The sequence below is a fragment of the Plebeiibacterium marinum genome, from assembly GCF_026013615.1.
Lineage (GTDB): Bacteria > Bacteroidota > Bacteroidia > Bacteroidales > Marinilabiliaceae > Saccharicrinis > Saccharicrinis marinus_A.
The window spans coordinates 57,672-105,684 of the sequence record NZ_JAPDPI010000020.1 but is presented as its reverse complement, the minus strand read 5'-3'; the positions used below and the strand labels follow the sequence as shown (position 1 = coordinate 105,684).

The window sequence follows — 48,013 nt, the reverse complement described above, 5'->3', positions numbered from 1 at the left end:
TACTTTGGTACAAAACGCTTTGACAGAATAAAAGAGAAAAGAATTCACATGCATACTGCAAGTGGATTGATGCATGATAATTTTAGAATGAGCACAATGGATTATGGTCATTTAATGGATTGTGCCTTTCAACTTGAAAAACATGTGAAAGCATACGAGAAAGTATTACGTCTGGCAGCTTTTAATGTGTTTGCTCACAATCGGGATGATCATAGTAAGAACTTCTCTTTTTTAATGGATGTCAAAGGTAATTGGAGTTTCGCTCCTGTATATGATCTAACTTTTTCAAATTCAGCATATGGTTTTCACAGCACAATGGTTGCAGGAGAGAGTAAAAATCCGGGAAGGAAACATCTTTTAGAATTAGGAAAGCATTTTGGAATAAAGAAACCGGAGCTGATCTTGGAAGAAGTGCAAGATGCAGTTTTATATTGGGAATCAATAGCTAAAGAATGTGGTGTGTCACAAAATGCTATTATAACGATTCAAAAGGCAATTAATGGAGTGAATAAAATTAATTAACGTCTTTTATTAGGATGAAATTTAAACATAAGTCTTAGAGTAAATATCGCGATATGCGATATTTACTCTAAGACTATCTTTGCTTTTTATTTCAAAATATTGCGCATTAAAAAACCCTGTAAGTGTTGACTTACAGGGCTTTACTTTAAATTGCTTTCGCAGTCAGCGGAGAGAGAGGTAAGTGAACTACCTCTCTTATGCGTTTATATATCAATATTTTGCACACTTTCTTGTTTTAACTGGTTACGATTTAGTAACTACTTTTAGCTATGCCATAAATCAGCCAAAACATACAATATTTCAGGTTCGAATTTACATTTTTTTTATTGATAAGACAATATCAAGCATTTGTTCCAGGTAAGAGTTATCAATTTTGCCCTAAAATGCTTTCGTAAGTAATCGCTGTGTTTAGCCATAACGATGGCTTTTGTATTAATTAATAATCATTTTAAAAAATGGAACAAAAAACAGAGCGATTCATTAAGAATGTTGAAAATGTATTTGCATCAAGGCAGGTAAGTATTATTGAATTTGAAAATTTGATTGTTGAATGGAGGCAATTGATTTTTGAAAGGTGCTATGAAGCAGGTGATGTAGTTCAAGTCCATCGAAACTTAAATCATCTAAAAATAACAGTACAATGGTTTGCGAAACGATGTTCTTCTAATAAAAGTGAAGACTTTCGTGAGTTCTTACAAGTTATGATTCAATGTATTATTGTTGAGTTACAAAGTATGCAGCTTGGTTCAGAGATATTCGAAAGAACAACAGACATTAAAGGGACACCGGATGTATCCTTTTCATGGACAGCAAGCAAACGTGCCTTAATAGAGCTTATCTGTGCCTTACATTTAGCCAAATGTATCAATAGTGGAAATATCTCAATACAGAAGATGGTTGCGCAATTTAGTAAGCTTTTTAAAATTAATTTGGATAATTATCATCCTGAAATTTATAAGATGACTACACGCACACCTGTCAAAGACAAGGGATTACACGCTTATTTTTTAAGTTCTCTGGTGGATAGGTTTAATGAAAAAATGCTCAATTTGAAGTAAAAGTAACGCCACTATATACACAAGTTGCGTTCATATAACTTTCCGTATTAACATTTTTGTGCTGAATTTAAAAATCAGTACATGAACGTTATAACAATTGAATCTGAAGCTTATAAAGCTCTTATTGAAAAAATAGATTCCCTTTCCCGGTTTGTAGAATTAAATCAACCATCGGTCAATCCAGAGGATGCATGGATTGATGGAGAAGACGTGTGCCAATACTTACGTATTAGCCAACGTACTTTGCAGAGGTTGCGAAGTACAGGGAATATTACTTATTCATCTTTAGGAGGAAAAGTCTATTATACAATTGCAGAAATAAAAAAGCTATTGGAAAATCGGAAAGTTCGCAGTAGTGTGGAATCGGTGGATGAGCTTTGTGAGATGTATAAAAAACGCATTTCCAATCTTCAGGAAAAAGGGAAGGATATTGGTAGTCTATAATTTATAAAGCTTTGTATATATGATAGTTTACCTTTCAGGTATCAATTATGATACCAATAAACAGGAATTAGATAGAATAAAAAGTGATTTGTTTGAATTAGGCTGCACAATTATCACCCCGGAAGCAACGGAACTTGAAAAACTCAATTGGTCTGAAAACTTACGATTACGATTAAGTTTCATTCACAGTAGTAGCACGATTTACATGCTACCCAATTGGAAGGAAAATGAAATATCCCGTATCGAGTTAACAGCAGCAATGGTTGACAAGATTCCACTTTGTTTCTCTCCTGAAGATATAAGAGAATTAATAACCACCCTTGACAATTAGCAATGGTTTAAAGTAGAGCTGAACAAGGGCAGCTCTACTAATTTAACTTCGTATTTAATGGATGCAAATAGAGTAATAGAACACATAAATGGAGAAGTCTTAAATGTTGTATCAAATTTTATTGAATTAAAAAGGTCTGGAAGTAATTATATCGCCTGTTGTCCTTTTCACAATGAGAAGACAGCATCATTAAGTGTCAATCCTGCAAAAGGCATATTTAAGTGTTTTGGTTGTGGTAAAGGAGGAAATGCCATAGAGTTTATAAAGGAACATGAAGGAGTTGATTTTAAGCAAGCCGTTGAAATTGGCGCAAAGAAACTTGGGATAGGTTTTGAATGGAAGAAGAGTGCCAATTTTGATGAAGCTAAATTTAAGCACCAGGAAAGTCTCCGTATTGCTTGTGATATTGTTGAGAGCTTCTTTGTAGAACAAGTAGCTCATAATGATGCTCAGAAATATATTAAGGAAAGGAATATTTCGATTCCTGAGAACAGCAGCTTTAACATTGGTTTTGCTCCTAATGGGAATGCACTTTTAGCCCATTCAAGGAAGGAAGGATTAAAAACTGAAATACTTGAAGAAATTGGAGTTTTAAAGAGTAGCGATAAAGGTGTATATGATTTTTTTCGTAATCGGCTTATTTTTCCGATTTCAAATTCCAGAGGACAAACCATAGCTTTTGCCGGGCGAGATTTAAACGGCGAATCAAAAGTAAAATATCTCAACTCTCCGGAAAGTAGTATTTACATAAAAGGAAATGAGCTATATGCTTTAAACGAAGCAAGATTTGCAATAAAGAAAGAAGAGCGAGCATATATTGTTGAAGGATATACCGATGCATTAAGGATGCATCATATTGGGATAAATAATACAGTAGCAACATGTGGAACTGCACTCACTCAAGCTCAGGCAGTGCTTTTAAAGCGTTATACCAATAAAGTCACATTAATATTTGATGGTGATTCAGCAGGTAAATTGGCTACTGACCGCAATGCAGAAACTTTAATCAGAAATCAATTTCACGTATCTGTAATTGTTTTACCTGAAAAACAAGACCCTGATTCGCTATTTGATACAAAAGAGGTTTTTCTTCAGTATAACGAGAAGCAGGTCGATTACATCATATATAAAGCTTCTCAATATGCTGAAAAATCTGCTTCTGACCCGGTTTTTAAATCGGAAGCAATAAAACGTGTTGCCCAATTGATAGCCTGTTACGATAAAACAAAACAGGAGGTTTATTTAGAGTTTTTGACAGAGCATATTAAGCCCAAAAAAGCATGGCAGGATGCATTAAAGGAATTTACCAAAGATGAACCAGTCAATCAACAACGTTATACAGTTCCTAAACATGTTAGCCTTAATGACTTCAATAGGTGGGGATTCTACGTGGAAGACAATTGTTATGTATTCCGGAATAAAAAAGGTGATGACTTTGTAACGCATTCCAATTTTGTAATGGCTCCCTTATTTCACATTGTAAGTCCTTTAAATGCCAAACGTTTATATGAGATTAAAAACCGACATAACCTGGTTCGAATTGTAGAGCTTCCTCAAAGGGATTTGGTGAGCATTACCAACTTCAAGCTCCAGATAGAATCTTTGGGTAACTTTCTTTGGACTGGAGGTGAAAGTGAACTGAACAAATTAAAAGCCTGGCTTTATGAAAAAACGAAAAGTTGTAAAGAGATTGTACAGATGGGATGGCAGCGAGAAGGCTTCTTTTGTTGGGGAAATGGAATATTTAACGGTGATGAGTTTATAAAAGCTGACCGTTATGGAATTGTAAAACATCAGGATACATATTTCTATATCCCTGCCTGTTCCGAAATCTATTCAGATGATGATACTTTATTTGAATTTGAACGGCATTTTATCCACAATGAAGGTAATATTACGCTGTATGAATATGCCACAAAGTATTATGGTGTATTTGGTCTTAATGGTATTATAACCATGTCGTTTTATTTTGCCTGTTTGTTTATGGATATAATAGCAAAGCGATTTGATAAGTTTCCTATTCTGAACATGTATGGCCAGAAAGGTTCTGGTAAAAACACCTGTGCAGAAAGCATATTATATATGTTTGGAAGAAAAGGTAAAGTACCAAATCTGCATAACTCCAGTAAGCCATCCATTGCCGACCATGTAGCAACAAGTTCTAATGCTGTTTGTGTTTTAGATGAATATCGGAATGATTTAGAGATGGAAAAGCGTGAGTTGCTCAAAGGTTTTTGGGACAAGACCGGGCGGACACGAATGAACATGGACAAGGACAAAAAGAAGGAAACCTCTAAAGTCAATCAGGGGATTATTGTCTGTGGTCAACAAATAGCTACAGCTGATATTGCATTGTTTAGCCGTTTTATTGCATTAGGTTTTTCAAAAACAGTATTCTCCTTCGAAGAAAAGCGTTTGTTTGAGGAATTGGAACAAATTAACAAACAAGGATTGACGCAGATTACCCATCAATTACTTAGGCACAGGGAAGCTTTTGCAAGAAATTATAACAAAACAGTTGATGTTGTTAGTGACAAGTTCCGGGAATTATTAGGAACAATAGCTATTGAAACAAGGATATACAACAATTGGCTTACAGTTGCTTCGGCATATGCCACGATTTCGAATATAGTAGAACTTCCATTTTTATATGAAGAAATCATGGAGTTATTTGTAAAAATGATGATTGAGCAAAATAAAGAAACTGCCCGAAATGATGATTTGGGAATCTTCTGGAAGACAGTTCAATACCTTATCAGTTCCAACATGCTTTTTGAAGAAGGAGACTATCGAGTGGTATATTCCGATAAGATAGTTCGTCATTATAAAGAAAATGGAGAATGGAAACGTAGTGATATTACACTTAAAGAGCCTAAAAACTTATTCTATTTATCGGTAAGCCGTGTTTTTGGGCTTTACAAAACACAAGCACTTCGGGAGGGTGATAAACCGTTGCCCGATGCTACGGTGGAATACTATTTAAAAAATAGTTCCTCATTCATATGTGATTGTAAGAAAGTATATTTTAAAAAGTTTGATGCAAAATCAGGTTGTCCGGAATATGATGGTAATGGCAATATAAAGAAGACTTACACAACTGCTTTTGTCTTTTACCTGGATAAGGTTAACCTGACATTAGAAAGCAAATATGATGGTAATGAAAATGACACGAATTAATTTAATAGTTTTGCAACATGAGTAAGATTAAAAAGAGTAGCAACAATAATATTCACGACAATTTCTTCAAAAGCCTCTTCTCAGTAAAAGAGAACCTGGAAGACCTATTAAAAGGTTCGTTGCCAAAAGAAGTGTTGCAAGGTTTAAAGACAGATACTTTGGAATATGACCCAACTGAATATGTGGACCAGGAACTTGCCCCTTATTTCAAGGATATATCGTGTAATGTTAAATATGGTTACTCCAATATTAAAATATCCCTGCTATACGAACACAAAAGCTATCCGGATAAGAATATTCACCTACAACTATTGAGATATATTCTTAATGTATGGGAGAATCAGGCTGCAAATAAACAGGAACTTACACCTGTAATTACTATGGTGTTTTATCATGGAAATCGCAAGTGGACAGATGCTGGTTTTGTAAAAAATGTTCCCGAAGAATTGAAGCGTTTTATCCCTCTATTTGATTATGCCCTTTTTGATACAAAGGATATTGAAGACCATGCAATTATTCAACACTTTAAACGGCCAAGTGTTAAGGTTGCTGTATGGTTTATGAAAAGGAGCGATAACCTTATTGGATTTATACAAAGCAATCCTGATTTGGCTAGAGATATGTTTCGTCAGATAGAGCAAATTGATACAAACATTTTCCAGAAAATAGCGTTATATTTGTATAAAGTTTCAGGTGTTGAGCCTGATAAAATAGATGAGATTATGGAAACAATTTCACCAAAAGCAAAAGATGCATTTTCTCAAGCTGCTGATGAATTAAGGCAGTGGGGATATAATAAAGGGATAAAGCAAACAGCTATTAATATGATTAATAAAGGTTATTCTGATGAACAAATTGCAGAAATAACTCATATTGATATGAAGCAGATTCATAAATTAAGAAGCGATAACTCGCATTAGGTAAATTAGAGATTTAAAAATATGACCTGGTATCAATTTGGTATCAGGTTTTTTTATGCTTTTACTTCTCATTATTAAAGCTCATTACTATTTTCTTGAAGTGTGATTAGCAAGAAATCAAAGCTAAACAGGAATTTTTTTCATTAATAGTAATCTCCATACAAAATCGGTTACATTCGTTACGTTCGTTACATTCTTTAATATATAGTGTTATATATTAATTACTTATATCAACAAAAGTAAAGAAGTGTGGTTACTTTCTGTTACATTCCGTTACATTCTGGAAAAGATATTTGTTGTTTGGTTACTTTCTATGGAGGTGGTTACTTTCTGGGGTACTTTCTTAAATGATGACTTAAATAATTGAAATATAGTATTATATAGTTTAGAATGTTCAGAATGTAACGAATGTACCCGAAATATAGGTTTATGAGCAGAAGAAAAAGCGTTTTTACAAAAGTGAAATAACCTAAAATTTTTATTTTAGCAGTGCTAATTGTCAAGGGTATAATTGATTTATTATGCCCAAAATATCTGAATATACACAACCAATAAGCCTGTATAAGTGGCTTATCGTTATTTGCACCCATTCCATAGGTCAAATTTCCATTCAATATTATCTTCAAAAAAGTAATTGCTTAAAAAAGACTTCAAAATACATTGATGAAGTTCTCGAAAGCAGTATTAATATTCAAAAAAGTAAACGAAAGCAACTAAAAGCTATCGTGAAGTGCTTTGATGGTTTGCTTTTTAGATTATGTCAGGTGTGTCATTTCTTATTTTTCAACATAAAGCCAACGCTATGATAATTCGCAGAACCATATTGAAACAAGAGTTGGTGAAAAAACTATACCCTCATAGTATCTCAATTAAGTCAGCCATGCAGCAACTCAGGAATGAGATTGATATTTGTCCGGAATTAAAGAAACATATTGAACAGGCTGGAAATACAAAACGCCATTATTACAACAAACAACAACTCCTTTTAATCCTGGAACATTTTTGTTTTACACTTGAAGAATTTGAACAATTATGAATTTAATCCTTTGTAATTTAAGTTTATTCCTGTCACGTCAATCCTATATAGCTTTTTCTTGCTAATTAAACATTAACGGTTCTAAATTTTTGCTATGTTTATAATATGACATTATTCGAACGCCTTTTTAAGAAAAAAAACAAGGAATATCCTGTTACAAATGATCAAGTTGACATCATTGAAAACGTAGAAGAAATTACTCTTTTTAGAAAAGGAGCTATTGTTTATATTGAAAACGAATATCAGGAGGATTTAAATAACCTTATTCTAGGTAGATATGATTTCATTGCTAAGCTATGTAGAGAAAAAGGTTTTCATTTTGTTTATCTCCCCAAGGTAATACAGAATATTTCAAGAGATAAAATTAACGAGGCACAGAAATATTTTAATCCTTCCTGTTTAACTGAAAGTGTCGAAAATACTGGTAAATACAAGCCTCAAGACATCACATCGAAAGTTACGAGTCTAATTTTTAATTATTTTAATTACAACAAAAATATCGAACCTGGATTTATTCGTTATCGTGGAGATAATGAATATAGTTATGTAAGAATATTATTTGATAATGAATCAGTATTTGAAAGTAACATCAGATCATACATAGCCAACTGTAGGAATTCGGATCCTATTATGTTTAGACTTGTAACGAGTTATCATTTAGCAAAAGAAGGCAGAGTTGACGAAATTGCAGATTGTGAATTTGATTCAAGGGCATTAGGTATAGCAAAAGAAATTGAAGAAAAAATTAGTCAGCTTAAAGAAGAAGGTTACTACCAATTATTACTTAATACACTTAGCCAATCTTTAAATGACATTCCTACTACAAAGGGTAGTATTATAAAGCAATTTCAACAAAATGAAGTTAAACCAATTATTAGTCGAATTATAATCGATGAAGAATTCAGAATAATTTTACCTGATTACAATAATTTAGAGATTAAGCTTACTCCATTACCGAAAACAGTTTATCTATTTTTTCTTCGTCATCCTGAAGGTATTGTTTTCAAACACCTTATTGACCATAAACATGAGTTATTATATATATACAAACTGGTTTCAAATAGGGAATCTGAAGAAGAAATGAATAATAGCATTGAAGAGCTAATTGACCCAACGAAAAACTCAATAAATGAAAAGTGCAGCCGGATTAAAGAAGCTTTTGTAAAACATTTTGATGACTCCATTGCGCAATATTATTATATCACAGGTTCACGAGCAAAAGAGAAAAAAATTACCATATCACAAAATAAAGTTATTTGGAAATTAGATGAAAAAGGATTACCTACAAGTAATACAGCTAAGAGCATACAACAATCTGAACAATTTGAAGAAAATGAGAGAGAGCTTATAAAAAAAGGACACAATCTATTGGACAATGAAAATCCTGAAGAAGCCTACAATTGTTTCAATAAGGTTTTATCATCCAATCCATATCATTATGATGCTTTATGTGGCAGAGCACTTGCCTGTTTTGATTTACAAGAATTTGTAAATGGGGTAAACGACAATACACAGGCTATTGAGATAAATTATTATGCCACAATACCGTATCATAACAGGGCTGAATGTTATTTTTATCTACAACAATACGAATTAGCATTGACCGATATAAACTATTTCATTACTCGTCATGACCCTAGATGTCCGGAAAGCTACTTTATGAGAGGTAATATAAAAGAAAAATTAGGAGATATTAAGGGAGCCTGCCAGGATTGGTTTAATGCCAAATCGCTTAATCATCCGAAAGCATTTGCAGTTTTGGAAAAGCACAGTAAAGTAAAAATCAGAAAGGTCAGACTAGATAAGAAGATTTATAAATAATTGCAAGGTTGCAAATTTTATAGTTAATATAATGCCAAAATTAAATTAGTGTAAAAATTTAAGAATGAGATATTCTATGCTTTTTCTAATCTCTTTTATGCCAATCATAAATTGCTTAGCTCAAAGAGATAGGAGATTAATTGAACATGGAGGTGATTTTTCATTAGGTGATTTCATATTCATGATTGGTTTCTGGATTGTAGTTATTATAATTTATACTTTATATCATAAAAGAGATAAAGAAGATGAAGTCGTAACTGAAAAAGAATCAAAAGAAAATAAAAAATCAACTAATACATTAAGTGAAATTAAATTAATGTCAGATGAAGAAATAGAGGTTATGAGTTCTGGGGTTGTTCCAGATGAATACTCTCCTTATGAAGAAGAAAGATTAAAAAGGTATCAATTAAAGAAGATGTCTAATCTTATTGAACAGGGAGTTATTGTTTTAAAAGATTACAATAAACAACAAGAACTTGAAGAATACCTAATACATAATGAGATTCCTTTTGACGAATTATTTTATTTATATCCAGCAAGAAGTACGAGTTTAAAGTGGTTAAGACCATTATATAAGACTGTTGAAGGGGTTATTGATAACACATATTTAAAACTTGTCATTGCATATTACAGTAGTAATGCCAACGAAAGATATTCACTTGAAGAAATAATTGATGTAACAAAATGTATAATAAATATTAAGTCTATACTAAAAGATCTGCCTACACTGCTAAATTATATTGAAACTGAGTGGTGGGAAGGATATTTAAATAATATTAGAAACATAAGTTTTTATGAGAGGTCAGTAGTATGTGATAGATACTTTTTCCCAAATATATTATCAAGATTCTACCCTCTCTCAGAGATAATATTAGATAAATATATAGAATGGTGGAATTGGGAAATTCTTAGTCAGAATACCTCGTTGATTTGGTCCGAAAGAATAATTATTAAATATGAAGAATTATGGGATTGGGAAAAATTATCAATAAATAAATGTTTACCCTGGGATAAAAAGATTATTGATAAGTATATTAATAACTGGAATTGGGATTATCTATCTATTAATGAAGGGCTACCTTGGAGTATAGAGTTTATTTCCTTCTATAAAGATAAATGGAATTGGGCTTTGTTAAGTAACAATAACAAAGGAATTAAATGGACAGAAGATTTGGTTGGGATGTATAAAGAAAAATGGGATTGGTATGCAATATCAAAAAAAACAAACATCCCTTGGACTGTAAATTTTATAGAAAAGTATAAAGATGAGTTATGGTGGCCTTCTCTTAGTGAAAATAAATCACTTCCTTGGGATATTAATCTCATTTTTGAGCACGGATTTGATTGGAGCTGGACTTCATTAACTTTCAATGACGGAATACAATGGACAGAAGATTTAATCCATGAATATTTAAGAAGACACTATTTGGGGTGGCAAAAGATTTCAAGGTCGTTGTCTGGAAACAAATCGTTACTATGGTCAGAAGATTTATTAGATAAATATATAGATAAATGGGATTGGAATTATCTATCTTCAAACATTGGACTCCCATGGACTTTAAAATTCATAGACAAATATGCAAAGATGTGGAATTTTAAACAACTAACTTATAATTCAAAGTTACCTTGGACTGATAAATTGATTCAAAAATATATAGATAAATGGGATTGGGAATTTATCTCCAATCAATTTAAGTTGAGTGAAGAGCAAGTTAATTTATATGAGAATAGAATTGATTGGAATATTGCAAGTTCTAATATTAATATACAATGGACAAATGCTGTTATTGAACGACATAAAAATGAATTAAACTGGCAGCAGTTATCAGGAAATGAATCCTTGCCATGGACTATTGATTTGCTTCGTAGATATAAGAACCAATGGGATTGGAGTTTTGTGTCTTCCACAAAGGAAATACCATGGTCATCAAAATTAATGAATGAATTTAAAGATTGTTTGGATTGGTATGATCTAACTGCTAATGAGGAATCTATACCATGGTCTGTTTCTTTATTAGATAAATTTAAAAAGTATTGGCGCTGGAGTAATCTGAATACAAATAATCGATTATTTAGTATTGTTTTTAGTTCTCTTCTTCATGATGATCTTGAAGCAATTATTCTTTTTCATAAAAATTACTTCCATACTAAAGATTAAACAGCCTAATCTATTTATTATATTGAATTATGATACTTTGCATGCCTGAAATCTAGAAAGTAATCCTAAAAAGCCTTTAGATTTATTAAAATTACTTTTCTAAAAACAATACCCATTATTGACAATGAAATAGTTCAATTAATTGCTACATATCTTAAAGAATTTCTGCAACCTTGCAGAAATCCAAAAACAAATATTTTATCCTATATTTTTGGAGCAATGTTAATCATATAAACAAAAAAACATGCAATTAGAAATAGAGGAAATATATTTATGGGATGGGGCTAATGCTATTTTATGCGCCAAGGATGATATATTACAAAAAGTATACTTGCGCAATGTGTATGCCTATGCTATTGCTTTATTACCTACCGAAGCTGCTATTAAAATTAAAAGCTACCAATATACTCCTTATCAGGATTTTGATGAATCGGGCATTGCTGAATGCAGGGATTATTTATGCAAAATGGATTTACAAGATGCATATCCTATACCACATGAAAAACTTGCTACTATCAAAGAATTTGTACAGTATATTCAAAAAGAAAACACATTAGACTATAGGTTTCTTAATGTTGAAGCTTTTGCAGATAATATCATACAATATGAATATTTTCTTGGAAATGCTGTTTTTACTTTTAAAGAGATGAGTGATTTAAATAGGTTATATAATCATATTAAGAAGGTTCTAAAACCTGAAATTTTTAGATTATGTCATTAGTATTTGCGAAGGAAGTAATTTGTGGTAGTTGTGGATACTCTTTTGAAGAAGGAGATTATGTTTCAACCCATTCATTTGGAGAGATGGATTTAGATACTCGTCCTGCACCTGATTACCGATTTACAATGAATGAAATATTGGTGACTAGTTGTCCTGTATGTCATTTCTGCTACCAGGATATCACTCAATTTTCTCCAGATTTTAAAAGAGTGATGGAATCAAGTGAGTATTTGAGTTATGTAAATCATGCTTCTTTGCCCTCTAAAGCTAAGGAGTTTCTTTGCAAATCACTGCTACTTGGACATGAAAACAAATTTGTAGAAGCTGCATGGGCATCATTACATGCAGCATGGAACTGCGATGATAGGTATTGTATTCCAGAAAGCATAACGTGTCGTAATAAAGCTATTGGCTTATTTCTTTTTTGTAACTACAACAAGGAGCAGGTGTTTAAAGATGAAACCGAAATGACTGTATTTTTAATTGACTTATATCGCAGGAGCCATAACTTTAAACTGGCACTAAAGCTATGTAATGATGTTTTGGCACTACCTATATTAAAACCGCAAACAAGAAATATTGCAACTTTTCAACTGCATTTAATTAATAAACAGGATACTCAATGTTATAACATACAAGATGCAATTAACTTTTGTAATTAGGACTTGTTTCAGAGTATTCAAAAAACGCATAAATCAATCATTATGAGAAATAAAATAATTTTAATTGCCACTATGGCAATAATAATAATTCTAACTTTACGATACTGTAATACATCTCAAGAGTCTATACAATCATCTCAGGAAACCTCAATTTCCTTGACTGATTATAAGCAATATATTGATTCAGTTAAACCTGCAACACAGAATTTTACCATAGCACCAGGTAAGGATAACTATATAACAGGTAAAAAAGGAACTGTGGTTTATTTTCCGGCTTTAAGCCTTGATGTGAAAAGTACCGATTCCGTACAAATACAGCTGAAGGAATATACTACAAAGAGAGAATTTTATGTATCTAACATGACCACTACCTCCAATGGTGCTTTGTTAGAAAGCAACGGAATGGTAGATATTCGTTGCTATTCCAACAATAAGGAAATCGGATTGAAAAAAGGGGCGAAAGCTGCAATTGCTTTTCCTAAAAAGGATAAGTCCGATGACTTCAAACTGTTTTACGGAGGTAATTCAGTTAATGGTATTAATTGGTTATTACAAAATGATGAAAACCTTACGAAACTTGAAAAACGCATAAAAGAAAATGTATGCACTTATACATACTCAATCCCCCAAACTAATTGTTATAAATTAAGTTGGTTTAAAGATGGAGAAAGATTGGGTTTAAACTCGATTTTATCAGCATACTATGCACCTTCTTTTGAACTTGTTGATTACCTAACTTCAAATCCAGATAAGTTCTTGGCATTTAACTTTGATTTAAATACAGAAACGGGTAAAATCATCAATGTTAAAGATTATCCGGGAAATCCCACCAATAAATATTCTGCTGAAATTATTAAAGCCATTAATAATTTGCCTCCTTCTACATTAATTCCAACTTCTGCCCCTATGATATCACTTTCAAAAGAACATTATGAGTTAAGTGTTAGGCTTAAAAAAGAAGTAAAACAAAAAGTAGAGTCTGGAACTTATAAACCAGCAACAAAAAGTTATACTTTGTCTTTTAGTAAAGAAGCTTTTGAAAAGTATTCATTAAATACCAATAGACTATATAACTATACTATTAGTAAATTGGGTATTATTAATTGTGATAAATTTATTTCTAAAGATAAAAAAATACCTTTTACTGTACCCATAAGTGGGAATGGAAATACTAATGCTAAACTTATATTTTATGATATAAACTCTATGATTACTGGTAAATACTGGGAGTCCACTTTTAATTTTGGAGATATCCCTGAACAGAAAAAAGTACTCCTACTTATAGAACAGGATATGGCAGATAAAAAGATTATCCTTTATGATAGCTTTAATATTACTGATACAATTTATAATATAAATAATCTAAAACCTGTAAGTATTCATCAGCTAGATAGCATATTATTAAACATTTAAAAATTGAAATAATGAAAAAACCAGAAATAAAAACGAAATACTATCTGATAGTTCTATTCCTAATTGTGCTTACCAAAGTTAGTAATGCACAAGTTACATATACCCCAATGTACCAACCTATGAGTCATTCCCAAATGGAAGCCATTGCAAAAGCAAGAGCAAAGCAAGCTGCAAGAGATGAAGCTAACTACAAACAATACAGAGACAAGGCTATTTCATATGGAATGAAAGGTGATTATGAAGCTTGTATTTACTATGCTAATGTTGCATATAGATACTATTTTACTGATGATACTATAATTTATTATGAAGGCTTAAGTTATTTTAAGTTAGGCAAAAAGAGCAAGTATAAAAAAGCTATCAGAAAAGCCTTAAAATTTGATTATTTGGAGACTGCTCGGAAACTTAAGTCATTAGGCATTAAACACAAATAATGTTAATTTACATAAACAGAGCAATAATGAATAACGAATATAATTTATTAGCCAAATACTTATGCAAAGTATTTAATTTAAGTGAGGATGTATTTCTATCAAATAATGAAGAATACTTCTTAAACCCAGTTCCATGTCTTGATGGATATACTATATATAAGAAAGTTGATATTAAAGCTAACGACTACTTTTATGCTGTTCAAAAACAATGCAAAATTGAAGAGCAGTGGGAAGGAACAAAACTTTATTTTGATAGAGTAGGAATTGAATATATAATGAGGGTAATTAATAACTACTTTAGGAACAAAGGAATCAATCTTATTGAAAACGCAAATAAGCAACTCATAGCTGATGATGATAACACATATATGTATTTTGTAGCAGTATTAACAGAAGACAAGCCTTTCATAAATTTAACCAGAAATATAAAACACAAATATTAACTATAATGAGATATACACCATTATTTTTATTTCTTACCGTATGCTTTCTTGGTCTAACATTTAGTTGTAAAACTAAAAACTGTGTCATTACAAATACAACAACCTTGGGTAATGATACAATTTTTATGAAATGGGAACTTAAAAACTGTAATGATTCCTCGTCATATACTTTAAATAAATATGTAAATGGTCATTTAAATACTATTTGGGAAGCCAAAAATGATATGATGCATGGTAATGTAACAGAATATCGTAATGGAATTATCAGCATTACCGCCTATAAAAAAAATACACCTCAAAAAAGAATGGAAAGTGATTCATTAACAAAAAGAGTATATGCCAAATATAAAATGTTAAATGATTCCATTTTTCAAAAGAAGACCTATGGTGTCAATAGAGGGAAAATATATAAAGGCCATTTTAAAATACCTGAGTTATTAAAGGATTTCCATTTTTCAGGTCAGCCGATAGGATATTGGGAAGAACCGGATTCTACAGGTATGTTTATATTAAAAGGATATTATTCTGATAAAATATTTCAGGATACTGTTGAAATCTACAATACTGAAACTAATAGATATGATGAACGGATTATCTTTTACACCAAAAGAATTGGTAACTGGATCAAAACAGATTTACATTCTAACATTGTGGATACACTGGTATATAGAAGGAATAATTGAATAGTATAATGATTTGAATGTGAAAAGAAGATACTAAAAAATATTTTGCAATACTCTTTAAAGTTGGCTCACCACCAACTTTTTTTATTCCCTTCACCAAAAAATAACCAATTACAACCAACTCCGGCAAACCATAGCCAAACACAGCCATTCCCCCACCATAAGCCTACTATATGTTTGTTTCCATTATGGAAGCAAGCACAAAGAAAATATTAGGCACACTAGCAGTTGTAGCAGCCGTTGGCGGTGGTTTTTACCTTATTAAAAAAGGTAAGAAACTACTATCCGGTGCAAAGATGAATTTTGCACTTCTTGGTTTCCGTATTCATAAGATGGACTTTCAGGAAGTCCAGTTTGCAGTGAAACTACGCTGTTATAATCCAACTAAAGCTCCCATCACATTAGCCGTAAACCAGGTTGTAGCTAAATACAAAGGTTCGGCAATCGCTTATTCTACTCCTGATATAAAAGGTTTAACCATTGGAGCAGGTTCTACACAAGAGCCTGAAATCCTATTTCAAGTGCCTTACCTGAATCTTTTGGGTAAGGGTTTGTCATTGGCATTACTTCAGAATACCTCACAATTTAAAGCCGACTTGAGCTTTACGCTTTCGCTTAGTATCAATGACGAAACCATAACTACCACGCAAAATTTAACAGACGATAATATGAACGGATTAGCATTGGGTACGTTGGGTATTGTATCCGGTCCACGTAATACACAGTATGGACGTAAATACAACCACCTGATAAAAAGAGCATCCGGCAAAGATGTATTTGTAAAAAACGGCAATGTCATTGAAACTGTAGAAAGCTGCATTGACCTTATTGCTGAACATTATCGGGAAGTGGAAGGATTGGCGCAGATGTTACAAACTAATAATTTAAAAGATACTTGTCGCAACATCTTCAATTTCTCCTATAATTACCTTCAGTATCATAAAGACAAAGACGGTACAGAACAGCTTCGGACTCCGGCACGTTCCTGGTTAGATGGACAGATAAACTTCAAGCAAAAAGGTAGGCAATCAGCAGGTATTGATTGTGATGATTACAGCATTTTCGTCGGTTCAATTTTAAAATGCTTGGGTATTCCGTTTAAGCTTCGAATCACAAAATATGACGGTAGACAAAACTTTCAACATATCTACGTAATAGTTCCTGCTGTTGGCGATAGCGAAGATGAGATTATTATCGACCCTGTTCTTTCGAAGTTTGATTACCAGAAACCGTACAGCTTTGAAAAGTCTGACTTTAATATGTCTCCACTTCAAATGGTTGGAGGTATACATGGTATTGATGGCGTAACAGGTACAACCTCATTAGGTTTACCTATATATGCTTTGTCTGGGTTAGACTTGGCTGGTGGAACTGTAGCTCATAAGGATGATACTGAATTAATGGCTATTATCTCCGGTATTGATTTTGAAGATGCAGTCAATGGTTTAGGAAATGCTGATGATGCCACATATCGTTATTTGGTTCGAACTCGTGACTTCTTACTTAAAAACAAGGAGAACAAGAATAAAATGGCACAAATCCAGAATCCAGACCAGTTCATTAGCATGATTGACCAGGCCATTAAATTCTGGAATACACCTAAGCGAGATAAAGTACTGGAGAAACTGGCGGACATCGAAGATAAATTGACTGCAAATGGACTGATTAAGTATGACACAGATGCCATAGAAGGACTTTCTGAACAAGATGATTATGATGCAGAGATTGATGGACTGCAAGGGCAACGAGGACTAGGAGGATTCTTTAAATCACTGAAACGTATCGGAAAGAAGATTGGTAAAGGAATCAAAAAAGGGGTAAAAGTAGCAGCTAAAGTAACCAAAAAAGTAGTTAAAGCTATTGTCAGATTCAATCCTCTATCTATAGCTATTCGTAACGGCTTATTGGCAGCTCTACGCTTAAATATGTTTGGTATTGCAAAAAAATTACAGTACGCCTACCTTCCGGATAAGTTAGCATCCAAATATAGTATTGACGCTAAAAAATTAAAGGATTTAAAGAAGCGTCACAATAAGGTTCGTAAACTCTTCAATGGCTTGCAGGGTAAAGAAAAGAACCTGAGAAAAGCTATCCTGAAAGGAGCTAAACAAAAAAGCAAAGACTTCTCCTTAAAAGGTGTTGATGGCTTATTGTCAGATTTGAAAGGTTTGGAATCTATAGGAGAATTAGCTGAATTAGGGCAATTAGGGGTGGCAGCTACCGCAGCATCGGTTGGTGCAGCAACAGGTGTATTGGCAAAAATAAAGAGTTGGCTAAAACCAGTTGCTAATATCTTCAACAAAATCAGAGGTAAGGCAGCAGTTAAAAAAGTAGCTAAGTTAACCAGCCAGGGAAAAGAAGTAAGTAAAGCCCTGCAACAAAGAGCTAGCCAGTATGAACAGCAAGCCAGTCCGCAGCAGGAAACCTATATTCAACCTGAAAATACACTTCCGCAAACAACAAGCTATCAGCCAGTCATCTTAAAGTCTGGTAACAATGTAGCTCAAACAACATCTTCTTCTGTTCCTCAAAATATTTCTCCTACAAAAAAAGGCATGAGTAAAGGAGCCAAAGTAGGCATTGGAATAGGCGTTGCAGCTTTGATTGGAACAGGAGCATACTTCATGTTTCGTAAAAAGGATGATAAACCCAATTCAAAGGATACTTCTCAGAAAAAATCTAAAAAGCAATCACTTGGAAGCATTTCGCTTCAATAAGAATAGACAATTCAATCATTAAATTTTAAACACATGGCAGTAAGAAAAACATCTTCTCAGCCCCGTTCCAGATCAACGGGTACAAAGATTGACTTTATGAAAGCTACCAATAACATTGGCAAACCTATAGCTGCCGTAGCAGGGTTTGCGGGTGGTAAGTATTTGTTAAACAAACTTCAAAAAAGCCCCACAGTCAGTGGGCTATTGGGTAGCGATATGAAAGGCTATATCGTTCCGGCAGTAGTCACGATGGGAGGTTTGGTTGGACAACAATTCACCAAGAATGTATACCTCCAAATGGGTTTGTATGGAATGGCCGGAGCAGGTGTTGAAGCCACCATTAAGAAAGCTACTGGCAAAACCATTCTTCAAGGCTTATCCGGGTTATTGGGTGAAGGAGATATTGAAGACGTGGAATACGAAGAAATTAACGGACTACAGGCATTGAATCCTATAACACAAGCTCTGCCGGCAGCCGATATCGACATTGAAAGAGAAATCCAGGCTTCTGTATCTGGAGCAGCGGAAGATTACAGCATGAGTGATGATCCAATGGGAAGTGCAGCAAATGACTATTCCATGTCGGATGAACCGATTGGCTCAGATGATGAAGAGATAGGTAAGATCAGTAATCTGGATCCGGATAGTATGGACTACGATATTTTTTCAGGTGATATGATGGAATCCTAGTCCGTCAAGTCATTCGCTTACAATAAACAATTCAAATATTAATAACACAAAAGAGACAATAATCATGGCAGAAATTAATGAGCAAAATGATTTGTATCCTTCAATGGAAGAGATTGAAGGTTTGGAAGAAGCAATTCTTAATAAGGAAGAAGACGCTTTAGAAAGAGAGGAAGCCCAGGACGATGCAGTTGAAGGCATTGGCGATTTGGGGCGTTCACGAAGAAAAACCAGACGGAATGTACGCAGAACCAAAAGAGCAAGCAGTAGAAAACGTTCAGTTCGCAGATCTTACAACGCAGGAGCAAAAAGTGTAGCTGTAAAAACAGGATTAACTAAAGACCTTACATCGAAAGGTCAGTTTGAATTGCGCAGACAACAGTTACCACCTGAGATTCAGAAAGCATTGAAAGATGCCCGTATGCAAACCGTTGATGCAGCTATCTACACGGTGAAAACGATTAAGGATAAGTCTGATATTGATTTAATGGAAGCATCAGACGATAAAAAGTCAGGACGTACCAACCTGAATCGTGCCCAGTTGGATAGTGGTAAGTATTTTCTGTTAACAGATATTGTTTTGGAGTATGCTCACGGTTCATCAGAGGAAGACAATGATCCGGCTGATTTTGCATTTGGTCAGTTTGCCTTACCTCCGCAAATATTAAACGGAACGTTTGAAATGACCTTGGGAACTAAGGTAATTATGCCTGAAATCTCATGTGCTGTATTCGATGATACCGATACAACCAAGCGTAAGTTTCAGTACAAATTGGCCAATCCAAAATGGTTGAAACCATCAATGGACATCACACCAAAGTTGAATATGCCAAAGGCGATTAATAACGGTGACAAGGTGTTTAACCCAGCCGTTAAGGTAACGCTGTTGGGAACTATCACAGAGAAAGCGTAGCCATTTTGATATGTCATAATCGTTAAGGAACGGTGTTAGAGCCGTTCCTTTTCCTCCTAATTAATTACAAATGGAAGCTCAAGAGAATATTAAGAAACTACAGGTTGTAAAATTTCAAGTAAAGAAAGGTCAGACCTATGAGTTCAACGGTAATACTAAGACTGAACATGACCGTATTAAAGGCATCTTCTTACGACTGTCAAACCAGCAAGCTTTACCAGGATCAACACTTCGAGTTTGGATTGATGATACCGAGATTATCCCGGATGATACAGAGGTGGCCTTACTTCACCACAATGATGATATGAGTATCAAGGATGTCACATTTCCGCTTGATGAGAAAGCTAAAAACAGTCCAGTCCGGATTATCTACAAAGACAATAGTGAAAACCTGGCTGTTGCTGATAGTTACGATGTAAGGGTATATCTACTTGCTGAAGTTGTTAAGAAATAATCCTCCAACACTCCCGAAAATGAAACGATATTTTGTCATTACTCATAATTCAGAGGATAACAACCACATTAATGAGCAGGATTTACTTCCTGCATCATGTAAGTTGATTACAGGCCTGGCTGTTATTGCCACCGTAAAAGAAGAATCAGAATTGATTGATGTAGTTGAAAGCCTTGCTTATCCACAGGTATTAATCACCAATCTGCTAAACGATCAGCGTATTACGGATTTATTTTATTCCTACTTGCGGACTCGTGCCAGTGAAGCTGATAGTCGTGCATTCTTTGAAAGCGATATCTTGCCTGAAATCATCAAGGTGTTAACCGATGGTATCCGATACTCCTGTTTGGAAGACAACGAACAACAGGCATTAAGCGATAACATTGACAGGATGTTTAATGAGCAATTTGTGAGTTACATCTATGATGAAGCAGGTTTATATGCCAAAGGCCAGGGAATGACCAATCTTGATTTTTCTGACTTTATTGCTCAACACACCCTGGTATTTACCTATCAGAATAAAGAAGAACTTTTTAAGCGAACCGTAAAAGCATACAAGCAGCCAGAACCCTATGAATGTGGTAATATCAGTCTCCTGGTAAATGGTAACAGTTTCTTACTTCGTGACTACATGGTCACAGCCAACAGAAAGGTGAAGCATTTGAGTAAAGAGATAATCCCCTTTCATGAGCCTCTGGAAGTCAACAGTAATCTTCACACTGTTTTTAAGAGCAATAAGAATAGCGGAAATCAAACATTAACTATCAGAATCTACATTGAATATGAACACGAGTGAGTTATTACATACCATCGCAAAAGACCGGGTTGCAGGTTTGAGAACCATTGATAGTTACCAATTAAAACCAACAGTTGTAAAAGTAACTAAGGCTGATATGTCGCTTGATTTAAAGAATGACATGTGGATTCTCAATACTAAAGGTCTTCCTTCAACTATTCAAGAACTGGAAATGATTAGCAGTGATAATGTGTTTACCGCTACACCAGAAGAATATGATTTGATGGATGAGTTCCGTTACCAGGTGTTCACTGATTACATAGATATCAAAACTCAAACGGATGATTTTAAGCCATTCCGGTTGGAGTTTGTAAAAATAATTCCCCACCGAAACTAAAAGATATGCTGGATTTTAGAGATACCATACAAAGTTGTTATGAATTTATTAAGCGTTCAGAAGAACAGCAAAAGTACCCTTATGCATATGAGATATACCTGTTGACTGGTGCACAGGAAACTGCATTAACATCAAGAACATCGGGTGCAAAAACTTTTAAGCAGGATATTGAAAATGCAGTCGAAAAAGCAAAACAGGCTCATGGTACTTTGAGAGTAGATGTTTTTGGAGGTAAAAGTCCCAATGCACGTAGTTTAAATACCTACATCATTAATGTGAGTGGGCTATTGAACCCACCACAAAAACCAATGGAGAAGGCTGAAATAGTCACCATTGTAAAGGAAGAAATGAAGCAACTTCAACCCCAGGGCAATACCAATGGATTGGGTGAAATTGATGGTTTGCTGGGTTTATTTACCGGAGAAAACGAACAAGCCAGGGCTAAAGTAGAAGGTTTGTTTGGTCTGTTTAATGCGCTTTCCGGTAATAATAAGGAAGTTGAGCGAATCAACTACCAAAAGCAACTCGATGACTTTAAGTTTGAGACACGCTTTACCACGCTTCAGGAACGATGTGAAAAGCTTCGTGAGGAAAACGCCGAGCTTCGGGTAGAGAAAGAACAGTTCTACAATGAAAATAAAGAACTGAAAAAGGATAAAGCAGACCTGGAAAACCGTTTGGCAGGTTATGCTCCCAACGAATTAATGAAGCGTGTTGCTGTGGGTGTTATTTCCGGTATTGGTGGAAGATTATTAAGTAACAGTCCCAAAACGGCTGAGCTATTGGGCTTATCGTCAGAGGAACTAAAAGGAGCCTTGGGTATTGTAGATGAATTTCAGGATAATAGCCAGGATATCCCTGATACCAATGTTGAGATTAGCGAAGTAGGTTCACCTCAATCTCCGGAGGATAAGAAAAAAGCAGCCATCATCAAGAATTTATCTGATGCCCTAATGACCTGGGATCTGGAAGATGTGGCCAAGATTGCCAATATCGTTGGATTGTGCCTAGACCGGGCAGAACTAATCAATAAGACACTTCTATACCTGAATCAATCTATGCAAGGGGTTCAGGAATCATCCGAAATAGTTGAATAACATTAAACATACGATTATGAGAACATTCAAAATAGGTATCACCATCGAAGCTGAAACACCTGAAAAAGTAAAAGAAGTAGGCAACCTGATTCAAAATGCAGTCAATAAAGTTGAACAGGAAGATATTGTCAAGCTACTAACCAAGGTGGTTAAGAATCCGGGCATCGTTAAAAAAGCATTAAAGTTCATTTAAAGATTAATACAGTGCAGTTAGATAAGGCAAATAAAGCAGCATTAATCGGTACAGGAATACGCATAGGTGTACCTGTATTGGCAATTGGTCTAGGAGTGTACGCCATCCGCAAGATGTTTAAGCGTAATCCGGATGGCACTTCGTCAACCGTAGCTCCTTCAATGAAGGATACGGTGATAGATTCAAAGAACCTGACCATCTCACCATCCGATGCAGCTTTATATGCCAATACCCTTTATGGTGCAATGCTTGATTTCGGTACAGATGAAAAGACCATCTACAGTACTATTGAGAAAATACAAACCAAGGATGATATGCTATTGGTTATAAAAGCCTTTGGCATGAAGATGTACCTATGGGGAACTCGTGCTGCTTTTCTTGGACAAAATTATAACCTGATAGGTTGGCTGCGCTTTGAACTGGACGATAAAGAGATTGCTAAAATCAAGCCCAAATTCGATAGTTGGGGCATTCCTCTCTAAACATCAAAACAACTATGGAAAAGAAGCAAAAGAAGATATTATTTATTTCGGGAGGGGTGTTAACCACTGGGGCAATAGTTACTACCGTTTTATTGATTCGAAGAAGAAATAAACTAAAACGTGCACTATTGCCCCCAAGTGGTTCAGATACACGTCCTGCAAATATTTTAACCACAAACAACAATACATTACCTTCTAATTTCCAAAACTGGAATGGTGGAAATACTTATCTATCCAATGCGCCAAGGGGAATCCGCAATAATAATCCTGGAAATTTGATTTATACCAACATCAAGTGGAATGGGAAGTTACCTAAAGAACAAAACAAAGACAGACGCTTTGAAATGTTTGTAGCTCCGGTCTATGGTATTCGTGCCATGATTAAAGACCTCAAAAACGATATTGAAAAAGGCAAGAATACAATTCCTGCTCTTATCGAAGAATATGCACCAAGGTTTGAGAATAATACTGAAGCATATATCAACACGGTTTGTAAAGATTTAAACGTGACAAAAACAGCAAAGTTGTTACCTACTAAAAACACACTTCGCCTATTGGTACTATCCATTACTAAGATTGAAAATGGAGGTAATTACGTTAACAACGAGTTGTTTGAAAAGGCTTACTCGATCATTTAAAATTAAAAGACTTCACATATGGGAACAATCAAGATGTTTAGGGGAACAACTCCGCCACTTTTGAAAAAGGGAGAATGGGCTTCAGATGGTCATTACGCTTATTTGGGTATGGAACATGGACAATATAAAGTGTTTCAGGGAGTATTTGATATGAGTAAAGACCAGGAAGTAAATGGATTTGAATACGACCTTGACCAAAAAGCAATTATCATTCCTAAAGGTACGCCATTTTCAAAGCTTCAACTTTTGTTCGATACATTACCCAAAGCACTGAAATACCATACCAATGAAAAAGCAAGCATTGATATCATGTTTGAAGATGGAACTTATATCAATGATCTGGGAACATTCCTGGTACTTCGTGATTTTTCTTATCAAATCAACATTAAATCGTTAAGCAATAAAGTGGATGGTTCATTTGGAACTTACGTGAAACCTGTTGTTTTCCAAAGTGACAAAGCTATTGAGATATACAATAGTGCAATTAACTTCTCAGATATCCGCTTTGAGTATTCAGATATAAGTAACGGAGCAATAGCCTACCTAAATAGTACCACAAACATTGACGATTGCTGTTTTGAAGCCAAAGTAAATCAGTCATGTGTATTTGACCGAGGATATAACAAGATTGTCTTTTCTGATACTTATTTCAAAATGAATCGTGATGTTAAGGATAGTATCCTGGATAAAGCTTCGGTTGGTTCATTTATCAATATTGCCCGTTCAAAATCAGCAGCAGAGTTCAGGCCAAAGACCATTGTTCAACAGATTAGTGGAGGTTTGATAATAGCAGGTAATGTTGAAGATTTATTGATTTCTGAAAAGAGTCCGGTTTATATGCCCAATGGAGGTATCGAGGTGCATGGAGGATTCGTAACTGACCCGGATGGAAACCTGAATATTGCAGTTCCCACAAAGTTATCGCAGTTAGAAAACGACATGAATCTGACCAGCGATTTTGATCAGTTGGAGAATAAGCCAAATACTATTACTTCAGAACAGGCTACCGCCATTGAAGCGAATAATCGCAAGAACTCCTATCCACAGGAGGATGCAGAGAAGTTAGCAGGGATTGAAGAAAAGGCTACTGCCGGAGCCGATTGGGAAAGCAATGTACAAAACAAGCCTGTAACGATTAGCCAGGAACAGGCAGCAGCCATTGACGCTAACACGCAAAAGCGTTCCTATCCCGAAGCCGATGAAAACAAGCTTTCAAATATTGAAGAAAAAGCTACGCTTGGCGCTGATTGGGACGTGAATATCCAAAATAAACCAGTAACAATCTCTCCTCAACAAGCAGCCGATATTGAAGCCAATAACAATAAACGCAGTTATCCACAAGTAGATGAAGATAAGCTATCAGGTATTGAAGAGAATGCCACCCTTGGAGCTGACTGGGAAAGCAACGTACAAAATAAACCTGTTACCATTTCTGCGGAACAAGCAGAGGCAATTGAAGCCAATACTCAAAAGCGAAGCTACCCACAAGTAGACGAAGATAAACTGGCAGGTATGGAAGAAAATGCCACGGTTGGAGCGGACTGGGAAGTGAATTTGCAAAATAAGCCTGTTACTATTACTCCGGAACAAGTGGAAGCTATTGAAGCGAATACGCAAAAGATAAGCTATCCACAAGAGGATGCGGAGAAGTTGGCAGGAATAGAAGCAAATGCAACTGTAGGTGCTGACTGGGAGGTGAATTTGCAGAACAAACCTGTGACCATTTCTCCTGAACAAGCGGAAGCTATCGAAGCCAATACTCAAAAGCGAAGTTACCCACAATTAGATGAAGAAAAACTGGCAGGTATAGAAGAGAATGCCACAGTTGGAGCTGACTGGGAGGTAAACTTACAAAATAAGCCTGTTACCATTTCCCCTGAACAAGCAGCGGCCATTGAAACCAATAGCCAAAAAAATAGCTACCCACAATTAGATTCTGATAAGTTAGCTGGAATTGAGGAAAATGCCACCGTTGGAGCAGATTGGGAAGTGAATTTGCAAAACAAACCTGTAACCATTTCTCCAGAACAAGCTGAAGCTATTGAATCCAATACTCAAAAGAACAGCTATCCACAAGAAGATGCCGATAAGTTGGCAAGAATTGAGGAAAATGCAACTGTTGGTGCGGACTGGGAGGTGAATTTGCAAAATAAGCCTATTACAATAACTCAGGAACAAACGGAAGCAATTGAAGCTAATACGCAAAAACGTAGCTACCCACAGGAAGATGAAGATAAACTGGCAGGTGTAGAAGAGAATGCTACAATTGGTGCAGACTGGGATGTTAATCTTCAGAATATTCCTGATTTCCTTAAAAAGTTCTTACAGGTTTATGCTGATTCCGGAATCTTCTCAGGAGAAGATTGGGAAACTAAACTGACAGAAATACTAAACTTTCAAATCAACTTCATGAAAAACTTTGTGGATGCAGATGTGGATAGTTTGGCTGTTGATGTTGCAGGAAACAATCTGAAGCTGACATTTAAAGATGAAACGGATAAAACGATTGTACTTCAATAATCTTAAATGGATAAAAAAGGCTACATATCAAGGATTCGTGAAGATTTAAGCAATGGTCAGAAGCACTCTAAAACCACAATAGAAAGCATTGCCAAAAGCTTCGGTATCACTAATAAAAACTTAGTGAAAGAATTTACCGAACTGGCAATTGTCCTTAATGCACGAGAGATAGCACATGACAATTCGCTTACCACTCATGAGAAATACCTTGATATTGTAGCCTTGTATCAATCACAGGTTAACCTGTCCATGCGAACAAGCATGAGCGTATTGATGCAACAATATTCTACTCCGGCTCCCATTTCATTCCTGGCATCAAACTATATCAAAAGTCCTTTGAATGATGCTTTATACCTGGAACCATCGGCAGGAAATGGATTATTGTCCATTGCTTTGCCATATCATCAAACCTACGTGAACGAGTTGGATGATGTGCGATTAAGCAACCTGAAAGATCAACCATTTGCCAAGGTGAACAGTTGGGATGCACTAAAACCACCCTACGCTTACGACCGAACATTTGATGGAATAGTAACCAATCCCCCATTCGGTAGCCTGTCTGAACCAATGCTATTTGGTAAGTTTAAGATTAAACGCCTGGAACATGCTATGGCTTTAAATGCTTTACGATGCATGAAAGACAAAGGCAAAGCATCTATTATTATCGGTGGCCATACAACCTGGGATGAACACAATCGGGTTACAGCTGGCCAAAACCGTATCTTTTTAAACTACCTCTATCATTTCTACAATGTAGAAGATATAATCCCGATTAACGGCAAAAAGCTTTACTCCAGACAGGGAACATCTGTCAATACCCGATTGATTCTTATTGATGGAGCAAAAGATACACCGGAAGGTGCAGCTCCACTAAAAAATAAACTCCATTCCACAATGGTAAATAGCCACGAGGAACTTTGGGATAGAGTGTGGTTAGAACCAGAATCTACAAGCAATGATAAACATGATTTAAGCCTAATTAAACTAAGGGCTAAAGCCATTCTAATAAAACAAAAACAACTCTCTGTATGAAGTCAAATATTACATTCCAGAAAAATACAATAAGCATAAAGTTCAATCAGAAACCTCAAAAGCATATTGTTTCCAGATTAATCGAATTGGGCTTTACCACCAAGAATAACAAGTGTTTTATCCGCAGCCAAAGGCTGTTTCAAAATGAATATGAATACTTACAGGGGATGCTCGGAGTTCAAGGTTTGGGAATGGCTTATATCCCGGCAGCCGAAAAAGGTTTTATCCTGGATACTACTGTGCCCGATTCTATGGGACACGAAATGCACATCGCTATCCGTAAAGTCAAGAAAAGTATTGGAATGCCTTTGTTTGATTACGTAGCACGAAAACTGGATTACGAAAATGAGGAACTGGTAAAAGCACTTTCATGCGAACAGATTGATGCCGTATCATTGGCAATTTATAACATTGAGAAACGTGGCCAGGGAATTATAGTTGGCGACCAGACCGGGATTGGTAAAGGTAGAACGGCAGCAGCTTTAATTAGATATGGCGTAAAACAAGGTATGCAACCTGTATTCCTATCAGAAAAGCCTAACCTATTTACGGATTTGTATCGTGACTTATGCGACATTGGTAGTTCTGCACTGGTTCCGTTTATTGTTAATTCCAAGGAGAGCAAAACGCACATCAAAGATAAAAGCGGTGAAATTGTTTATACAGCACCAGAAAAACCAACGCAGGACCGGATTATCAAGAGTCAACAAGTACCAGGGTCTTACAACTTTGTTTGTGCAACCTATTCACAATTCAATCAACCAAAGAAACCTGCAAAGCAGCTCTTTTTAAGTGCCGTGAGCCAGGGCAATATTATTATTATGGACGAAGCGCACAATGCTTCCGGTAGTTCCAACACCGGGGAATTTATGCAAGGTGTACTTCGCCAAACCAAAGGCGTTTGTTTCTTATCAGCAACATTTGCCAAGCGACCAGACAACATGCCTATCTATGCACAAAAGACCTCGATGAGTGATGCCAACATGAGCAAAGAAGACCTGGTGGAAGCTATTACAAAAGGTGGTGTTGCCTTACAGGAGATTTTAGCAGCTCAACTCGTTTCTGAGGGACAAATGATAAGGCGTGAACGTTCCTTTGAAGGTGTGGAAGTAAACTACATTGAACTGAAAGAAAAAGCCAAAGAACAAGCTGATATTGCCGATAAGGTAACAGCCATTATCCGTGATATTATCGGTTTTCAGGAAAAGTACATCAATAAACAGGTTGAACAGCTCGACAAGATTGCAGCAGCCGAAAGTAAGGAAGTGGAAACCAGGAAAGGAACAGAGAAAGCCGGAGTTGATAATATTCCCTACTTCTCAAAAGTATTCAATGTAATCAACCAATTGTTGTTTAGTCTGAATGCTTCCGATGTTGCCGACCATGCAATCCAACGATTGAAAGAAGGTAAGAAACCCATTATTGCTTTTGCATCTACTATGGGAAGTTTCCTGGAGGGAATGGCCAAACCAGATGATGTAATAAATGGGGATTTCTCCACCGTATTGGAAAAAGGTCTCGATTCAGTACTTCGTTATACTGAAAAGGATATTGACGGACAATCAGAAGGGAAAGCCTTTAATATTTCCGATTTATCCGAAGAGGCTCAATTTGCTTATCGTGATATTATCAGACGAATTGAAAAAGCATCAACCGGAATTACCATCAGCCCTTTGGATTTAATCATCCAGAAAATCAAAGAAGCTGGCTATACCGTTGGTGAAGTAACCGGGCGTAAGCTTTGTGTTCAATATAATTCAACCAATGCCAAGAATACTACAGCATTGGTGATGAGTAGAAAGAAGGAAAACACGGCAGACCTGTTTCGCAGATTCAACGACAATGAAATTGATTGCTTACTGATTAACCAGAGTGGTTCTACAGGTGCTTCAGCTCATGCTATTGTAACTGATAAAGTACCTGCCGAACAGGTTAAGCAGCGTGTGATGGTGATACTCCAACCGGAATTGAATATCAATACCGAAATTCAAAAGCGTGGTCGTATCAACCGTACCGGGCAGATATTGAAACCGATTTACGATTACATTATTTCATCCATCCCGGCACAGAAGCGATTTATGATGATGCTTAAAAAGAAGCTGAAATCGCTGGATGCCAATACCACTTCCAACCAGAAAAGCAGCAAGTCTCAATTGGAATCAGATGACTTCCTGAATAAATATGGAGATAAAGTGGTTCGCCAGTACATGTTGGAGAATCCGGAACTAAACAAAGCATTGGATAATCCTCTCAAATTTGAAGGTAAGGAAAGCGATGAAACACCATCGGAAGGTGATGCTTCCAAAGTAACCGGACGTGTGGCTGTTCTTTCAGTTATAGAACAGGAGAAGTTCTATAACGAGGTCATTGAGCGATACAACGATTACGTGGAGTACCTGAAACAAGCCGATGAATACGACCTGGAAGTTGAAATTCTGAACCTTAAAGCGGAAACCATTGATAGCCGTGTGGTAATTGCAGGTAAAGGTGGACGTTCCGTATTTGGGAATGATACTTTCCTTGAAAAATGCGAATGCAATGTGCTTAAAAAACCTTATGGCAAAGCAGAGCTTCAAAAATTAATCGAAAAGTCGCTTAATAAAAAACAGTCCGTGACTGTTTCTGAAGAAATCATTTCTGCACATGAGAAACATGTTCAAACCAAACTTACCGAGGATTTAAAGGAAACTGAAACCCGGTATAAAGAGCTGATTGCTGACATTCCCAACGAAAAGGCATTCCAGAAAATACCTGTATTCGACAAGGCAGGTCAAAACGAGTATATGGCTGAACGAAGAAATGAACTGGAAGATGCCAAACAGGAAAAAATTACTCAGGTTAAAACGCAAAGCCAAAACAGAAAGAACTATCTGAATGCCTTTTTTAAGTTCTTTAAAATTGGGCATGGATATTTCTATCCGGCATTGAGCTTTCAGAATGAAAGCAGTAACAACTCTTACTGCATCTTCCTTGGGTTTGATATAAATGCCAAACGGAATAATCCTTTTGCACCATCGGCAGTAAAGCTTCGTTTTGCTATTTCCGACAGTCGTAAGTACATCGTACTACCTGCATCGGGAGATACAGCAAAAGAAATTGAGCGTATTCAGGCTCGTAGTTTTCAATTAAGCACTCCAGAAAAGGAAAGCCTGATTGAAAAATGGGACGAAGCGATTAAGAACTTTACCCAGGATAGACAAATCCGCTATATTATTACCGGAAATATTCTTCAAGGTTCAGCTGATTTCCCTGGTAAATTGGTTAGTTATACAACCAAAGGTAAAGGCGTTCAAAAAGGAATTTTAATGTCTGAAGCCTGGTCCCCGGAAAACGAAGATAAAAACTCAAACGCTTATGTAGTGGCTCCAATAGCAAAACTACAAAAGCACATTATGAACTTACGTAGTGGAGCAACCATCAGTACTGAAAACAAGATTACAATAGCCAGGCATTACGATGATACATTTAAAATCATCATGCCCAAATCCAAAACACACATTCCTATCTACACCGATACAGATGTGGTAAAGCTTCTGGAGAATAACCGGGATGGATTTGAAATGGTATCGGGCAATATGAAAGCTTCGGTTTCTGAAGCAAAAATGCCAAAGCTTATTAATCTTCTTGGTGAACGTTTCAGCTTATCGGTTAAAGTACCCCGAACCTATTTTGAAGAATACCTGGAGAAAGGTTCAAAACGAAATGACACCACCGATAGCCTGACTAAAGAAGCGATGGAGATGTTTGAGCAGGACAAAAAACAATTTTCTCAACGGCTAGCAAACCAGAAAAAGATAACAACTAAGCCTAAAACCATCAACATCGACCAAGGCAAGAAATTAAAATTGGTGAAGCTCCGAGCCAAAGCCATTCTGATAAAGCAAAAACAGCTAAGAGCCGTTGCTGGACTGTAAATCTAATCGACAATAATAAACACTAATGATATGAAGCTTACCATTAAAAACTATAAAGAAGCTACCAAAGATATTGACTTTTCAAAACTACCGGAGGCAGCTCGTGAAGCACACAAAGAGTTTGATTCATTTGCCGACTTCTACAATGAGGACAAGGATATAAAAGAGATGCTGGACAATCATTTTAAGATTGTGGAGCCATACTTAAGTCATAACAAGAATAGGTTTCCTGAACTTGATGACAGACATCCATTAAATATTTTGGATAAAGAATCCGGTCAGTATAAAGCAGCGTTAAAAGAGTATCAGGACAAGAAAAAGGAAAAGAAAACAACCAGGAAAAGCAGTACAAAGAAGCCTGTTGCAAAAAGGACTTCTATAGCAAAAAAGACAGCTACTACAACTGTAAAACGCAAACCTAACGAAGTCCCTTTAATGCCCTTGGAGGTTAAGATTATCAAGCGTTACCTTAACATGCATGGTAAGCGTGTTACTGAACGCCAGGTTTCCTTATTGTATAAAGTGATTCAAAAGGCAGCTACTGAAAAAACTATCCGCCTTACCAGTAAGTATGCCGATGAAATTAAGAAGATTGGAAATGACCTGGCCAGGACTTACAAAGAAATGGGAAGCTCCTGCACATTTCAGGTTCCGGATTCAATGTACTCCAGATTGAAAAATATCGAGGACAGTTACGGTGTTACTCCGGCCATTTCCTTAATAAAACGCTTCATTAATCTCTATGGTAATATTTCGATTGATAAGGCGAAACGCTTACTACACAGCATTAAAAATGCCAAAAAGAACGGCAAAGTTTCCAGTTCTGATAAAGCGTACGAGCGAATTAACCAGGTTCAAAAACACCTTGAAGATTACCTGGAAAGTGATAAGCTACTTGTTACTAATATTCAGCTAAACGGATTAAAAGGCATTGCCAATTCGGGAAAGTAAAAGCCACTACTACAAAGCCCAAAAGTAGTGGCACTAAACCAAGGGCAAATTTACAAGGATTTGCAGCCCCGGTTATCAATAGTAATCAGGTTGTGTCAGCTGACCAATTAGCTAAAATGAAATTCTCCACCCTTTATATTGGTGGAAAGTTCGGTAAACTTTTAGGCAAACCATATAAGCCGTTCTACTTGATGATTTACGGTAGTCGTTTCAATGGGAAAAGCTCCGTAGCCATGCTATTAGCTGATGAGTTAGCAAGAAATAACATGAAGTGTTTGTATGTATCTAATGAGGAAGGTGTAAAAGGTTCTCTCCAGGAAAAGCTTCTCCGGTTAAAGATTAACAGTCCCATCCATTTTGTAGAGGATTATGAGCCTAAACAATTTCGGGGATATGATGCTATTTTCCTGGACAGTACCCAAACAATCGGAATGAAACCAGAAGAATTTAAAGTCTTAAAAAGACAATATCCGGAAACTGCATTTGTACTTGTATTTAAAGCTAATCGTGACGGCAGTTCTAAAGGCGGAACCGATTGGGAACATGATGTAGATGCAATCATGCACATCGAAAACCAAAGTGCTACCATGGAGAAAAACCGTTTCCCTGGTGGAAGTACAGAGACCATTAAAATATTCTAACAGGCAATGCCTGTCATAATAAAACGAACATCAATGCTTCGATTAATAGCATATAATTAAAATGCGATTGGAGCATTGATCAAATGAAGCGCATATGGAAGAAATGACAATGAAATTCTATTGGATTGTAATCGGTGGTTTTTTCTCACTGATTATCGGTGTGTTGTCCTTTGTTATCCGGCAAGCGATTTCAAAAAATGCAACAAAGGAAACAGTAGAAGCTAAAACCGATTTGCTTGAAAAAGATATTCAGCATTTAACGAAAGAGGTTAATGGTGCAGAAAATAAGTTCGCTTTACTTCATAAACGCATATCTGAATTAAGGGACAACTCTAAGGAAATATACGTTAGCAAGGAACTCTTTCACCAAACCATTAAACAGCTTAATGAGAAGCTGGATACCATCTTAAAATTTGTTGAACGATGAAAATATTTGGAAAACTTATCAATGCAGGAACGGCTGAAACACTTAGAGAAGGCAGTAAACTCATTGATGAAATATTTACTACACAAGAAGAAAAGCTCCAAGGAAAAATGGAGCTTTTTAAAATGGCCGTAGCCGACCGGGATTCAGCTCGAAGTATGTATGCCCAGGATAGTTGGTTACAAAAGTCATTTGCCATTTTCTTCCTTTTAGCCTGGTGTGCTCTTACAGTTATCATGCTCAACAATTTTGTATTTAAAACCATACAATTACAAGATTGGCAAATAGCTTTTGTGAGCAGTATAAACGGAGGTATATCCACAAAACTCAGCACTATAATAGACTTCCTCTTTGGTGGAGCTATTTCAGGTGTAAACCATGTTAACCTTAAACCTAAACGTAAGCATGAAGAAGACATTTGATGAACTCTTTGATGGTGTCATAAAGTATGAAGGCTATTATGCCAATGTTACTGGAGATAAAGGGGGAGAGACTTATATGGGTGTAGCAAGAAATTTGCATCCGGATTGGGATGGTTGGAAACCTATTGATGCTTATAAATTAAAATTTGGAGAGTCAAAAAGAAATACCAAAATTGATATTCCGGAATTAACTGAATTAGTCAAACAATTCTACAAGCATAAATTCTATGATAAATACAATATAGGATACATTGTTTGTGGTTCTGTGCAAGAAATCATTTTTGACTGGTGCGTTAATAGTGGCTATTGGGGAAGTTGCGGTACTCAAAAGGTATTAAACCGTTTCTTTGATTATGACTTAAAGCTGGATGGAATTATAGGTAAACAAACGATTAATGCCATTAATTCCTGCCCGTCGGAACCTCTATTCAATGCCATAAAATCAGCACGGGTTCATTACTACAATACAATTGCTCAACGTGGCCAGAATCATAAGTTTTTGAAGGGGTGGTTGAGAAGGATTGATTCGATAAAATTCACCAAATAGGTACTATTGTTATTTAGATTAATTTGTAATTGTTTCTTTTATCATTCATTTATAAATGTTAGTCATTTGTTTTATAGTTGTTTGTCAATTGTATGCAACTCTAATCTTGAACCATAATAATTAATAGTCAATATTTGTAAAGACTTTTAATTTATTGAACCTAAGACATGAAAAAATTAATACTTTCACTAATTGTAATACTATCGGCATTGCCAATTTATGGACAAACACTTCCTGTAAAAGACGTTTCAGGATTGGTTATTAATACAAATATGACCTTTGATTCAGATACAGTATATGTAGTTGATATAAGTAATATGTATATAAAAGAAGGTGCCACATTAACAATTCAATCAGGTACAATAATTAAACTTAGAATAGCGAGTATATATGTAAACGGTATACTTAATTTACAAGGGACAGATTCAGATCCAGTAATTTTTACCTCTTATTTTGATGATGATTATGGAGGTGATACTAATAATGATAATTATTCTTCCTATCCTAGTGACGGGAGTTGGGGGCATATTGAATATTCCAATAGTAATAATGTTATCTCAAATTGTATAATAAAGTATGGAGGATACGATGGAGGAACTGTTGCTCAAGGATCTATATATCTAAATGGTTGCGGTTTTGATATCACAAGGTGTAAAATATTTAATTCTCACTTTTGTGGAATTGCAATTGAAAATTCTCCATCAATTGATTTTACTTTATCTCAAAATGAAATTAATAATTGTCCAAGAGGTGTTTATTTATCTGAACTAGGTTTTGGTAATATTGAGTTTTCAAATAACAAAATTGAAACTTCTGAAAATGGTTTGATTTTAAGTTCTTCTAATAGCAATGTGAATATCAATAATAATATATTAGAAGATTGTAATTATGCTATTCATACAATTAATTCAGATCCTGTTATTGAAAATAATACAATTAATAATACTGGTGATGGGACAATTAGGTATCCATTTTATCATGAAGGTAATAATTTCCCAACAATTCAAAATAACGTACTTTCTGGTACCACATTTTGGGCTATAGCTTTAGGTGGAAGGATTACCCAAAGCGTTACGTTGCCAGAATTAAATGATAATTATTTATTTCCATATGTAATAATTGATGATTTACTCATTGATGCCTCTTTGCAAATACCATCAGGCACAGTGATAAAGCTTAAAAATTCATTCATAACAGTGAATGGATTACTAAATATTAATAGTAGTACAGAAGAACCAGTTATTTTTACATCGTATAAAGATGATACTTACGGAGGAGATAGTAATGGTGATGGGTATTCTACAACTCCCTCCGCAAGGGATTGGGGATATATAAAGTACCAAAATTCTAATAATATATTATCAAACTGTATTTTTAAATATGGAGGTGCTGGATACAATTCTGCAATCTATAGAGGTACCATCTGGTTAGAAAATTGTAATTTAAATATCTCTAATTGCGATATATCAGATTCTCATATTTGTGGAATATGGATTCAAAATAATGAACAACCAATAAGTATAGAGAATGTGAAAATTAGAAATTCTGGGCAAGGAATAGCAATTTACGATGGGCAAGGAATACCTTCCGTTAGTATTACAAATAGTTTCTTTGGCAAGAATACTTATGGAATAAGTACTAAAAATACATCAATTAATTTATCTAAAAATGTATTTTTAAGTAACGAGTATGGTATCAAATTAACTAATGGAATAGATTTAGATATAGAGGACAATTTATTTAATGAAAGTTCGGAAACAGCTTTACATATAATTTCAACTGATGATATAAATCCAGAAATAACCTTAACTAGTAATACATTTAAGAATAGCTCAAATTATCATATTAAAGTTGAAAACTTTGCAGATCCATCTACAAGTGTTATTGATGCCAGTAATAATTATTGGTCAGAAAAAACCAATTCTGAAATTGATACAAAAATATATGACTACTCTGATGATAATACGTCTCCAGTTGTTAATTATTCACCTTTTTTGAGTGCAGAGGATGGCAATAAACTATGTGTAGCCGATTTTAATTTTAGTGGTCGAGTAGATGGATTTGATCTTTCACAGTTAGCTAATAGTTTTGGAGCACAGCTTGGGGATGATAATTATGATGAGACTACGGACTTAGATGGTAGTACACGTGTTGATGGATTAGATTTAGCATATTTGGGTTTACGCTTTGGCTCTGAAGGAAATTGTGAACCGATATACTCTCTCTTAAAAAGCGGAAGTGTTGATAATTTTGAAATATATTTGGAGCAGATTGAAGAATCAACAGAATTTGATATTTGGTCTGTAACCGCCAAAAATATAACAAGCTGTATTGGAGGAGATATTCAAATAGATATAAACAACAGTAATATCTCTAAATATGAAGTTAATTTAGGAGAGTCATTTTCTTCAAATATTAATCCTTTATTACTTCATTTACTAAACAAAGCTGAAATAAAACTTGGATTTTATGCTGATGCCCAAATGATAGATGGTGAATTATTCACATTAAAACTTTATAAAAATAGTGGAGTAAAAACCGATTTGGTAGTATCCTCTGGCACTATTTTACAGGAATCTGGAGAAGTTATAACCATCTCATCAACGTCTACAAGTATTGACAATAATTGTGAAATAAATGGCGTTTCTGTTTCTCCAAATCCTTTTAGTGATAACCTTAAGATAAATCTTTTAAATTATGAAGCAGTAAATGTTCCTATAGCGATAGAACTGTATGATATTTCTGGAGAAAAGAAAAAATCAATGTTTTTAATAGGAGAATCTGAAATTAACATTGGTACATCTGATTTAGCAAATGGATTATATATTCTTAAGGTTCAATTTGAGAAGACAGTTTGGATAGAAAAAATTGTTAAAAAGTAACATTGTTAGGTTCGTATGAAAAGATATATTGTATTATTCATAATTGTTACATTATTTAGTAGCATTTGTTGGGGGCAAAACACTAAAATTCCTGTTGAATTCTGGTATAGCACTACAGATGTTAAGAGTGCTGGAATTGATTTTGCTTTAGGATATATTGAGAAAATATATAATGATGAAGATAGACAAGAATATTATCAAGCTTTTTTAGAAGATGAAAACAATACGCCTATTGATCTTAATAATGTACATCAACTTGAAATAAGTGGAGAAAAGATTTATTTAAGTTTATTTGATCCAGTTGGATTAGCCCAAACATGTCTTAAGTCTATAACAAAATATGGATTTGAAAATATACCTGAAATTAGTAGATTAAACTTATTAGGTAATGGAAATATTTTAAATACCGGCAAGCAGAAACTTTACAGTGAAGTAATTATTAATGAGGAGAAATATATTGCATCCATAAATTTAACAATATCTCATTATGAGAACAATCTTAAGGCAGGTAAAAGTTACATTATAAGATTTGATGACTTTGAATTAACTCCTTACGATATTAAATCCAAAAATCTTTTTGTAACAAGAAATGCATTATTAGCAGAAATAGGATTTGAAAAAGATGGAAATACAATTAGAATTTCGGATTATATACCTTATGCAAATGGGAATGCTCCTAATACTGCACATGAAATTTTCAATCATCAAGATTCATATGATATGATATCTGGAGACTATAGCTCTTTTAGTATATATATCTTTGACGAGATATTATTTTCAAGATCTAGGCCTTTGGGTGTATTAACCAATTGGACAACTGAAGATTTAACATTACCTGAAGGCCCTCTGGAATTAATAGCTTATAATCAGCCTCAATCAATAAAATTGACCTGGGATGAAACTGATACAGATACTTTCAAAGTATACAGAAGTTCATCTATTGATGATTTAAAAAGTGAACAAAATTATATTGGCTCGACAAAAACATCGTCTTACATTGATAATGATTTAACAATAGGCAAAAAGTATTACTATACTGTTAAAGCCGTAAAATACCAAAATGATACATGGAGGGAAAGTAGATTCTCAAATATTGTAGGAGGAATTGCTCGATTAGAGTATCATTTTGAAAGTCAATATAATGATGAATACCTAGTAAGCTCTAATGATACAATCCATTTTAAAAGTAGGTTATTGGATAATTTAAATAGACCAATTGAGAATGCTGATGTTTTTTTTAGTGACTCAATCATACACAAATGGAGTAGTAAACCTATACAGACTGATGAGGATGGATATTTTGATATTGTGTTCAGGGCACCTTTAATAGAAGATTCATATTATCTACAACTAAATGGAGTTAAGGGTGATACATATACGCAGATACCAATTACTGTAAAAACAGACAATTCTCAGTTCTACAATATCGGAATTGCTGATTGTTCAATTGATAAAATTGGGCTTCACTGGGAAGATGATTTAACAATTAATACAAATATTAAAAACTTTGATGATAAAAATATTAATGGAGGTCAATTGGCATATTATATCATAAATTTAGCTAATAAAGATACTATTTATGAAGATATTACCTCGTTTTCATTAAATTCCAATCAATCAAATACACTACAAAAGATAATTTCAGTAAGAGCAAGCCAAGGAATTTATCAGGTAATGGTAAGAATTATCTCTCCCAAAGATAAAAACGAAGCGGATAATATTTATAAAACAGAGTTTTACTTGTCCACTGTTCCTAAAGTTGAAACCTTTAAAACTTCAAAATATTCTGATATTGATATAAATAGAGCCGTTTCTATTGGAGGAAATTCAATCACACCAACCTTTATTGGGAATAGCGTGGCTAAGTTTTCAATAAATGGAGAATTGGTTACAGTATCTAAAAATGAACTAACCTATATTGATTCAGCACCAATGTTTATAGAATATTTGTCTTGTCAAGGTGATACAATATGTGAATTCTCAGCAGGAGGAAAAGCTACATTTGAGGTTAATGACATTGAAACTGCACAATATGCTGGTAAAAGATTTGATGTTGAAATTTCAACTCCAGATAATTTATCTAATGATTTTAATGTTTTTGGTGGAAATGAAGATGAGATTAATAATGACTGGCTTCCATTTATCTCAAACGGAGATGCTTCAAGTAATAAAATCATTACATTTACTCCACCTTCATATACTAAGGAAGGAAAATATCAAGCATGGGTGCAAGTAAAGAGCACACTCTCTGATGAATCATATATATTTAGAGTTAATGCCTGTATTATTCCTCCCAATAATATGTTAAGATTTCAAAGTGTAAACTTGGAAAATACTGAAATTGAATATTTAACAGAGCCTAAGATTCAAGGAGATGAATTATCTCTAATTGTTGGAATTGAAAATGAAAGTTACTTTTATGATGAAAATTTGACTTACACATATACTTATTTAATATCCGGTTCGGATTCTATTCCTATAGGTACAGAAAAGGTTAATATCTTTTCTAATTCCAGTGTTAATATTAATAATCCGTATTCAACTTTAGGTCTCAAAATTGGAAGTTATAGTTCTAATTATTTAAGTTGTTCAGGGCATATTGGAAATCCAACAATTAAAGATCGTCTTCCTTTTGATCTTTTAGAAAAGCCACAGCTTGAAGGAGAAATAATTACACCGGCTGCAACGTCATTTGCATTAGGAGATAATATTAGTTCTGAAATAAGAATTCATTACCAAGAAAATCCTAAATCTGATGCAACTGTAGTTGGAAAAGTAATTTCACCTGATGGAAAAGAATTTAATATAAATTACAATTATGACAATTCTTCGGAGACTTATAAATCAACTTGGATTGGAAATATAGGTGGGTGGTATTATGTAGAAATAGATGCAAATAGACATCGTTATAAAACATTAAAATTAAAAACTAAGTACCATACTGAGGTAAATTCAAATTTTATTGCTCTAAATTCATTGTCAAAAGTAAATAATCTTGATTATTATAGTTTTGGAATTTCACCTGTTGGTGATTTTTGTGGCCTTTCTACAAAAATTAATTATGACCCTACCAAGAAGAAACTATTAGGAGTTGAAATAAATTCTGATTTGAAAGAAACATTTCCTACGTTTATTTACGATGATAATCGAGGAGAAATCTCAATTGGATTATCAACAATGAATAGTAAATACGGAGCAAATATTATAGATTCAGACCCTATTTTTTACTGTTCCTTTTTAAATTTAGATGATGGTTCTTCAACGGTTTCTACTAGTAACTGCAATATACTGAATCATAATGGGGAGGTAAGTGAATTAACTAATAGTGGCGTTCAGAATGATGTTGATAAATTAAGAGTCGGATTAGGTTTTAATGTTAAAAATGACGGCATTCAATATATGCAAAAAGACACTATTTATGTTGGATTAAATAATGTACAAAATATTTATGGCGCCTCTTGTACTATTAGCATTTCATCCAATGCACAGATAATAGAAGTATTTGAAAGTTCATTGTTAAATGAAGCCAATGAAGTAACAACTGCATTTTTCTCAACAGTAAACGATACTACAGTTTCTATAAATACATCACGATTAGAAACTAAGTATGGCTGCAACAACTCCGGAACTATTGCAGGTATTGTTGTTGTACCTTTGTCAAAAGAAGATATAAAACTTGAATATGACACAGTAAGTGTTTATGGTTTGGATGGAAGTGTTCAAATTGAGACCAAAACATATAATGCAACAATTCCTGTTTATAGTATATCTGGTAATACTGAAATTGGATTTGATGCAGATCAGGATCTGTATAACATTGGTGACGATGTAATAGTTCAGGTGGAAGTTGATAGTGTTATTGACCTAAAAGCGTATGCGTTTGATTTTATTTATGACAATTCTAAGTTTCGTTTTATAAGTGCTAATAAGGGTGATTTTCTTTCATCAGAAGGGGCTAGTTCATCATTTAACTCTTTCGATGATAATGGAACAGTTATTATAGGAGAATCTTTACTCGGGGATGTTAAAGGTGTTAGTACATATCAAGAAAAGAAATTACTTTGCACCATTCGATTGCAGGCATTGTACTTTGGTAAAGATACTGTAGAACTTGAAAATGTCGGTCTATTAAGTCAAAATGGGAGTACAATTGAAAATGTTAGAGTAAACGATGGCTATATTGAAGTAATAGACGCTGTGGAGCCTTTTATTTCAGGTCAAGTTTTTGATATGTTCAATGGTATAATTAACCAGAATTGTTACGTTAATTTATTTAGGGGAAAAGATGACGGAACATATTCAAAGATTGAAGAGTATTCTATATCTGGTTCTGAAAACCGCTTTGTTTTTCAAGATTTAGAGATAGGGGACTATAAATTGCAAGTTGTCTCCGATGACAATAATTTCGTAAACACTTATTATCAATCTTCATTTATGTTTAATGAAGGATTGATTATCGAAATTAATAATGCAGATGAAAGATTAATCGCAGATATTAATGTATTAGCAAAAAGCAATTTAGAGACTGGTAATGGTATTATATCAGGAAATATTCACTACGCTTTAACGGATAATTACCCAATTGCTTATGCAGCTCCATCAATTCAAATGGCTACTGCATCATCAGCAAGTTCTGGCGATCCTATTGAAGGGGTTAATATTTTATTAGGTAGTTCAGATGGAAATACTATATTTTCTTCTACAACTTCGAATAATTCCGGATTCTACAGTTTTATGCAGTTACCAGAAGGCGATTATTCTGTATTTGTAGATGTTCCTAATATTGATTTTTTTAAGACAGAAGCACTTTCTATTGATGATACCAATTTGGAAGTTACAAATATAGATTTTATTGTAGATACCACTAATTTCTCTATTACTACAGGGATTGAGGATAATATAATTGACCAAATTAAGCTTTATCCTAATCCTACCACAGGAGTTGTGTATATTGAAAAAGATGTATCAGGATTGCCTAATATTAGAATAAGAGTTATTGATTTAACAGGTGAGGTTATATTCTTTAAAAATAATGTTCAATACGATCAACTGCAGGTAGACTTGTCTTCATACAAGGATGGATTATATTTTATTCAGTTCTTATTTGATGACCGAATATCAACTTTTAAGATTATAAAAAGTCATCACTAAAATTCCTATTATGAAAACTATATTCTTCTTTTGCTTTTTAATAACATTCTCTACAATAAGTTACACACAGACAATTCTTTATGTAACAGAAGATGGGAATGATAACAACAATGGGCTTAGTTGGGAAAACTCTTTAGCAACAGTCCAGAAAGCAATTGATGAGGCAGATAAGCTTACTCCAAAGGGACAAGTTTGGATATCGCAAGGAATTTATTTTCCCACGGTTACAACTGATGGCTCTACTGAAGAGAATAAGAAAGCTTTCGTTTTAAAAGATGGAATTAGTGTGAATGGTGGATTTTTAGGAAATGAACTTAACTTAAATGAGCGTGTACGCATTGATAATGATGGAAATGGTACAATCGAGCAATGGGAGTTTAAATATTCCACAATATTGAGTGGCGATATTGATGGTGAGGAGGATGTCTTTTCTTGGAAAGAGAATGAAGAATGGAAGACTCCTCGTTGTGAATGGGTAGTAAGTGGGACTGAGAACAACTGTGAATATACTATTTGGCCTGAAAAAAATGAGTTTGAAAATGAAACAATAATTGATGGTGTGGTAATTTCAGGAGCCAAACAACTTGGGATTAAGCTTTATAATAATATTTCATTAAAAAACTCAACTATTAAAAACAACGCAAGAGGAGGCTGGTTAAAAGATGGAGGTGTCATTAAAGATTGTAGTATAAATAATAATTATGATACTGGCGTAGTTTTGTCTGGTGGAGAAGTAGATAATTGCTCCATTTGTAAAAACACAGCTAATCAAGGAGGAGGTGTATATTTTAACTTTGGGGGCATTGTTAAGAATTCGATTATTAAGGAAAACTACGCTGTTAGTGGTGGTGGGGTCCTTTTTTGGGGAAATTACGATAAGTATACTGGAAAAATTCTCTCAGGAAAAATTCTAAACTGTAACATAGTCAACAATGATGCAGGATCAGGAGGGGGAATATATTCTATTGACTATGGGATTGTGATAAACTCTTTTGTTGATAACAATAATGGTGGTGGAGTTGAATGCTATATTAATGGTAATAATGTAGATAATGTAGGTGTTAAAGTAACTAATTCAACAATTGTAAATAATAATGAAGCTGGTATTATATGCGCATGGAATTATTTAGATCTTACTATTCATGGATCAGGTGTTTTTGAAAATACAATCATATGGGGAAATGAAGGGAGTCAAATAAGTGGACCAAGCTTGCCAAGAATATCTTTTTGTGCTATTGAAGGTGGCTATGATACTGACGAAGTAATGGAGTATAAATGTATTGAAAATTTGAATTTAAACGAAGATAATAATCACATCGAAGGTCCAAACTTTATGGATCCATCTATACAGAACTGGAAGCTGAGTGAAAATTCTCCATGTATAGACTTTGGTAATAACACATTGATTCCATCTGTTTATGATACAGACCTTATAGAACAACCAAGGATACAGGGATATGAAATAGATTTAGGATGTTATGAATCTTCTTATTATAAGGGTGCAAGACCTGAAGATGTGGTAGTTGAGGGTGTTGATGAAAGTTCTGTTATGATTTCTTGGACCATTAGGGATAATCTAGTTACGAATACATGGAGTGTTGATATTAGAAAAGAAGGAGAAGAAGAATGGGAGAATATTATAGTGGAATCTAATCCATGTACTATATATAATTTAGAGCAAGCTACAGGTTATGACATTAGAGTTGCATCTATATTTGAAAATCTGTATACATCATGTTTTTCAACTTCAACTAATTTCGTAACGACTTCTAAAGATATAACTCCATCTTCTGAAGGAATTGTGTATGTATCAAATATACCCAAGGGAAATATGGATGGTAGTAGTTGGGCTAACGCAACTAATGATATTCAAAAAGGAATTAATGCTGTTAATACAAAAGAGGTTTGGGTTTCAGAAGGAGTATATTATCCTACACTGCAATTTACAGATTTGGAAAATAATCTAAGAAACAGATCTTTTATAATAAAACCAAATATTAAGATTTATGGAGGTTTTGAGGGAAATGAGATTACTTTAGAAGAAAGAAACGAAAAAGAACATACTTCTATTTTTGAGGGAAATCTTTCAAATAAGGATATTAATTCTGACAACTCTTTTCATGTTGTTTATTTTACAGATACCACAGTAGGTGAGATACCATCTTTGTTAGATGGAGTAACTATTCGAAATGGATATGGTGAAAATGGCTCATCTATTTTTATTTCAAATGGTGGTAAGGTTGAAAATTGTGTGATAACGGAAAATTATTCTTCAGTTTATTATGAAAGTGGAGGAACCATATATTGCAATAATGGTGAGATTAGTAATTGTTACGTTCATAGAAATACGTCTACATTGAAGTATGAGAGAGGAACAACAATATTTGCAAAAGGAGATTCAAAAATAGAATACTGTTGTATTTCGGATAATAATGGATACGGTTTGTATATCAACAGTGGAAGTGTAAATAGTTGTAATATATTTAATAACAATAATGGCTTAGTAATAAAAAATGGATATATTTTTAATAGTTGCATTTATAACAATACAAATTATGGTATTGTTGCTGATAATGAATCAAAAATAATTAATTGTAATATAGTGAATAATAACTTAATTGGTTTTGTTATAAATTCTACATTTAAGGGCTTAATAAAAAACAGTATTATTTGGAATAATAAAACCAACCTATCAACATATGAGGACTATTATTATCTCCCTGCATATACAATAGAGTATTGTGCCATTGAAAATGGAGATAGCGACAATTACAATATTCCACTTTCAAGTGATAACAACAACATTAATGGCCCTAATTTTATTGATTGGGAAAATGGTGTTTTTAGTTTAAATCGGATGTCACCATGTATTGATAAAGGATCTAATGATGATGTAAATACAATATATGACATTGAGGGTAATGATAGGGTAATTAATAACATAGTGGATATTGGAGCTTATGAGAAAGAATTTGAATGTACTCCTCCTAATTTAATTAATGTAACAATAAACAGATCTTCTGCTTCCATTGATTGGAAAGTTAATGGAAATGAAACACAGTGGAATGTACGTTATGGTGTTAAGTCTGAAAATATGAACTGGTATGAGAAAATTGCTTATAGTAATAATACCACTATAGATAATCTTATTTTGGGAGAAACATATGTAGTTCAAGTAGGTGCATATTGCAGTCAAGATGTTGTTACAAGGTATATAGAAAATAAAGAATTTAAGGTTGATGTAATTTCGATTATACCTTCTGATAAAGGAATTTCTTTTGTTAAAGAAATAGCCTGTGGTAATATGGATGGCAGTTCATGGGAAAATGCCACTAATAATATTCAAGCAGCAATAGATGCAGAAGAATGTAAACAGGTTTGGGTTGCAGAAGGAGAATATTACCCTATAAATAAAATTGGAGGAGAGAGCAGTAGTAATGAAAGATTAAAATCATTCCAACCTAAAAATGGCATTAAAATTTATGGAGGTTTTTGTGGTGATGAAATTTCAATTTCAGAAAGAAATATATTGGAGAACGAGACCGTTTTGTCTGGAGACATAGGGATAAAGGATGATTTTTCTGATAATTCATATCATGTAGTATATTTTAATATGGAAGAGATAACAGATACTACATTTTTAGACGGATTTTATATTTGTTTTGGTAATGCTAATGTAACAGGGGCAGATGATTCTTCTAAAGGGGGAGGGGTGTTTAATGGTTGTGTTTATAACTGTGTCATAAATAAAAACAAAGCTTATTGGGAGGGAGGAGGACTCTATAATTGTGATTTAATACTTAATTGTATAGTAAGTGATAATTATTCTTTTTATTATGGAGGAGGGATTGGATCGGGGTTCGAGGGGAACACTAAAATTATTAACAGTACTATTGTTCACAATATAGCAGGATATGGTAGCGGTGTGTCTTATGGTTATATTACCAATTCTATTGTATGGAGAAATAGAACTCCTGAAGATGAAATAGAAAATCAGATTATTAATGTTATGCCATCAAATTTCGATAATAGTGCATGTGAATATATCTACGGCGATGAATACAATTCTGCAGATGATATTGTTTTAAATGAACTTAATACCCACGATAATGGACCTAATTTTGTTTCAATTGAAGATGGTAATTTTCAGTTAAGAGCAAATTCTCCTTGTATTGATAAAGGAAAAAGTTTACTTGTTTATACTTGTCCGGATGGTTATCCATCTGGTTTTTGTAGATATAACTATGTTAAAACTGATATTATTGGAAATAATAGAATTGTTGGAGGAAATGTAGATATTGGTGCTTTTGAATTTAATGGCGATACTCAAACCTTAATTTATGGAGGTGATGGTATACCTGATAATATTTCTGTATTTCCTAATCCAACTAATGGAATTGTTTCAATTAAAATTGAAAATTTTAGAAATGTTGGTTATGTGGAAATATATAATGCTTTTGGTATGAAAATTATAGAAAAAAGATTAGAGACTAACAATGAAACTTTTGATCTAAAGCAATATAGCAAAGGTTTGTATTTGATTAAGTTATATATAGAGAAGCAAGTCATTGTTAAAAAGATACTTTTAGAATAGCAATTGAAAGAACTCCTTACTTATTTGCTGGGAGTTCTTCTATTGTTTACAATGTGAAAAGTGCTTAAGCCAATCTCATTTCAGAACACTTTAACTTCTCTGATAACACCTGCATATCATTACTAATCTTCTCATTCGTAATCCTAGCATAAATCTGCGTTGTTTTAATATTCGTATGACCAAGCATTTTACTAACGGATTCGATAGGAACTCCCTTTGATAGGGTAATGGTGGTTGCAAAGGTATGTCGTGCCAGGTGAAAAGTTAGGTTTTTATTTATACCGCATACATCAGCAATTTCTTTCAAATATTGGTTTGTCTTCTGATTGGTCGGAATAGGTAAAAGAACATTATTGGGTAGTCCTTTATATTTATCTAAAATCATTTGGGCAATCTCTAATAGAGGTACAACCGTTTTAATTGAGGTTTTCTGGCGTTTAGTATTTATCCATAAATTACCATCAAAACCTTTGGTTATATGTTCCTGTCTTAGATTTTTAATATCGATATAAGCCAATCCGGTATAGCATGAGAAAATAAAAATATCTCTTATCCGCTCTAATCGTTCACTACTAAAACTTTTTTGCATGATGCTTTTTAGTTCGTCATCGTTCAGGTATCCTCTGTCAACCTTTTTTATTAAAATTTTGTAATTGGCAAATGGGTCGGTTTGAATCCATCCATTATTTTGAGCTATAAGGACTATGCTTTTAAATTTCTGAATAAATTTAGCCGAAGTATTTGAGTTGCAACGACATTGTACATTAAGGAATGTTTCAAATCCGGTAATAAAAGAGT

The 48,013-nt window shown here is 34.2% G+C and carries 37 protein-coding genes (1 of these 37 running past the window's edge); 36 read left to right on the top strand and 1 reads right to left on the bottom strand.

Going from position 1 to position 48,013, the window contains the following annotated elements; all coding sequences use genetic code 11:
- The 36 genes from OM074_RS11225 to OM074_RS11050 all read left to right on the top strand — a co-directional run.
- The coding region (locus OM074_RS11225) for a type II toxin-antitoxin system HipA family toxin (RefSeq protein WP_301199569.1) at nt 1-522 on the top strand (522 nt) is incomplete at its 5' end.
- A gap of 455 nt (nt 523-977) precedes the next feature.
- Nucleotides 978-1,580, top strand: coding sequence for an RteC domain-containing protein (locus OM074_RS11220; protein WP_301199568.1), 603 nt, complete (start codon nt 978-980; stop codon nt 1,578-1,580).
- Nucleotides 1,581-1,661: 81 nt separating this feature from the next.
- Nucleotides 1,662-2,024 carry a helix-turn-helix domain-containing protein gene (locus OM074_RS11215; RefSeq protein WP_301199567.1) on the top strand — a complete coding sequence of 121 codons (363 nt, stop codon included), beginning with the start codon at nt 1,662-1,664 and terminating at the stop codon, nt 2,022-2,024.
- Between the two features lie 19 nt (nt 2,025-2,043).
- Nucleotides 2,044-2,355 carry a DUF4406 domain-containing protein gene (locus OM074_RS11210; protein ID WP_301199566.1) on the top strand — a complete coding sequence of 104 codons (312 nt, stop codon included), beginning with the start codon at nt 2,044-2,046 and terminating at the stop codon, nt 2,353-2,355.
- Between the two features lie 57 nt (nt 2,356-2,412).
- A complete protein-coding gene (gene dnaG, locus OM074_RS11205) occupies nt 2,413-5,532 on the top strand; it encodes a DNA primase (RefSeq protein WP_301199565.1) in 3,120 nt (1,039 codons plus the stop codon).
- A gap of 17 nt (nt 5,533-5,549) precedes the next feature.
- Entirely contained in the window at nt 5,550-6,452 is a 903-nt protein-coding gene (locus tag OM074_RS11200) for an Rpn family recombination-promoting nuclease/putative transposase (protein WP_301199564.1), read from the top strand.
- Between the two features lie 802 nt (nt 6,453-7,254).
- Nucleotides 7,255-7,488 (top strand): DUF4248 domain-containing protein, encoded by a 234-nt coding sequence (locus tag OM074_RS11195; RefSeq protein WP_301199563.1) that lies wholly within the window; start codon nt 7,255-7,257, stop codon nt 7,486-7,488.
- A gap of 105 nt (nt 7,489-7,593) precedes the next feature.
- Nucleotides 7,594-9,309: a tetratricopeptide repeat protein gene (locus tag OM074_RS11190; protein WP_301199562.1), complete on the top strand. Its 1,716-nt coding sequence runs from the start codon at nt 7,594-7,596 to the stop codon at nt 9,307-9,309.
- A 64-nt stretch (nt 9,310-9,373) separates the two neighbouring features.
- Entirely contained in the window at nt 9,374-11,467 is a 2,094-nt protein-coding gene (locus OM074_RS11185; protein ID WP_301199561.1) for a hypothetical protein, read from the top strand.
- A gap of 244 nt (nt 11,468-11,711) precedes the next feature.
- Nucleotides 11,712-12,188, top strand: coding sequence for a hypothetical protein (locus OM074_RS11180; RefSeq protein WP_301199560.1), 477 nt, complete (start codon nt 11,712-11,714; stop codon nt 12,186-12,188).
- Nucleotides 12,179-12,850 (top strand): hypothetical protein, encoded by a 672-nt coding sequence (locus tag OM074_RS11175; RefSeq protein WP_301199559.1) that lies wholly within the window; start codon nt 12,179-12,181, stop codon nt 12,848-12,850. Before OM074_RS11180 ends, OM074_RS11175 begins: the two co-directional genes overlap by 10 nt.
- Before the next feature lie 42 nt (nt 12,851-12,892).
- Nucleotides 12,893-14,263 carry a hypothetical protein gene (locus tag OM074_RS11170; protein WP_301199558.1) on the top strand — a complete coding sequence of 457 codons (1,371 nt, stop codon included), beginning with the start codon at nt 12,893-12,895 and terminating at the stop codon, nt 14,261-14,263.
- Between the two features lie 11 nt (nt 14,264-14,274).
- Nucleotides 14,275-14,697 carry a hypothetical protein gene (locus tag OM074_RS11165; protein WP_301199557.1) on the top strand — a complete coding sequence of 141 codons (423 nt, stop codon included), beginning with the start codon at nt 14,275-14,277 and terminating at the stop codon, nt 14,695-14,697.
- Nucleotides 14,698-14,723: 26 nt separating this feature from the next.
- Nucleotides 14,724-15,140 (top strand): hypothetical protein, encoded by a 417-nt coding sequence (locus tag OM074_RS11160; RefSeq protein WP_301199556.1) that lies wholly within the window; start codon nt 14,724-14,726, stop codon nt 15,138-15,140.
- Between the two features lie 125 nt (nt 15,141-15,265).
- Complete coding sequence (locus OM074_RS11155) at nt 15,266-15,823, top strand: hypothetical protein (RefSeq protein ID WP_301199555.1); 558 nt, start codon at nt 15,266-15,268, stop codon at nt 15,821-15,823.
- A 173-nt stretch (nt 15,824-15,996) separates the two neighbouring features.
- The gene (locus OM074_RS11150) at nt 15,997-18,540 is read left to right on the top strand and encodes a hypothetical protein (protein ID WP_301199554.1); all 2,544 of its coding nucleotides are present in this window, start codon (nt 15,997-15,999) and stop codon (nt 18,538-18,540) included.
- Nucleotides 18,541-18,573: 33 nt separating this feature from the next.
- Nucleotides 18,574-19,230: a hypothetical protein gene (locus OM074_RS11145; RefSeq protein ID WP_301199553.1), complete on the top strand. Its 657-nt coding sequence runs from the start codon at nt 18,574-18,576 to the stop codon at nt 19,228-19,230.
- A gap of 64 nt (nt 19,231-19,294) precedes the next feature.
- Nucleotides 19,295-20,140 (top strand): hypothetical protein, encoded by an 846-nt coding sequence (locus OM074_RS11140; RefSeq protein WP_301199552.1) that lies wholly within the window; start codon nt 19,295-19,297, stop codon nt 20,138-20,140.
- Between the two features lie 70 nt (nt 20,141-20,210).
- Nucleotides 20,211-20,594 (top strand): hypothetical protein, encoded by a 384-nt coding sequence (locus OM074_RS11135; RefSeq protein WP_301199551.1) that lies wholly within the window; start codon nt 20,211-20,213, stop codon nt 20,592-20,594.
- A gap of 19 nt (nt 20,595-20,613) precedes the next feature.
- Nucleotides 20,614-21,390, top strand: coding sequence for a hypothetical protein (locus OM074_RS11130; protein WP_301199550.1), 777 nt, complete (start codon nt 20,614-20,616; stop codon nt 21,388-21,390).
- Nucleotides 21,377-21,727, top strand: coding sequence for a hypothetical protein (locus OM074_RS11125; protein ID WP_301199549.1), 351 nt, complete (start codon nt 21,377-21,379; stop codon nt 21,725-21,727). The genes OM074_RS11130 and OM074_RS11125 overlap by 14 nt, the downstream gene beginning before the upstream one ends.
- A gap of 5 nt (nt 21,728-21,732) precedes the next feature.
- Complete coding sequence (locus OM074_RS11120) at nt 21,733-22,824, top strand: hypothetical protein (RefSeq protein ID WP_301199548.1); 1,092 nt, start codon at nt 21,733-21,735, stop codon at nt 22,822-22,824.
- A 16-nt stretch (nt 22,825-22,840) separates the two neighbouring features.
- Complete coding sequence (locus OM074_RS11115) at nt 22,841-23,017, top strand: hypothetical protein (RefSeq protein ID WP_301199547.1); 177 nt, start codon at nt 22,841-22,843, stop codon at nt 23,015-23,017.
- 11 nt (nt 23,018-23,028) lie between these two features.
- On the top strand, nt 23,029-23,499 hold the full coding sequence (locus tag OM074_RS11110; protein WP_301199546.1) for a hypothetical protein: 471 nt from the start codon (nt 23,029-23,031) through the stop codon (nt 23,497-23,499).
- Nucleotides 23,500-23,513: 14 nt separating this feature from the next.
- Complete coding sequence (locus OM074_RS11105) at nt 23,514-24,137, top strand: hypothetical protein (RefSeq protein ID WP_301199545.1); 624 nt, start codon at nt 23,514-23,516, stop codon at nt 24,135-24,137.
- Between the two features lie 18 nt (nt 24,138-24,155).
- The gene (locus OM074_RS11100) at nt 24,156-26,657 is read left to right on the top strand and encodes a hypothetical protein (protein ID WP_301199544.1); all 2,502 of its coding nucleotides are present in this window, start codon (nt 24,156-24,158) and stop codon (nt 26,655-26,657) included.
- A 6-nt stretch (nt 26,658-26,663) separates the two neighbouring features.
- Nucleotides 26,664-27,689: a class I SAM-dependent methyltransferase gene (locus OM074_RS11095; RefSeq protein ID WP_301199543.1), complete on the top strand. Its 1,026-nt coding sequence runs from the start codon at nt 26,664-26,666 to the stop codon at nt 27,687-27,689.
- Nucleotides 27,686-31,603, top strand: a complete 3,918-nt coding sequence (locus OM074_RS11090; RefSeq protein ID WP_301199542.1) for a strawberry notch-like NTP hydrolase domain-containing protein — start codon at nt 27,686-27,688, stop codon at nt 31,601-31,603. The genes OM074_RS11095 and OM074_RS11090 overlap by 4 nt, the downstream gene beginning before the upstream one ends.
- Before the next feature lie 30 nt (nt 31,604-31,633).
- Nucleotides 31,634-32,554, top strand: coding sequence for a hypothetical protein (locus tag OM074_RS11085; protein WP_301199541.1), 921 nt, complete (start codon nt 31,634-31,636; stop codon nt 32,552-32,554).
- Nucleotides 32,555-32,670: 116 nt separating this feature from the next.
- Nucleotides 32,671-33,195, top strand: a complete 525-nt coding sequence (locus tag OM074_RS11080) for a P-loop NTPase family protein (RefSeq protein ID WP_301199540.1) — start codon at nt 32,671-32,673, stop codon at nt 33,193-33,195.
- 94 nt (nt 33,196-33,289) lie between these two features.
- The gene (locus OM074_RS11075; RefSeq protein WP_301199539.1) at nt 33,290-33,622 is read left to right on the top strand and encodes a hypothetical protein; all 333 of its coding nucleotides are present in this window, start codon (nt 33,290-33,292) and stop codon (nt 33,620-33,622) included.
- Nucleotides 33,619-34,041: a hypothetical protein gene (locus tag OM074_RS11070; RefSeq protein WP_301199538.1), complete on the top strand. Its 423-nt coding sequence runs from the start codon at nt 33,619-33,621 to the stop codon at nt 34,039-34,041. Before OM074_RS11075 ends, OM074_RS11070 begins: the two co-directional genes overlap by 4 nt.
- Entirely contained in the window at nt 34,025-34,588 is a 564-nt protein-coding gene (locus OM074_RS11065; RefSeq protein ID WP_301199537.1) for a glycoside hydrolase family 108 protein, read from the top strand. The genes OM074_RS11070 and OM074_RS11065 overlap by 17 nt, the downstream gene beginning before the upstream one ends.
- A 167-nt stretch (nt 34,589-34,755) precedes the next feature.
- Nucleotides 34,756-37,470 carry a right-handed parallel beta-helix repeat-containing protein gene (locus tag OM074_RS11060; RefSeq protein WP_301199536.1) on the top strand — a complete coding sequence of 905 codons (2,715 nt, stop codon included), beginning with the start codon at nt 34,756-34,758 and terminating at the stop codon, nt 37,468-37,470.
- Between the two features lie 15 nt (nt 37,471-37,485).
- Nucleotides 37,486-42,621, top strand: a complete 5,136-nt coding sequence (locus tag OM074_RS11055) for a T9SS type A sorting domain-containing protein (protein WP_301199535.1) — start codon at nt 37,486-37,488, stop codon at nt 42,619-42,621.
- Between the two features lie 10 nt (nt 42,622-42,631).
- Complete coding sequence (locus OM074_RS11050) at nt 42,632-47,215, top strand: choice-of-anchor Q domain-containing protein (protein ID WP_301199534.1); 4,584 nt, start codon at nt 42,632-42,634, stop codon at nt 47,213-47,215.
- A gap of 64 nt (nt 47,216-47,279) precedes the next feature.
- Here OM074_RS11050 and OM074_RS11045 read toward each other — a convergent pair whose 3' ends face one another.
- Nucleotides 47,280-48,013 carry the 3' portion of a site-specific integrase gene (locus OM074_RS11045; protein WP_301199533.1) on the bottom strand. 487 nt of this gene lie beyond the right edge of the window, so only the last 734 of its 1,221 coding nucleotides appear in the window; its start codon lies beyond the right edge, outside the window; the stop codon is at nt 47,280-47,282.

What these genes read in the sequence shown, in the direction of transcription:
- OM074_RS11075 (WP_301199539.1), top strand. Translation starts at nt 33,290, where the DNA reads ATGGAAGAAATGACAATGAAATTCTATTGGATTGTAATCGGTGGTTTT.
- OM074_RS11165 (WP_301199557.1), top strand. Translation starts at nt 14,275, where the DNA reads ATGAAAAAACCAGAAATAAAAACGAAATACTATCTGATAGTTCTATTC.
- OM074_RS11070 (WP_301199538.1), top strand. Translation starts at nt 33,619, where the DNA reads ATGAAAATATTTGGAAAACTTATCAATGCAGGAACGGCTGAAACACTT.
- OM074_RS11180 (WP_301199560.1), top strand. Translation starts at nt 11,712, where the DNA reads ATGCAATTAGAAATAGAGGAAATATATTTATGGGATGGGGCTAATGCT.
- OM074_RS11185 (WP_301199561.1), top strand. Translation starts at nt 9,374, where the DNA reads ATGAGATATTCTATGCTTTTTCTAATCTCTTTTATGCCAATCATAAAT.
- OM074_RS11095 (WP_301199543.1), top strand. Translation starts at nt 26,664, where the DNA reads ATGGATAAAAAAGGCTACATATCAAGGATTCGTGAAGATTTAAGCAAT.
- OM074_RS11135 (WP_301199551.1), top strand. Translation starts at nt 20,211, where the DNA reads ATGGAAGCTCAAGAGAATATTAAGAAACTACAGGTTGTAAAATTTCAA.
- OM074_RS11125 (WP_301199549.1), top strand. Translation starts at nt 21,377, where the DNA reads ATGAACACGAGTGAGTTATTACATACCATCGCAAAAGACCGGGTTGCA.
- OM074_RS11155 (WP_301199555.1), top strand. Translation starts at nt 15,266, where the DNA reads ATGAAATGGGAACTTAAAAACTGTAATGATTCCTCGTCATATACTTTA.
- OM074_RS11210 (WP_301199566.1), top strand. Translation starts at nt 2,044, where the DNA reads ATGATAGTTTACCTTTCAGGTATCAATTATGATACCAATAAACAGGAA.
- OM074_RS11200 (WP_301199564.1), top strand. Translation starts at nt 5,550, where the DNA reads ATGAGTAAGATTAAAAAGAGTAGCAACAATAATATTCACGACAATTTC.
- OM074_RS11100 (WP_301199544.1), top strand. Translation starts at nt 24,156, where the DNA reads ATGGGAACAATCAAGATGTTTAGGGGAACAACTCCGCCACTTTTGAAA.
- OM074_RS11060 (WP_301199536.1), top strand. Translation starts at nt 34,756, where the DNA reads ATGAAAAAATTAATACTTTCACTAATTGTAATACTATCGGCATTGCCA.
- OM074_RS11090 (WP_301199542.1), top strand. Translation starts at nt 27,686, where the DNA reads ATGAAGTCAAATATTACATTCCAGAAAAATACAATAAGCATAAAGTTC.
- OM074_RS11085 (WP_301199541.1), top strand. Translation starts at nt 31,634, where the DNA reads ATGAAGCTTACCATTAAAAACTATAAAGAAGCTACCAAAGATATTGAC.
- OM074_RS11065 (WP_301199537.1), top strand. Translation starts at nt 34,025, where the DNA reads ATGAAGAAGACATTTGATGAACTCTTTGATGGTGTCATAAAGTATGAA.
- OM074_RS11160 (WP_301199556.1), top strand. Translation starts at nt 14,724, where the DNA reads ATGAATAACGAATATAATTTATTAGCCAAATACTTATGCAAAGTATTT.
- OM074_RS11190 (WP_301199562.1), top strand. Translation starts at nt 7,594, where the DNA reads ATGACATTATTCGAACGCCTTTTTAAGAAAAAAAACAAGGAATATCCT.
- OM074_RS11175 (WP_301199559.1), top strand. Translation starts at nt 12,179, where the DNA reads ATGTCATTAGTATTTGCGAAGGAAGTAATTTGTGGTAGTTGTGGATAC.
- dnaG (WP_301199565.1), top strand. Translation starts at nt 2,413, where the DNA reads ATGGATGCAAATAGAGTAATAGAACACATAAATGGAGAAGTCTTAAAT.
- OM074_RS11120 (WP_301199548.1), top strand. Translation starts at nt 21,733, where the DNA reads ATGCTGGATTTTAGAGATACCATACAAAGTTGTTATGAATTTATTAAG.
- OM074_RS11055 (WP_301199535.1), top strand. Translation starts at nt 37,486, where the DNA reads ATGAAAAGATATATTGTATTATTCATAATTGTTACATTATTTAGTAGC.
- OM074_RS11220 (WP_301199568.1), top strand. Translation starts at nt 978, where the DNA reads ATGGAACAAAAAACAGAGCGATTCATTAAGAATGTTGAAAATGTATTT.
- OM074_RS11145 (WP_301199553.1), top strand. Translation starts at nt 18,574, where the DNA reads ATGGCAGTAAGAAAAACATCTTCTCAGCCCCGTTCCAGATCAACGGGT.
- OM074_RS11140 (WP_301199552.1), top strand. Translation starts at nt 19,295, where the DNA reads ATGGCAGAAATTAATGAGCAAAATGATTTGTATCCTTCAATGGAAGAG.
- OM074_RS11050 (WP_301199534.1), top strand. Translation starts at nt 42,632, where the DNA reads ATGAAAACTATATTCTTCTTTTGCTTTTTAATAACATTCTCTACAATA.
- OM074_RS11195 (WP_301199563.1), top strand. Translation starts at nt 7,255, where the DNA reads ATGATAATTCGCAGAACCATATTGAAACAAGAGTTGGTGAAAAAACTA.
- OM074_RS11170 (WP_301199558.1), top strand. Translation starts at nt 12,893, where the DNA reads ATGAGAAATAAAATAATTTTAATTGCCACTATGGCAATAATAATAATT.
- OM074_RS11115 (WP_301199547.1), top strand. Translation starts at nt 22,841, where the DNA reads ATGAGAACATTCAAAATAGGTATCACCATCGAAGCTGAAACACCTGAA.
- OM074_RS11150 (WP_301199554.1), top strand. Translation starts at nt 15,997, where the DNA reads ATGTTTGTTTCCATTATGGAAGCAAGCACAAAGAAAATATTAGGCACA.
- OM074_RS11105 (WP_301199545.1), top strand. Translation starts at nt 23,514, where the DNA reads ATGGAAAAGAAGCAAAAGAAGATATTATTTATTTCGGGAGGGGTGTTA.
- OM074_RS11130 (WP_301199550.1), top strand. Translation starts at nt 20,614, where the DNA reads ATGAAACGATATTTTGTCATTACTCATAATTCAGAGGATAACAACCAC.
- OM074_RS11215 (WP_301199567.1), top strand. Translation starts at nt 1,662, where the DNA reads ATGAACGTTATAACAATTGAATCTGAAGCTTATAAAGCTCTTATTGAA.
- OM074_RS11080 (WP_301199540.1), top strand. Translation starts at nt 32,671, where the DNA reads ATGAAATTCTCCACCCTTTATATTGGTGGAAAGTTCGGTAAACTTTTA.